48 protein-coding genes and 3 tRNA genes are annotated in these 49,162 nt (G+C 64.8%); 24 read left to right on the top strand and 27 right to left on the bottom strand.

The genetic code is table 11. The annotated features are described in order from the left end of the window. Positions 1-311: 311 nt before the first annotated feature. From AC1D1F_RS21115 to AC1D1F_RS21135, 5 genes are all read right to left on the bottom strand, one after another. A complete protein-coding gene (locus AC1D1F_RS21115) occupies positions 312-2,180 on the bottom strand; it encodes a potassium transporter Kup (RefSeq protein WP_477679161.1) in 1,869 nt (622 codons plus the stop codon). A gap of 299 nt (positions 2,181-2,479) precedes the next feature. Then, the gene (gene gshA / locus AC1D1F_RS21120) at positions 2,480-3,775 is read right to left on the bottom strand and encodes a glutamate--cysteine ligase (protein WP_436155906.1); all 1,296 of its coding nucleotides are present in this window, start codon (positions 3,773-3,775) and stop codon (positions 2,480-2,482) included. Between the two features lie 152 nt (positions 3,776-3,927). Beyond that, entirely contained in the window at positions 3,928-5,250 is a 1,323-nt protein-coding gene (locus AC1D1F_RS21125) for a glutamate-5-semialdehyde dehydrogenase (RefSeq protein ID WP_477676709.1), read from the bottom strand. A 45-nt stretch (positions 5,251-5,295) separates the two neighbouring features. Further along, positions 5,296-6,384, bottom strand: a complete 1,089-nt coding sequence (gene holA / locus AC1D1F_RS21130; RefSeq protein WP_477676710.1) for a DNA polymerase III subunit delta — start codon at positions 6,382-6,384, stop codon at positions 5,296-5,298. Positions 6,385-6,419: 35 nt separating this feature from the next. Next, positions 6,420-6,842 (bottom strand): Lrp/AsnC family transcriptional regulator, encoded by a 423-nt coding sequence (locus AC1D1F_RS21135; RefSeq protein ID WP_436155908.1) that lies wholly within the window; start codon positions 6,840-6,842, stop codon positions 6,420-6,422. A gap of 139 nt (positions 6,843-6,981) precedes the next feature. Here AC1D1F_RS21135 and AC1D1F_RS21140 point away from each other — a divergent pair, with 139 nt between their 5' ends. Together AC1D1F_RS21140 and rocF are read left to right on the top strand one after the other, a co-directional pair. Continuing rightward, on the top strand, positions 6,982-8,070 hold the full coding sequence (locus tag AC1D1F_RS21140; protein ID WP_477676711.1) for an ornithine cyclodeaminase: 1,089 nt from the start codon (positions 6,982-6,984) through the stop codon (positions 8,068-8,070). After that, positions 8,070-8,984 (top strand): arginase, encoded by a 915-nt coding sequence (gene rocF / locus AC1D1F_RS21145; protein WP_477676712.1) that lies wholly within the window; start codon positions 8,070-8,072, stop codon positions 8,982-8,984. The genes AC1D1F_RS21140 and rocF overlap by 1 nt, the downstream gene beginning before the upstream one ends. Before the next feature lie 27 nt (positions 8,985-9,011). Here the strand turns inward: rocF and AC1D1F_RS21150 are convergent, their stop codons facing one another. From AC1D1F_RS21150 to AC1D1F_RS21175, 6 genes are all read right to left on the bottom strand, one after another. Beyond that, entirely contained in the window at positions 9,012-9,518 is a 507-nt protein-coding gene (locus AC1D1F_RS21150) for an LPS-assembly lipoprotein LptE (protein ID WP_477676713.1), read from the bottom strand. Positions 9,519-9,546: 28 nt separating this feature from the next. Beyond that, entirely contained in the window at positions 9,547-12,171 is a 2,625-nt protein-coding gene (leuS, locus tag AC1D1F_RS21155) for a leucine--tRNA ligase (RefSeq protein WP_477700827.1), read from the bottom strand. A 128-nt stretch (positions 12,172-12,299) separates the two neighbouring features. Next, entirely contained in the window at positions 12,300-12,734 is a 435-nt protein-coding gene (locus AC1D1F_RS21160) for an ExbD/TolR family protein (protein WP_477676715.1), read from the bottom strand. A 2-nt stretch (positions 12,735-12,736) separates the two neighbouring features. Then, on the bottom strand, positions 12,737-13,378 hold the full coding sequence (locus tag AC1D1F_RS21165; RefSeq protein ID WP_477676716.1) for a MotA/TolQ/ExbB proton channel family protein: 642 nt from the start codon (positions 13,376-13,378) through the stop codon (positions 12,737-12,739). 39 nt (positions 13,379-13,417) lie between these two features. After that, positions 13,418-14,251: a 4-hydroxy-tetrahydrodipicolinate reductase gene (dapB, locus tag AC1D1F_RS21170; RefSeq protein WP_477697029.1), complete on the bottom strand. Its 834-nt coding sequence runs from the start codon at positions 14,249-14,251 to the stop codon at positions 13,418-13,420. Beyond that, positions 14,248-14,808, bottom strand: a complete 561-nt coding sequence (locus AC1D1F_RS21175; protein WP_477676718.1) for an outer membrane protein assembly factor BamE — start codon at positions 14,806-14,808, stop codon at positions 14,248-14,250. Before AC1D1F_RS21175 ends, dapB begins: the two co-directional genes overlap by 4 nt. A 126-nt stretch (positions 14,809-14,934) precedes the next feature. On the opposite strand from AC1D1F_RS21175, the gene fur reads away from it, so the two are divergent. Continuing rightward, entirely contained in the window at positions 14,935-15,387 is a 453-nt protein-coding gene (gene fur / locus AC1D1F_RS21180) for a ferric iron uptake transcriptional regulator (protein ID WP_477656095.1), read from the top strand. 145 nt (positions 15,388-15,532) lie between these two features. On the opposite strand, the gene hprK is transcribed toward fur, so the two are convergent. The 3 genes from hprK to hpf form a co-directional block, all read right to left on the bottom strand. Then, positions 15,533-16,483 carry an HPr(Ser) kinase/phosphatase gene (gene hprK / locus AC1D1F_RS21185; protein WP_436155918.1) on the bottom strand — a complete coding sequence of 317 codons (951 nt, stop codon included), beginning with the start codon at positions 16,481-16,483 and terminating at the stop codon, positions 15,533-15,535. Between the two features lie 33 nt (positions 16,484-16,516). Then, complete coding sequence (locus AC1D1F_RS21190; RefSeq protein ID WP_477656096.1) at positions 16,517-16,990, bottom strand: PTS sugar transporter subunit IIA; 474 nt, start codon at positions 16,988-16,990, stop codon at positions 16,517-16,519. 183 nt (positions 16,991-17,173) lie between these two features. Then, a complete protein-coding gene (gene hpf, locus AC1D1F_RS21195) occupies positions 17,174-17,503 on the bottom strand; it encodes a ribosome hibernation-promoting factor, HPF/YfiA family (RefSeq protein WP_411879632.1) in 330 nt (109 codons plus the stop codon). 468 nt (positions 17,504-17,971) lie between these two features. Between hpf and AC1D1F_RS21200 the strand changes: the two genes are divergently transcribed. Further along, positions 17,972-19,189 carry a patatin-like phospholipase family protein gene (locus AC1D1F_RS21200; RefSeq protein WP_477677666.1) on the top strand — a complete coding sequence of 406 codons (1,218 nt, stop codon included), beginning with the start codon at positions 17,972-17,974 and terminating at the stop codon, positions 19,187-19,189. Between the two features lie 242 nt (positions 19,190-19,431). Further along, positions 19,432-20,418, top strand: a complete 987-nt coding sequence (gene corA / locus AC1D1F_RS21205; RefSeq protein ID WP_436155921.1) for a magnesium/cobalt transporter CorA — start codon at positions 19,432-19,434, stop codon at positions 20,416-20,418. Positions 20,419-20,433: 15 nt separating this feature from the next. Here corA and AC1D1F_RS21210 read toward each other — a convergent pair whose 3' ends face one another. The 5 genes from AC1D1F_RS21210 to AC1D1F_RS21230 all read right to left on the bottom strand — a co-directional run bounded on the left by AC1D1F_RS21210 (position 20,434) and on the right by AC1D1F_RS21230 (position 23,485). After that, entirely contained in the window at positions 20,434-20,907 is a 474-nt protein-coding gene (locus tag AC1D1F_RS21210) for an OsmC family protein (RefSeq protein WP_477656098.1), read from the bottom strand. Positions 20,908-20,928: 21 nt separating this feature from the next. After that, complete coding sequence (locus AC1D1F_RS21215; protein ID WP_477677667.1) at positions 20,929-21,861, bottom strand: alpha/beta fold hydrolase; 933 nt, start codon at positions 21,859-21,861, stop codon at positions 20,929-20,931. A gap of 18 nt (positions 21,862-21,879) precedes the next feature. After that, on the bottom strand, positions 21,880-22,371 hold the full coding sequence (locus tag AC1D1F_RS21220; protein ID WP_477700828.1) for a nuclear transport factor 2 family protein: 492 nt from the start codon (positions 22,369-22,371) through the stop codon (positions 21,880-21,882). A 92-nt stretch (positions 22,372-22,463) separates the two neighbouring features. Next, a complete protein-coding gene (locus AC1D1F_RS21225; protein WP_477677669.1) occupies positions 22,464-22,970 on the bottom strand; it encodes a CinA family protein in 507 nt (168 codons plus the stop codon). After that, entirely contained in the window at positions 22,967-23,485 is a 519-nt protein-coding gene (locus AC1D1F_RS21230; RefSeq protein ID WP_477677670.1) for a phosphatidylglycerophosphatase A family protein, read from the bottom strand. Before AC1D1F_RS21230 ends, AC1D1F_RS21225 begins: the two co-directional genes overlap by 4 nt. Before the next feature lie 108 nt (positions 23,486-23,593). On the opposite strand from AC1D1F_RS21230, the gene AC1D1F_RS21235 reads away from it, so the two are divergent. Further along, on the top strand, positions 23,594-24,997 hold the full coding sequence (locus tag AC1D1F_RS21235; protein ID WP_477677671.1) for an esterase-like activity of phytase family protein: 1,404 nt from the start codon (positions 23,594-23,596) through the stop codon (positions 24,995-24,997). 9 nt (positions 24,998-25,006) lie between these two features. On the opposite strand, the gene AC1D1F_RS21240 is transcribed toward AC1D1F_RS21235, so the two are convergent. Beyond that, the gene (locus tag AC1D1F_RS21240) at positions 25,007-25,933 is read right to left on the bottom strand and encodes a LysR family transcriptional regulator (RefSeq protein WP_477677672.1); all 927 of its coding nucleotides are present in this window, start codon (positions 25,931-25,933) and stop codon (positions 25,007-25,009) included. A 158-nt stretch (positions 25,934-26,091) separates the two neighbouring features. Here AC1D1F_RS21240 and AC1D1F_RS21245 point away from each other — a divergent pair, with 158 nt between their 5' ends. After that, entirely contained in the window at positions 26,092-26,280 is a 189-nt protein-coding gene (locus AC1D1F_RS21245; RefSeq protein WP_477677673.1) for a hypothetical protein, read from the top strand. Here AC1D1F_RS21245 and thiL read toward each other — a convergent pair. The 5 genes from thiL to apaG all read right to left on the bottom strand — a co-directional run bounded on the left by thiL (position 26,268) and on the right by apaG (position 32,393). Further along, entirely contained in the window at positions 26,268-27,254 is a 987-nt protein-coding gene (thiL, locus tag AC1D1F_RS21250; RefSeq protein ID WP_477677682.1) for a thiamine-phosphate kinase, read from the bottom strand. The two genes, AC1D1F_RS21245 and thiL, sit on opposite strands and share 13 nt — an antisense overlap. A gap of 37 nt (positions 27,255-27,291) precedes the next feature. Then, a complete protein-coding gene (locus tag AC1D1F_RS21255) occupies positions 27,292-28,431 on the bottom strand; it encodes a YbdK family carboxylate-amine ligase (protein ID WP_477683243.1) in 1,140 nt (379 codons plus the stop codon). Next, positions 28,421-29,689, bottom strand: coding sequence for a cation:proton antiporter (locus AC1D1F_RS21260; protein ID WP_477677674.1), 1,269 nt, complete (start codon positions 29,687-29,689; stop codon positions 28,421-28,423). Before AC1D1F_RS21260 ends, AC1D1F_RS21255 begins: the two co-directional genes overlap by 11 nt. Before the next feature lie 310 nt (positions 29,690-29,999). After that, positions 30,000-31,964 carry a site-specific recombinase gene (locus AC1D1F_RS21265; protein WP_477677675.1) on the bottom strand — a complete coding sequence of 655 codons (1,965 nt, stop codon included), beginning with the start codon at positions 31,962-31,964 and terminating at the stop codon, positions 30,000-30,002. A 21-nt stretch (positions 31,965-31,985) separates the two neighbouring features. Continuing rightward, positions 31,986-32,393, bottom strand: a complete 408-nt coding sequence (gene apaG / locus AC1D1F_RS21270) for a Co2+/Mg2+ efflux protein ApaG (protein ID WP_477697184.1) — start codon at positions 32,391-32,393, stop codon at positions 31,986-31,988. Between the two features lie 108 nt (positions 32,394-32,501). On the opposite strand from apaG, the gene rpe reads away from it, so the two are divergent. The 5 genes from rpe to gph all read left to right on the top strand — a co-directional run bounded on the left by rpe (position 32,502) and on the right by gph (position 39,300). Beyond that, the gene (rpe, locus tag AC1D1F_RS21275) at positions 32,502-33,197 is read left to right on the top strand and encodes a ribulose-phosphate 3-epimerase (protein WP_477677676.1); all 696 of its coding nucleotides are present in this window, start codon (positions 32,502-32,504) and stop codon (positions 33,195-33,197) included. An 88-nt stretch (positions 33,198-33,285) separates the two neighbouring features. Next, entirely contained in the window at positions 33,286-35,016 is a 1,731-nt protein-coding gene (locus tag AC1D1F_RS21280) for an adenylate/guanylate cyclase domain-containing protein (protein ID WP_477677677.1), read from the top strand. A 129-nt stretch (positions 35,017-35,145) separates the two neighbouring features. Then, the gene (locus AC1D1F_RS21285; RefSeq protein WP_477677678.1) at positions 35,146-35,898 is read left to right on the top strand and encodes a response regulator; all 753 of its coding nucleotides are present in this window, start codon (positions 35,146-35,148) and stop codon (positions 35,896-35,898) included. A gap of 61 nt (positions 35,899-35,959) precedes the next feature. Further along, a complete protein-coding gene (locus tag AC1D1F_RS21290) occupies positions 35,960-38,482 on the top strand; it encodes a PAS domain S-box protein (RefSeq protein ID WP_477697181.1) in 2,523 nt (840 codons plus the stop codon). Positions 38,483-38,610: 128 nt separating this feature from the next. Further along, the gene (gph, locus tag AC1D1F_RS21295) at positions 38,611-39,300 is read left to right on the top strand and encodes a phosphoglycolate phosphatase (RefSeq protein WP_477677680.1); all 690 of its coding nucleotides are present in this window, start codon (positions 38,611-38,613) and stop codon (positions 39,298-39,300) included. An 80-nt stretch (positions 39,301-39,380) separates the two neighbouring features. On the opposite strand, the gene AC1D1F_RS21300 is transcribed toward gph, so the two are convergent. Beyond that, positions 39,381-39,968, bottom strand: a complete 588-nt coding sequence (locus tag AC1D1F_RS21300) for a chalcone isomerase family protein (protein WP_477700829.1) — start codon at positions 39,966-39,968, stop codon at positions 39,381-39,383. Positions 39,969-40,451: 483 nt separating this feature from the next. On the opposite strand from AC1D1F_RS21300, the gene trpE reads away from it, so the two are divergent. Genes trpE through AC1D1F_RS21340 form a run of 8 tightly spaced genes read left to right on the top strand, consistent with a single transcriptional unit; the run spans position 40,452 to position 47,264 of the window. Next, complete coding sequence (gene trpE, locus AC1D1F_RS21305; protein ID WP_477679043.1) at positions 40,452-41,951, top strand: anthranilate synthase component I; 1,500 nt, start codon at positions 40,452-40,454, stop codon at positions 41,949-41,951. Continuing rightward, on the top strand, positions 41,948-42,268 hold the full coding sequence (locus AC1D1F_RS21310; RefSeq protein WP_477679042.1) for a chorismate mutase: 321 nt from the start codon (positions 41,948-41,950) through the stop codon (positions 42,266-42,268). The genes trpE and AC1D1F_RS21310 overlap by 4 nt, the downstream gene beginning before the upstream one ends. Positions 42,269-42,271: 3 nt before the next feature. Beyond that, complete coding sequence (locus tag AC1D1F_RS21315) at positions 42,272-42,853, top strand: aminodeoxychorismate/anthranilate synthase component II (protein WP_477697295.1); 582 nt, start codon at positions 42,272-42,274, stop codon at positions 42,851-42,853. Beyond that, positions 42,850-43,905: a low-specificity L-threonine aldolase gene (gene ltaE / locus AC1D1F_RS21320; protein WP_477678292.1), complete on the top strand. Its 1,056-nt coding sequence runs from the start codon at positions 42,850-42,852 to the stop codon at positions 43,903-43,905. The genes AC1D1F_RS21315 and ltaE overlap by 4 nt, the downstream gene beginning before the upstream one ends. A 12-nt stretch (positions 43,906-43,917) precedes the next feature. Beyond that, positions 43,918-44,568: a LysE family translocator gene (locus tag AC1D1F_RS21325; protein WP_477678291.1), complete on the top strand. Its 651-nt coding sequence runs from the start codon at positions 43,918-43,920 to the stop codon at positions 44,566-44,568. 48 nt (positions 44,569-44,616) lie between these two features. Next, on the top strand, positions 44,617-45,660 hold the full coding sequence (gene trpD / locus AC1D1F_RS21330) for an anthranilate phosphoribosyltransferase (protein ID WP_477697294.1): 1,044 nt from the start codon (positions 44,617-44,619) through the stop codon (positions 45,658-45,660). 5 nt (positions 45,661-45,665) lie between these two features. Continuing rightward, positions 45,666-46,472, top strand: coding sequence for an indole-3-glycerol phosphate synthase TrpC (gene trpC / locus AC1D1F_RS21335; RefSeq protein WP_477678289.1), 807 nt, complete (start codon positions 45,666-45,668; stop codon positions 46,470-46,472). Positions 46,473-46,496: 24 nt separating this feature from the next. Further along, positions 46,497-47,264: a uracil-DNA glycosylase gene (locus AC1D1F_RS21340; RefSeq protein WP_477678288.1), complete on the top strand. Its 768-nt coding sequence runs from the start codon at positions 46,497-46,499 to the stop codon at positions 47,262-47,264. Here the strand turns inward: AC1D1F_RS21340 and AC1D1F_RS21345 are convergent. Next, positions 47,261-48,364, bottom strand: a complete 1,104-nt coding sequence (locus tag AC1D1F_RS21345) for a patatin-like phospholipase family protein (protein ID WP_477678287.1) — start codon at positions 48,362-48,364, stop codon at positions 47,261-47,263. The genes AC1D1F_RS21340 and AC1D1F_RS21345 overlap by 4 nt on opposite strands. A gap of 130 nt (positions 48,365-48,494) precedes the next feature. Between AC1D1F_RS21345 and AC1D1F_RS21350 the strand changes: the two genes are divergently transcribed. The 4 genes from AC1D1F_RS21350 to AC1D1F_RS21365 all read left to right on the top strand — a co-directional run. After that, a tRNA-Tyr gene (locus AC1D1F_RS21350) sits at positions 48,495-48,580 on the top strand. 101 nt (positions 48,581-48,681) lie between these two features. Then, positions 48,682-48,755 (top strand) — tRNA-Gly (locus AC1D1F_RS21355). Between the two features lie 97 nt (positions 48,756-48,852). After that, positions 48,853-48,927, top strand: a tRNA-Thr gene (locus AC1D1F_RS21360). A 91-nt stretch (positions 48,928-49,018) separates the two neighbouring features. Further along, positions 49,019-49,162: GTP-binding protein (locus AC1D1F_RS21365; RefSeq protein WP_477664961.1), on the top strand; the 144-nt coding region annotated here is incomplete at its 3' end.

Genomic DNA, 49,162 nt, shown 5'->3' on the forward strand with positions numbered 1-49,162 from the left:
GTGGTTTTCAGTATTTGGTATTCCTTCCCCACCCCTTGTGGATGCGCCGAGGAGCGGAGGTTCAGGCGGATCAGGGATCGCGTTGTCTGAGCCGAAGGCGAGTTTAGCGAGACCCCGCCTGAGCCGAGCACCGCAGGTTGCCCGTAGCGCAGCGAAGGGACGCAGCAACCAGGGTCGCCTTTTCTTTTGCTTACTTTTCTTTTGGCGAAGCAAAAGAAAAGTGAGTAGCCGCCGGGCTACCCCCGGCCGGCAGAACTAAGAAGAGAACAACAACAATCGATCAGGCAGAGCCCCACGCAAGAGGCAAAAACTCAAATCTCAATTTTGCTACCCAACTCCACAACAGAGTTATTAGGCAAATTCAAAAAATCCGCAGCTCCACTTGCGTTGTGATGCATCTGCGCAAACAGCTTCTCACGCCAAGGCGCCATGCCGCTGCCGATCGTCGGGATCACCGTGTCGCGCGAAAGGAAGTAGCTGGTGGTCATGGACTCCAGCTCGCAGCCCCGGCCCTTGATCTGCTGCAGGGCCTTGGGCAGGTCCAGGTCGTTCTTGAAACCGTAGTGCACATTGACCTGCCAGCAGTCATGCCCGAGCGCGTGGATCTCCAGGCGCTTGTTCATGCCTATCCAGGGGATCTCGTGGTTGCGCACGGTCACGAACAGGTTCTGCTCGTGCAGCACCTTGTTGTGCTTGAGGTTGTGCAGCAGCGCGTTGGGCACGCTGCCGGGTTCGGCGGTCAGGAACACGGCCGTGCCTTCGACACGGGCCGGCGGGCTGACAAAAACGGCGTCCAGGAAGCTGGGCAGGTCAATCGCGTCGGCGCGCAGCTTTTCGTTGAGCAGGTGGCGGCCTTCCTTCCAGGTGATCATCAGCGTGAAGACCGCGCCGCCGATCACCAGCGGGAACCAGCCGCCGGCGAACAGCTTCATGAGGTTGGAGGCGAAGAAGGCGAAGTCGACGACAAAGAAAACACCGGTGGCCGCGATGCACAGGCTCAGCGGGTACTTCCAGCCGTAACGGATCACGTAGAAGGTCAGGATGGTGGTGATCAGCATGTCGGTGCAGACCGCGATGCCGTAGGCGGCCGCCAGGTTGCTGGACGAGCGGAACATCACCACCGCGAGCACGATGGTGATGAACAGGCCCCAATTGACGAAAGGCATGTAGATCTGGCCGGTGTCGCGCACGCTGGTGTGCTGGATGTTCAGGCGCGGCAAATAGCCCATCTGGATGGCTTGTTTGGTCACGCTGAAGGCGCCGGTGATCAGGGCCTGGGAGGCGATCACCGTGGCCATGGTAGCCAGGCCCACCAGCGGCAGCAATGCCCACTCGGGCGCCATCAGGAAGAAGGGGTTCTTCACGGCGGCGGGGTTGCTGATCAGCAGGGCGCCCTGGCCGAAGTAGTTGAGCACCAGCGAGGGCATGACCACCGAGAACCAGGCCAGGCGTATCGGCTTCTTGCCGAAGTGGCCGAGGTCGGCGTACAGCGCCTCGGCGCCGGTCACGCACAGCACCACGGCCCCCAGGATGATGAAGGTGGTGCCGGGGTTGGCCCACATGAACATCAGTGCGTAATGTGGGCTGAGCGCCACCAGGATATGGGGATTGGTCGCGATCTGGGAAATGCCCAGCAGCGCCAGCACGCCGAACCAGACCAGTGTGATGGGCCCGAAAAATTTGCCAATGCCGGCCGTGCCGTGTTTTTGCACCGCGAAGAGGGCGAACAGGATGATCAGGGTGATCGGAATCACGCCCTGCTTGAAGGCCGGTGAGACGACTTCCAGGCCTTCGACGGCCGACAGCACTGAAATCGCCGGTGTGATGACGCCGTCTCCGTAAAACAGCGAGGTGCCGAAGATGCCGACGATCAGCAAGGTCTTGCGCAGCTGGGGCTTGTCTTTCACCGCGGTGGACGCCAGCGCCAGCATGGCGATCAGGCCGCCTTCGCCGTTGTTGTCGGCACGCAGCACCAGCGCCACGTACTTGATGGAAACGATGACGGTCAGCGTCCAGAAGAAGATGGACAGGATGCCGTAGACGTTGTCGGGGGTGAAGGGGACGTGCCCGGAACCGAAAACTTCCTTGACGGCATACAGGACGCTGGTTCCGATGTCGCCGTAGACGACACCGATGGCGCCCAGGGTGAGCGCCGCGAGGGATGATTTTTTACTGGACACAAAAACTTCCCGTCTTTGCGCCTGGCCCGTTCGAGCGGGTCCAAAGCGGCGGGAATGGTTACCTTTGGGAGTGCTATTTTGCGCCCAGGTGCCGGGCTTGCAAGTGGGCGGACATGCCTAAATCCAACTAAAGCCGATTTTGTTGCACCGCAACAACTTGTAACGGAGTAGCCCGATAGAGGGCCAAAGCCGGCGTGTCGCCTCTTGCCGGTTAATGCTATCTATTTAAGAGTGCGCCATGCCCGGCCTGGCAGGCCAAAACCGGAATAGCCATGAAAAAGCCCCTCGCGGGGGCTTTTTCAGTCGTAAACCTCGGCGTCCGGGTCGGTGGCTTCGAGTTCGTAACTCGCGGCCAGCATGGCCAGGCGCGCGATCACGCCATACATATAGAAGCGGTTGGGGTTGCTGGAGCCGGGCTTTTCGCCGGGCTGCGGCAGGCGGCCGCTGTCGGCGAAGGCCAGCGGCACAAAGCTGGCGCCGGGCGCGTTGAGGTTCTCGTCCACGCCGCGCTCGGCATGCACGCGGTAAAAGCCGCCGACGACGTAGCGGTCCATCATGTAGACCACGGGTTCGGCCACGGCGTCGTTGACGCGCTCGTTGGTCAGCACGCCTTCCTGGATGATCACCTCTGACAGCGCCTGGCCGTCCTTGGTGGTGCTCATCTTGTTCTTGGTCTTGCGGTTCAGCGCTTCCAGGTCCTTCACGTCGCGCACCGTCATGATGCCCATGCCGTAAGTGCCGTTGTCGGCCTTGACGACGACAAAAGGCTTTTCGTTGATGCCGTATTCCTTGTACTTGCGCTTGATCTTGGTCAGCAGCGCGTCGACGTTGGTGGTCAGGCATTCCATGCCGGTGTTCTCGGCGAAGTTGACCTCGCCGCATTGCGCGAACATCGGGTTGATCAGCCAGGGGTCTATGCCCAGCAGCTTGCCGAAGCGCTTGGAAATTTCTTCATAGGCCTTGAAGTGGTGCGACTTGCGGCGCACCGACCAGCCCGCGTGCAGCGGTGGCAACAGGTACTGCTCGTTGATGTCTTCCAGGATGCCGGGGATGCCGGCCGACAGGTCGTTGTTCAGCAGGATGGTGCAGGGGTCGAAATCCTTCAGGCCCAGGCGCCGGTCGGTGCGGATCAGCGGCTCTATCGTGATGGTCTCGCCGGTCGGCAGGTTCAAGGTGGTGGGTTCCTTGATGTCGGCGCTCAGCGAGCCGAAACGCACGTTAAGGCCCGCCTGGTGGAAGATGCGCTTGAGCTGCAGCACGTTGGACAGGTAAAAGCTGTTGCGCGTGTGGTTCTCGGGCACGACCAGCAGGTTGCGCGCTTCGGGGCAGATCTTCTCGATCGCGGCCATGGCGGCCTGCACCGCCAGCGGCAGCATCTCGGGCGTCAGGTTGTTCCAGCCGCCGGGGTAGAGGTTGGTGTCCACCGGGGCCAGCTTGAAGCCCGCGTTGCGGATGTCGACCGAGCTGTAAAACGGCGGCGTGTGCTCCATCCACTCCAGCCGGAACCAGCGCTCGATCGCGGGGGTGGAGTCCAGGACGCGTTGTTCGAGTTCGTTGATGGGGCCGTTCAGGGCGGTGATGAGGTGCGGAACCATTCGGCCACTTTCGATAGGGGAATCTGTTATTTGCTTCGGTTATAGCTGACCGAATTTTAGGGATATTGGGATGGGATACCCGGGTTACAAGGGGTAACGCCAACGCAATCCATCCAAAAATCCGTGGGCCGGGATCGCGGCCCGGCATGCCCTCAGGTGCGCACTTCGCCCTGTCCCAGCACCACATACTTGAGGGAGGTCAGCCCTTCAATGCCGACCGGCCCGCGCGCATGGAACTTGTCGGTGCTGATGCCGATTTCGGCGCCCAGCCCGAACTCGAAGCCATCGGCGAAGCGGGTGCTCGCATTCACCATGACGCTGGCCGAGTCCACCTCGCGCATGAAGCGCTGGGCATGCACATGGTCGCGCGTGAGGATGGCGTCGGTGTGGTGGCTGGAATAATGGTTGATGTGGGCGATGGCTTCATCAATGCCGTCCACCACCTTGATGCTGATGATGGGCGCCAGGTATTCCTCGTACCAGTCCTGCTCGCTGGCGGCCGTGGTGTTGGCGCCTTTGATGCCGGACAGGATGGCCAGCGCCTCCGGGTCGCAGCGCATTTCCACGCCTTTCGCGGCGTAGATCGCGCCGATTTTCGGCAGGAATTGCGCCGCCACGCCGCGCGCCACCAGCAAACCTTCGCTGGCATTGCAGGGGCTGTATTTCTGGGTTTTGGCGTTATCGGCCACGTTCACGGCCATCTCCAGGTCGCAGGGGTCGTCGACGTACACATGACAGTTGCCGTCCAGGTGCTTGATGACCGGCACCTTGGCGTCGCGGCTGATGCGCTCTATCAGGCCCTTGCCGCCGCGCGGGATGATGACGTCCACATATTGCGGCATGGCGATCAGGTGGCCGACGGCCTCGCGGTCGGTGGTGGGCACGAGCAGCACGGCATCGGGCGGCAGGCCGGCGTCGGCCAGGGCCTGCTGCACCAGCGCCGCCAGCGCCTTGTTCGATTCAATCGCTTCCGAGCCGCCGCGCAGTATGCAGGCATTGCCGCTCTTGATGGCCAGCGACGCGGCTTCAATCGTCACGTTGGGCCGGCTTTCGTAAATCATGCCGAAGACGCCGATGGGCACGCGCATCTGGCCCACGCGTATGCCGCTGGGCTGCTCCTTCATGCCGATGATGTCGCCGATCACGTCGGCCATGGCGGCCAGCTGCTCGCAGCCCTGGGCAACGGTGTCGATGATCTTGGGGGTGAGCTTGAGCCGGTCCAGCAGGGGGCCGGCCAGGCCTGCGGTTTGGGCGCGCTCCAGGTCGCGCTGGTTGGCCGTCTCCAGCGCTGCCGTGTTTTTTCGCAGCGCCTTGGCCAGGTTCAGCAAAGCCTTGTTCTTGACGGCCGCCGGCGCGCGCGCCACTTCGGCTGAAGCCGCTTTGGCGCGGGACCCCAGCAGTTCCATCAAGCGCGGGACATCGCCGGCGATATCGCTGGAAGAGGAAAGGGCTTTTTGGAGATCGGGCGCGTTCATCCGGTCCATTTTAGGCCTGCCGGAGCGCGCCCACGGCGCAGGGGGCTATGCCTGCCGGGTGCGTCCCTGCAAGGTGCATTGCTCGCACACCATGCCGGCCAGGCGGTGCAGGGCCTGCCAGCCATCGGCGGGCCAGTCGGGCTGTTTCAGGCCCTTGACGATGCCGTCGACCTTGTGGGCGGCGTGCAGCAGGTTGGCCAGGGTGGTGTCGCCGATCTGCGGCAGCACGCGCTCGAAGAGCTTTTCCTTGATGCCCCAGACGCGGTTTTCGCGCAGCGCCATGGGCATGGGCCGGCCTGCACTGATGGCATCTTTCACGCGCTTCATGCTGCGAATGTCCTCGGCCAGCGCCCAGTGCACCAGCACTTCGGACTCGCCCTCGGACTGCAGGCCGTCCAGCATGCGCGCCACGCGCACCGCCTGGCCGCCCAGCACGGCTTCGGAGAGCTTGAAGACGTCGTAGCGCGCCACGTTGAGCACGGCGTTTTCGACCTGGTCGAAGCTGAGGACGCCGTCGCTGCCACCGGACTGGGCCGGATAGAGCAGGCCCAGCTTCTGGATTTCCTGGTGCGCGGCCAGCAGGTTGCCCTCGACGCGGTCGGCGAAAAACTGCAGCGTGCGCTGACCTTCCTCGCCGGCGGCCACGCGCTGGCCCTGCTGCTGCAGGCGCTGGGCGATCCACTGCGGCAGGTTGCGCCTGTCGATGGGGTCGAACTTGACGGTGACGCCGAAACTTTCGAGCGCGCCGAACCAGGCGCCCTTGGCCGTCATGCTGTCCAGCCGCGGCAGCATGACCAAAGTGAGGGTGGAGTCGTCGCCTTGCGCGCGCTCGGCGATCTGCTGCAGCGCGACCGAGCCGTCCTTGCCGGGCTTGCCGCTGGGGATGCGGATTTCCACAATCTGCTTGTCGGCGAACAGGCTCAGCGAACCGCCGCTGGCCAGCACCTCGCTCCAGTCGAAATGCGCGCCGGCCACGGTGTGCACCGTGCGTTCGGTGTAGCCCTGGGCACGCGCCGAAGCGCGCAGCGCGTCGGCGAACTCCTGCACCAGCAGGGGCTCGTCGCCGTGCAGGGTGTACAGGCTCTTCAAGCCGCGCTTGAGGTGTTCCTGGAGTTGGGCGGGAGCCAGATTCATGGGAGGGAGTTTAGCGGCTGGGCTTGTGCGGGCGTTCAGAGTTTGCTGGTCGACAGCAGCAGGCTGGTTTCAGTGTTGGCGATGCCTTCAAGCAGGCGTATGCGGCTCAGCACGCTGTCAAAGGCTTCGAGGCTGTCGGCCTGCAGCTCGGCCACCATGTCCCAGCGGCCGTTGGTGGTGTGCAGCGCGCTCACGGCCGGGTCGCCGCGCAGGGCCGCCAGCACGGCCGCCGTACGGTTGCCTTCCACCGCCACCGTCATGAAAGCGCGTATGCGGTGGCCCTCGGCCTGGGGCTTGAGGCGCACCGTGTAGCCGGTGATGGTGCCGTCGGCCTCCAGCCGGGCCAGCCGGTTCTGCACCGTACCGCGCGAGACCCGCAGCACCTTGGCCAGCGAGGCGACGGAGGCCCGGGCGTTGTCGCGCAGCAGGGACAGCAGTTGGCGGTCGGTATCGTCCATGTGCGCATTTTATTGGCATAACGTCAATTGAGGCTGTCTATTTGTTCAAACAACGGATAAATCTGATCAACTTACTGACTTTTATTTGGCACAAGCACTGCGGACAATGGAAATCAGTACAAGGACCGGGAGCCCCATCATGGTTGACTACATTGGCATTGAGAGCATCCAGAAAATCGTGCGCCAGCGCGGCGCGGCCGCCTTCATCGAAGGCCTGGCCGGCGAGATCGAACATGACTACCGGCGCTGGAACGATTTCGACAAGTCGGCGCGCCACGCCATCCATTCGCCCGACGGCGTGATCGAGTTGATGCCGACTAGCGATGGCCACCAGTATTCCTTCAAGTACGTCAACGGCCACCCCAAGAACACCGAGCTGGGCCTGCTGACGGTCACGGCCTTCGGCGTGCTGGCCGACGTGGACACCGGCTACCCGCTGCTGTTGTCCGAGCTCACCATCACCACCGCGCTGCGCACCGCCGCCACCTCGGCACTGGCCGCGAAATGGATGGCCAGGCCGGACAGCCGCGTGATGGCCATCATCGGCAACGGCGCGCAAAGCGAATTCCAGGCGATCGCCTTTCACCACATGCTGGGCATACGCGAGATGCGGCTTTTCGACATCGACGCCGCGGCCAGCGACAAACTGGCCCGTAACCTGCATGCGATGGGGCTGAGCGACCTGCGTGTGGTGATTTGCCAATCCGCCGCCGAGGCCGTGCAAGGAGCCGACATCGTGACCACCATCACCGCCGACAAGCGCAACGCCGTCATCCTCACACCGGAGATGATCAAACCCGGCATGCACCTGAACGCCGTGGGCGGCGACTGCCCGGGCAAGACCGAGCTGCACGCCGACATCCTGCTGCGCCCCGACGCGCGTGTGGTGGTCGAGTTCGAGCCGCAGTCGCGCATCGAGGGCGAGATCCAGCAGATGGCGGAGGATTTCAAGGTGGCTGAATTCGCCGACGTGCTCAAGGGCACGGCCGTGGGGCGCGCGTCGCCTCTTGAGGTCACGATTTTCGATTCGGTCGGCTTCGCGCTGGAGGACTATTCGGCCCTGCGCTACCTGCACAAGCTGCAGCTGGCCGACGCCGCGAATCGCCGGCGGATCGACTTGGTGCCGCGCCTGGACAATCCCAAGGACCTGTTCGGCTTGCTGGCGCCGGCCGCAGCCCGTACAGTCAAGGCTACCCGTCTGGACACCACCCCCGAAATGGCCCCTTGATGAGCATCACCGTTGACCTGATAGGCGCGCCCACCGACATAGGCGCGGGCAGCCGCGGCGCCTCCATGGGCCCCGAGGCCCTGCGCGTGGCCGGCATACGCGAAGCGCTGCAGGCGCGCGGCCTGGAGGTCGCCGACACCGGCAACCTGGCCGGCCCGACCAACCCCTGGTTGCCGCCTGCCGACGGCTACCGGCACCTGGATGAAGTGGTTGACTGGAACAAAGCCGTGCATGAAGCCATGTACCAGAGTTTGGCCGCCGGCCGCCTGCCCATCCTGCTGGGCGGCGACCATTGCCTGGGCATAGGTTCCATCAGCGCGGTGGCGCGCCACTGCCGCGCCACCGGCAAGAAACTGCGTGTGCTCTGGCTGGACGCGCATACCGACTTCAACACCAATGCCCTCACGCCCACCGGCAATGTGCACGGCATGCCGGTGGCGGTGCTCTGCGGCCATGGCCCGGCCGAGCTCACAGGCATAGGCGGCGCCACGCCGGCCATGAGCCCCTCGGCTATCCGGCAGATCGGCATCCGCAGTGTGGACGAAGGGGAAAAACGTTTTGTGCGTCAGCAGGGGCTGGAGGTGTTCGACATGCGCTACATCGACGAGATGGGCATGCGCCACACCATGGAAAAAGCGCTGGCCGGCATGGATGCCGGCACCCACCTGCACGTGAGTTTTGACGTGGATTTCCTGGACCCCTCCATCGCGCCGGGCGTGGACACCGCCATCAAGGGCGGGCCGACCTACCGCGAGGCCCAGCTGTGCATGGAGATGATCGCCGACACCGGCCTGCTGGGCTCGCTCGACGTGATGGAGCTCAACCCGGCACTGGACGTGCGCAACGGAACGGCCGAAGTCGCGGTGGACCTGATCGAGAGCCTGTTTGGCAAGAGCACACTGATGCGGGCGTGATGCGGGCGTGAAGCCCGCGGGCCTGTCTTACAGTTCCGTCACGGCCGCCAGGCGGCGCATGATTTGCTGGACCACGTCACCCTGCATGTCGCGGTAAAGCAGGGCCTCTTCGGCTTCCTTGGCCAGCACGGCGGATTCGTTGAAGCTGATGTCGCGCTGCTGCAGGATTTCGGTGTCGGGAATCAGCTCCTTGCCCGCGAGCGTGCGCAGCCTGAAGCGAAAGCGCAGCCGCAGCTGGAACTCGCGCACCTGGCCCGAAGCGTTGGTGCTGAGCACCACTTTTTCGCGCCGGTCGCCCAGCACGTCGAGCACCACCTGCGCTTCGTTGAGGCGGCGAGGGTCGGAGATCACTTCCACCTTGCGGGTGGACTGCAGCGAGCGCCTGAGTTCCACGCCCAGCGGTGAGCCTTCGCCCAGGGAGGAGTACAGCGTGCTGAAGGCGAAATTGGGCGCCTTGCGCAGCGCGAAGCCGCAGCCGCTGAGGCTCAGGGCGGCGGCGGTGGCCGACAGGGAGAGGAATGCGCGACGCTGCATGGCTTGCCTTCTCTTCGTTGAAACAGTCTCAGATGACGATATTGACCAACCGGCCGGGGACCACGATCACCTTTTTGGCGGGCGCGCCCGCGGCCTGTTTGGTGAAAGCTTCCGACGCCAGCGCTGCCGCCTCGATGGCGGCCTTGTCGGCGCCGGCCGGCACCGTGACGGCACCGCGCAGCTTGCCGTTGATCTGCAGCACCAGTTCGATCTCGTCCTGCTGCAGCGCGGCGGCATCCACCTGGGGCCAGGGGGCGTCGAGCAGCTCGCCGTGCTGCGCGGCATAACCGAGCTGCGACCACAGCGCGTGCGCCAGGTGGGGTGTTGCCGGGTACAGGCAGCGCAGCAGGATGCCGAAGCCTTCGCGCAGCGCGGCGTCGGAACCGGCCGATGCCGCGCCCTTGAAGTCTTCCAGTGCGTTGAGCAGCTTCATGTTGCCCGACACCACGGTGTTGTACTGCATGCGCTGGTAGTCGTAGTCGATCTGCTTGAGCACGGCGTGGATTTCCAGGCGCAAGGCCTTGGTGTCCTTGTCGAACGCGGGCGCGCCGCTTTCGGGCTGCTTGCCGGCGCCGAGCTTGACGCCGAAGTTCCAGACGCGGCGCAGGAAGCGGTAAGAGCCCTCGAGCGCGGCATCGTTCCATTCAAGCGTGGTGTCGGGCGGCGCGGTGAACATGGTGTAGAGCCGGGCGGTGTCCGCGCCGTACTTCTCTATCAGGTCCTGCGGATCCACGCCGTTGTTCTTGGACTTGGACATGGTGGTCCAGCCTTCGTAGGGCACCGGCAGGCCGTCGGCCTTGGCGGTGGCGGAGACCACCTTGGCGTGTTCGTCGCGCACGATGTCGAGTTCGTGCGCCCAGAAGTACTGCTTGCCGGTGGTGGTGCGCGAAAAAGCCTCGTTGAGCACCATGCCCTGCGTCAGCAGCTTGGTGAAGGGCTCGTCGACCGTCACCAGGCCCAGGTCGCGCATGACCTTGGTCCAGAAGCGCGCATACAGCAGGTGCAGGATGGCATGCTCGATGCCGCCTATGTACTGGTCCATGGGCATCCAGTAATTGGCGCCTTCGGCCACCATCTTCTCGCCGTTCTTCGGGTCGCAGTAGCGCATGAAGTACCAGGACGAGTCGACAAAAGTGTCCATGGTGTCGGTCTCGCGGCGGCCGGGCTTGCCGCAGACGGGGCAGACCACGCCGGCGTGAAAGCCCGCGTGCTTGTGCAGCGGGTTGCCGGAGCCGTCGGGCACGCAGTCCTGCGGCAGCACCACGGGCAGGTCTTTTTCGGGCACCGGGACCGCGCCATGCTCTTCGCAATGGATGATGGGAATCGGCGTGCCCCAGTAGCGCTGGCGGCTCACACCCCAGTCGCGCAGGCGCCAGGTGGTTTTTTTCTCGCCGAGGCCCTTGGCAGCTAAATCGGCTGCGACAGCGTCGACGGCGGCTTTGAAGCCCAGGCCGTCGTACTTGCCGGAGTTGATGGTCACGCCCTGCTGCTTGTCGCCGTACCAATCGGCCCAGGCGTCGGTGCTATAGGCCTGGCCCTTGACGTCGACCACCTGCTTGATCGGCAGGCCGTATTTTTTGGCGAATTCAAAGTCGCGCTCGTCGTGCGCGGGCACACCCATGACGGCGCCGTCGCCATAGCTCATAAGCACGTAATTGCCGACCCAGACATCGACCTTGCCGCCGGTGAGCGGGTGCGTGACGAACAGGCCGGTGGGCACGCCTTTTTTCTCCTGCGTGGCGAGTTCGGCTTCGGTCGTGCCGCCGGCTTTGCTCTCCTCGACGAAGGCCGCGACCGTGGGGCTGGAGGCGGCGGCGTGCAGGGCCAGCGGGTGCTCGGGCGCCACGGCGCAGAAGGTCACGCCCATGATGGTGTCGGCGCGCGTGGTGAAGACGTACATCTTTCCATCGCCGATCAGCTTGCCGGAGGCGTCCTGGACGTCGTGCGTGAAGGCAAAGCGCACGCCTTCGCTCTTGCCGATCCAGTTCTCCTGCATCAGCTTGACGCGCTCGGGCCAGCCGGGCAACTTGTGGCTGACGCTGTCGAGCAGCTCTTCGGCGTAGGCCGTGATCTTGAGGTAGTAGCCGGGGATCTCGCGCTTTTCCACAACGGCGCCGGTGCGCCAGCCCTTGCCGTCTATGACCTGCTCGTTGGCCAGCACGGTCTGGTCGACCGGGTCCCAGTTCACGACCTGCGTCTTGCGGTAGGCGATGCCTTTTTCCAGCATCTTGAGGAACAGCCACTGGTTCCACTTGTAGTAGCCCGGGTCGCAGGTGGCGACTTCGCGGCTCCAGTCGATGGCCAGCCCCATCGCCTGCATCTGCTTTTTCATGTAGGCGATGTTGTCGTAGGTCCACTGGGCCGGCGGTACCTTGTTTTTCATGGCGGCGTTTTCGGCCGGCAGGCCGAAGGCGTCCCAGCCCATGGGCATCAAGACGTTGTAGCCCTTCATGCGCAGGTGGCGCGTGAGCATGTCGTTGATGGTGTAGTTGCGCACATGGCCCATATGCAGCTTGCCGCTGGGGTAGGGCAGCATGGAGCAGGCGTAGTACTTCTTGCGGCCGGCGTCTTCCGTCACGCGGTAGGCGTCGGCGGCGGTCCAATGGGCTTGAGCGTCGCGCTCAACGTCGAGATGGTTGTATTTGTCTTGCATGGAGAACCGGGAAAGCGGAAAACGGAAAGAAAACGGAACAGGAAACGGGGAGAAAGCCCGGCGGCGCGGGCGCGCGGCCGATTGCCGCGAATCCCCGATTTTAGGGGCAGGGGCAGTATCCGCGCCGCTTAGCGGCTCACCGCCGCGCCGGAAGGGTTGTCGGCCACAAAGCCGATGCGGTTGAGCCCGGCTTTTTGCGCCACGCCCATCACCTGGACCACCTTGCCATAAGGCACACCCTCGTCGGCCCGCAGCTGGACCTCGGTGTCGGGATTCTGGGCGGAGGTTTCGGCCAGCCGGCCGGCCAGCTCATCCATGTTCAGGGGCTTGTCGTTCAGGAAGGCCTGGCCGGCTTTGTCGACCACCAGGGTGACGAATTTCGGGGCGTCGGCCGGTTTGGCGGCGTCGGTCTTGGGCAGGTCCAGCCGTATGCTGCTGGCCAGCAGGGGCGCGGTGATGATGAAGATGACCACCAGCACCAGCATCACGTCCACCAGCGGCGTGACGTTGATGTCGCTCATGGGCTGCGGGCCGGGCGTGCGTTCAAGGCGTCCGAAAGCCATGGTCAAGCCTTGTGCGCCAGGAGCTCGCGCAAATCGCGGGCGAAGCCTTCAAGGTCGGCTTCGATGCGGCCTATGTAGCGGCCGAAGATGTTGTAGGCCAGCACGGCCGGGATGGCCACGGCCAGGCCGGCGGCCGTCATGATAAGGGCTTCGCCGACGGGGCCGGAAACCTTGTCGATGGTGATCTGGCCGGCCGAGGCGATGCCGACCAGCGCGTGGTAAATCCCCCAGACCGTGCCCAGCAGCCCCACAAAAGGCGCGGTGGAGCCGACGGTGGCCAGCAGCACCTGGCCGAACTGCAGCTTGTGCAGCACGGCGTGCAGCGCGTCGCGCAACACACGGGTCAGTTGCTGGGATTTGTCGCCCGCCGTGGCCAGCGTGCCGCCGGCCGGAAGGGCCGTCGCGGCGATCAGCGGCAGCACCAGGGCTTCGCGGTCGAAGGCGGCGACTTTTTCCCGGGCTTGTTCGACCGAGGCCGATTGCCAGAAAGCGGCGGTGCTGCGCGCGACGTCGCCGCCGGCACGGCGAAGCAGCCAGGTTTTCCAGAGGATCACGACCCAGCTCGCCACCGACATGCCTAGCAGCAGGACGGCCACCAGCTGGCTGACGATACCGCCTTGGGTCATGAGGCTGAAGAAGTCCATCCGGTTACACCTTTGAAGCTGCCGCGGCCTGCGCCGCGTTTATTTTTTGAGGCCCAGCACGTCGAACATGTCGAAAAGGCCGGTGGCATGGCCGTCCAGGAAGCGGGCGGCGCGCAGGCTGCCCTGGGCATAGTTGCTGCGGCTGGACGACTTGTGGCTGATCTCTATGCGTTCGCCGGTGCCCAGAAACATCACGGTGTGGTCGCCGACGACGTCGCCGCCGCGCACGGCGGAAAAGCCGATGGACAGGGGATCGCGTTCGCCCGTCACGCCTTCGCGCGCATAGACACCGCAGTCCTTGAGGTCGCGGCCCAGCGCGCCGGCGATTACCTCGCCCATCTTGAGCGCGGTGCCGGAGGGCGCGTCGACCTTGTGGCGGTGGTGCGCCTCGACGATTTCAATGTCGTAGCCGGTGGACAGGGCCTGTGCCGCCATTTCGAGCAGCTTGAGCGTGACGTTGACGCCCACGCTCATGTTGGGCGCCATGACGATGGCGATGTCCTTGGCGGCGGCGGCGATTTCGGCTTTCTGCGCCTCCGAGAAGCCCGTGGTGCCTATGACCAGCTTGACCCCCATTTCGCGGCAGGCCGCCAGGTGGGCCAGCGTGCCTTCGGGGCGGGTGAAGTCGATCAGCACGCGGGAGTCTTTTAAGCCCTGGCGGATGTCGGCGTTGATGAGCACACCGCTGGCGCGGCCCGAGAACGCGGCGGCATCGCTGCCCACGGCCGGGCTGGAGGCCAAGTCAAGCGCGCCGGTCAGCTGGCAGTCGGTGCTGGCGGCGATGGCTTCGACCAGCATCTGGCCCATGCGGCCGCTGGCGCCCGCCACCGCGACCCTGTGTCGGCGGGCCTGGTTGAGGGCCGCCCCGCTCACTGTTTCGGGCTTTCGAGGGGAGGGTAGCTGGCGGCCGGCGTGCCGGCGGGTACGCTGGCAGGGGCCGCGGCGCTGGCTGAGGCGGATTTGGGTTTTTCGGCGGCCTTCAGCTGCGCTTCGGTGGCTTCCAGCACAGGCACGTCGCCCAGCTTGCGCCGGTTGCCCAGCTTGGAGATGAATTCGGTCTCGCTCGGCATGGCGTCGCCTTCAAAGCGCTCGAGCTGGTCGTTCTTGAAGAACACGGTGTACTTGTAGGACTGGGGCTCCACGCCCTGGCGCTTCAGGGTGAAAACGTAATCCCAGCGGTCACCGTGGAACAGGCTGGCCATCAGCGGCGTGCCCATCGTGGCCTTGACCTGGTCGCGCGTCATGCCTGCTTTCAGCTGCTCGACCTGCTCCTTGGAGACAAAGTTGCCCTGGATGACGTCGATCTTGTAGGGGGTCACCCAGTTGACCGGGTTGATGGAACTGCCGCGCATGCCGCCGCAGGACGCCAGCACCGTGCAAGCCAGGAGCAGGAAAGCGGTTCGGGCGCTGTAACGATGATTTGCAGGCATGGCTGACATAGTAAGGGGGTGTAGCGATATGATTGTTCATTGTAGCGGCTGGGGGCTCCCGGCCTGCGCCTGCCCTGAAGGGTCACAACCGCCGCGTCACACCGGTTTCACCCAGAGAGTTTTCCCATGAGCAACATCGACGAACTGAAAAATACCGGCCTCAAGGCAACTTTGCCGCGCCTGAAAATCCTGGAGATTTTTCAGGCGGGAAAACAGCGCCACATGACGGCTGAAGACGTGTTCCGGGTGCTGCTCGAGGAGCGTTCGGACATCGGCCTGGCCACCGTCTACCGGGTGCTGACCCAGTTCGAGCAGGCGGGTTTGCTGAATCGCAGCAATTTCGAGTCCGGCAAGGCGGTCTACGAGATCAACGAAGGCCAGCACCACGACCACCTGGTCTGCCTGGACTGCGGCAAGGTCGAGGAGTTTTACGACGCCGAGATCGAAAAACGCCAGCAGTCGGTCGCCAAGTCCAAGGGCTTTACCATCGCCGACCACTCCCTGTCCATCTACGCCAACTGCACCAAGGACAAATGCCCCAACCGCAACGGCATGCCGGTGAGGCATCACCACGCTTGAGTTGAGCGGGTATGCGGCGCGGCCTAGAAGGTGTGAAGAAACCGTAGCGAGCGCCCCGAGGTCGCGTCGAGGACCGGAGCCGTACACCCGTACGGCGAGGCCGCAGGCGCGAGATCGGGGGGCGCAGTAGGTTTATTCGCGCCTTCTAGTCGTCTTGTTCCATGGCGCGGCGGTGCCGCTCCACGAATTCCTGGTAGGTATTGATGCCGCGCAGCTGCAAAATCGCGTTGCGCACCGCGGCTTCCACCAGCACGGCGATGTTGCGGCCGGCCTCCACCTGGATGATGACCTTGCGCACCGGAATTCCCAGCACGTCCTGCGTCAGCGGCTCATAGGGAATGCGTTCGTAGTCGCGCTCCAGCGTCTCGCGGCGCACCAGGTGCACGATCATCTTCAGGCGCATCTTGCGGCGCACCGCCGTCTCGCCGAAGATCGCCTTGATGTCGAGCAGGCCTATGCCGCGCACTTCGAGCAGGTTCTGCAGCAGCTCTGGGCAGCGCCCTTCGATGGTGGTCTGGTTGATGCGGTACAGATCGACCGCGTCGTCGGCCACCAGGCCGTGGCCGCGCGAGATCAGCTCCAGGCCCAGCTCGCTTTTGCCCAGGCCCGACTCGCCGGTGATCATCACGCCCAGGCCGAGGATGTCCATGAACACGCCGTGCATCGAAGTGCGGTCGGCGAAGTGTTTGGACAGATAGGCCCGCAGCACGTCGATCACGAAGGCGGCCGACTCCGGCGTGGAGAACATCGGCAGCTGCGCGCGCTCGCACATGGACAGCAGCGTGTCGGGCGCCACCTGGCCGTCGGCCACGACCAGCACCGGCGGTTCCAGCGTGATGATGCGGGAGATGCGGCGGGCGCAATCCTCGGGGCTGGCGTTGGTCAGGTAGGCGACCTCGCGCTCGCCCAGGATCTGCACGCGGTAGGGATGGATGTAGTTGAGGTAACCGACCAGGTCGGCGCCGGAACGCGCGGCCCGCACGGCCACTTCGTCGAAGCGCCGCTCGGAGGCGCCCAGGCCGGCGACCCATTCCCATTTCAGGGAAGCGCGGTGGTCCTCAAATAAAACGTCAGCGCTGACGACGGTGGGCTTCATGCCGGCCTGTGATTCGGGAGCGGCCGATAAGGCCTAGGAGCTGACTTCGTGGACGGAATGCCAGGAAGCGATCAGGTGGTGCAGTCCGGCGGCATCGGTGCTGGTCTTGAGCTGTTCGCGCAGGGTGCTGTCGCTGAGCAGCTCGGCGATTTCCGAGAGGATTTCGAGGTGTTTTTGCGTGGCGGCTTCGGGGACCAGCAGGAAAATCAGCAGGCCCACGGCCTGCTCGTCCGGTGCGTCAAAGCCGATCGGCGATTGCAGCAGGAACACCGCCGCCATGGGCGCCTTGAGTCCCTTGATGCGGCCGTGCGGAATCGCCACCCCGTGGCCCAGGCCGGTCGAGCCCAGGCGTTCACGGGCGAACAGGCTGTCGGTGATCAGCGCGCGGTTCAGGCCGTGCTGGTTTTCGAACAGCAGCCCGGCTTCTTCAAAAGCGCGTTTTTTGCTGGTCGCTTCAACGCTGACCAGCACTTGGGAGGGGGGCAATATTTGCGAAAGACGGTTCATAACAATCTTTTAGTCGCCGAATTATGCACTTTGCAGCGGGTTTGCTGGAAAAAGAGGCATAAAAAAGCCGCTTGAGTGCTTCAAGCGGCTTCTTTCAACAACTTGCGCAAGCTCTGTACAGGGCGGCCGGGGCGGAAGATTCCGCCGGACCGCACCGGCTGAGGCAGAAAACGGAAAGGCCCTTCAGGCCTGGCGCTTGGCGGCAATGTGGTGGTGGTCCTGGGTTCTGGTTTTGTAACGTCCGACCTGGCGGTCCAGCTTGTCGGTCAACTCGTCAACGGCGGCGTAAAGATCAGCGTGGGAACTCTCGGCAAACAGGTCGCGGCCCTTGACGTGCACATTGCACTCGGCCCGCTGGCGTCTTTCCTTTTCTTTCATGTTGTCCACTGTCAACAGGACTTTTACGTCCACTACCTGGTCGAAATGCCGGGTAATCCGATCCAGCTTGCTGGTCACGTATCCGCGCAGCGCGGGGGTGACTTCAAGATGGTGACCGCTGATCGTCAAGTTCATAAAGAGACTCCTTTTCCAGGGTTGGAGCTGGGGTTTGAAAACACCACCCGGCCCGTGAGGGAAGGGCGGCAGACGGGGACAACGCTCTTGGATTTACTATGCGCCCGAAGGCCCCCAATTGCAACCGGGCTTGCAATAAATAATGAAACCTTGTGAAAAACCCCTTGACCCTGCATTTCGCAGCCCAGTGCCGCGTCGGCGAGCCATCCGCGCGGGCGCGGCAAGCACTTGATTTCACTGATTTTTTCGCGGTCGGTGCGGCGCGCGAACGGGTGCCGGGCTTGCGGGAAATCCGTGCGGACGGCATCATGCGGACACCATTGACGCGTGTCTATCCGTGCCGGGACAAGCCCCGGGCAAGGACGGAGCGGGCCTGTCCGCGGGCAGCAGGAAAAACCATAACAACCAGCCTCTTCACGACCATGCACCGCCCGTTCCTATCCCATTCGCCGCAGACCCGGCCCGGCCATGTCGCTTGAGACCATTATTTCCTCCGCATTGACCCGGCCTGACGAGGACCGCAACGCCCTGGTGCTGATGGGCGGCGGCGCGCGCACCGCCTACCAGGCGGGGGTTCTGCATGCGCTGTCGACCATGCTGAGCCTGCAGGGCGGCGGGGCCGGCGAACGTTTTCCGTTCAGCATCCTGGTTGGCACGTCGGCCGGCGCGCTCAATGCCGCCTTCCTGGCCAGCCGCGCCGGCGAAGGCCTGCAGGCCTTTTCCCAACTCGCGAGTTTCTGGACCACGCTGCGTTCCTCGCAGGTTTACAAGCTCAAGGTGCCGGCGTGGATACGCTCCAGCCGCATCGCGGCGGCGCTGTTTTTGTCGCAGCAGATGCGGGCGCAGCAGGCCCTGCTGGACAACACGCCGCTGGTGGACACGCTGCACCGCGTGATTTCGCTGGGCCGCATCGAGCAGGCCCTGCAGGACAGGACCTTGCGCGCCGTGGCCGTCACCGCCTCCAGCTACAGCAGCGGCGTGCACTGGACGTTTTGCCAGATGGCGGCGGGCCGCCAGTCCGACCTGTGGAGCCGGCCCGGCCGCCGTGCCGAATTCCAGCCCATCACCATCGAGCACCTGATGGCCTCCAGCGCCATTCCCTTCCTGTTTCCATCCACGCCGCTGTGGGTGGACGGCCACCCCGAATTTTTCGGCGACGGTTCCATGCGCCAGAGCTCTCCGCTCTCGCCCGCGCTGCACCTGGGCGCCGGCAAGGTGCTGGTGATAGGCGTCGGCCAGCCCGAGCGGGCCGGTTTTGTCGGCGGCGGCAACGGCGCCAGCGTCACCGGCCGGCCCACGCTGGGCGCCATCGCCGGCCATGCCATGGCCAGCGTTTTCCAGGACACGCTGCAGGCCGACGTGGAGCAGGCCCAGCGCGTGAGCAAAACCGTGCGCCAGATGCCGCGTGAAATCGCGGCCGTCATGCCCTACCGCCCGGTGGACATTCTCGCGATCGCGCCTTCGCAGTCGCTGGACGCGCTGGCGCAGGCCCATGCGGCCGAGTTGCCCACAGGCACCTACAACGCCCTCGCGGGCCTGGGCGCGCTGGGCGCCAAGGGCAGTCCCGGTGGCGCCGCGCTGGCCAGTTATCTGCTGTTCGAGCCTGGCTTTGTAAAGGCGCTGATGGCGCTGGGTGAGCACGACGCATATGCCCGCAAGGACGAATTGCTGGCCTTTTTTATGTAGCTCTTGCGATGGATAAGCCGGGCTTGAAATGCCATAATCGCCGCTGTTCAATTACGGAGAAATCCTTGGAAAGCAGCCCTAGTCGCTAGCTTTCAACACCGCAGACTGACGCTGGCTTGCAAAAGCTCACGTTCAAAGGGGGTTGAAAGCGATGCACCATCCCACCGCCCCTTTACCCCGCTTTCGCGCAAGGCCCCGAGCGCATGCCTTGCGCGGGCCCTTGAACCGATAGGCAGTCAGCCATGCTCAATATTTTCACGCTCGCCAACGGCCGGCTTTTCCAGGAAGAAATCGAATCCCTGGAAGAACTCTCCAAGTTCCAGCCGATCTGGGTGGACCTGGAGTCCCCCACCCTCGAAGAAAAACGCTGGATCAAGCAGTACTACGGCCTGTCCATTCCCGAAGACGCGATGGACGAGGACATTGAGGAGTCCGCGCGTTTTTACGAGGAAGACAACGGCGAGCTGCACATACGCTCCGACTTCCTGATCGCCGACGACGCCGAGCCGCGCACCGTTCGCGTGGCCTTCATCCTGAACCTCGTCAACGACGACCTCAAGAGCAAGGGCGTGCTGTTTTCCATCCACGACGAGGACGTGCCGGTGTTCCGATTGCTGCGCATGCGCGCGCGCCGCGCGCCCGGTCTGATCGAGGATGCCAAGGAAGTGCTGCTCAAGCTGTTCGACGCCGACGCCGAATATTCGGCCGACACGCTCGAGGGCATTTACGTCGAGCTCGAAAAAGTCAGCGCCCAGGTGCTGTCGGGCGACGTGACCGACGCGCTGGCCGGTGAGGTGCTGGGCGCCATCGCCCGCCACGAGGACTTGAACGGCCGCATACGCCGCAACATGATGGACACGCGCCGCGCCGTCAGTTTCATGATGCGCAGCAAGATGCTCAACGCCGAGCAGTTCGAGGAAGCGCGGCAGATCCTGCGCGACATCGATTCGCTGGACTCGCACACCGCCTTCCTGTTCGACAAGATCAACTTCCTGATGGACGCCACGGTCGGTTTCATCAACATCAACCAGAACAAGATCATCAAGATCTTCTCGGTGGCCAGCGTTGCGCTGTTGCCGCCCACGCTGATCGCCAGCGTCTACGGCATGAACTTCAAGCTCATGCCCGAGCTCGACTGGTCGCTGGGCTATCCCTACGCCATCCTGCTGATGGTGGCGAGCGCCGTGGTGCCCATGTGGTACTTCAGGAAGCGCGGCTGGCTGAAGTAGGGGCGGCGCTTCCGCTCAGGCGCCTGCGTATACCGGCTCGCAGCGCACCTCGGTCTTCACCGAGTTGGCGATGAAGCAGGCCTCGTGCGCGTCATGGTGCAGCTTGTCCAGTTCCTCGCGGCTGGGCTGGCGCTCACCGGAGAACGTCACCTCGGGGTGCAGGGTCACGATGGTCATGGCGACCTTGCCTTCGGCGTTCTTTTCCATCACGCCGGTCGCCGCATCGAAGTAGCGGTCCACGCGGAACTTGCGCTTGACGGCCATGGTCAGGAACCACAGCATGTGGCAGCTCGACAGCGAAGACACAAACGCTTCTTCCGGGTCCAGCGCCGACGCGTCGGACATGGGCAGCGGCACGACGGACGGCGAGGACGAACCCGGCACCTCCAGCCCGCCGTCAAAGCGCAGCAGGTGGCGGCGGCTGTAGCGGTTGTCCAGGAAGTCGGCGTCCTTGCGTTCCCACAAGGTTTCTGCGGCGTAGTGCGACATGGTCTGAAAGTCCGGAGTGAATCAGTTGAAGAAATCCTGCAGCGCCCGGGCCGTCGCCTCGGGCTGCTCTTCGGGAATGAAATGGCCGGCCGGCATACCCTGGCCGGTGACTTCGCCGCTGCACTGGGCCTGCCACAGCGCCAGCGGGTCGAACATGCGGTGCACCACGCCGCGCTCGCCCCAGAGCACCAGCAGATCGCAGGCCAGCTTCAGGCCGTGCGCGCGCCCGTCGCGGTCGTGCTCCAGGTCTATGCCGGCGCTGGCGCGGTAGTCCTCGCAAGCGGCGTGCAGCGCCTCGGCGTTGCAAAAGCTGCGCTCGTATTCAGCCAGCGCCCGAGGCTCGATGTAGTTCATGCCCGCGCTGCCCCAGCCGCCCAGCTTGGCGTGCAAATAGGCTTTGGCGGTTTCGGGGTGGTTGGCACCCATCATGATCTCCGGCAACGGCGCCGGCTGCAGCATGTGGAACCAGTGGTAGTAGGCGCGGGCAAAGGCCATGTAGGGCTCGGTCATGCTGCGGCCCTCATACATGTCCAGCGTGGGCGCGATGTCGATGACGCACAGCTTGAGCACGCGCGCGGCGTGGTCCAGCGCCAGCCGGTGTGCCACACGCCCGCCGCGGTCGTGGCCGCACAGGAAAAAACGGTTGACGCCCAGCGCGTCCATCACGCCTGTCATGTCGTGCGCCATGTTGCGCTTGCTGTAGTTGCTGTGGTCGGGCAGGCCCGCTGTCTTGGAGGAGTCGCCGTAACCGCGCAGGTCGGGCATGACCAGGAAATAGTCGCCGGCCAGGCGCTGGGCCACGCGGTGCCACATGACGTGCGATTGCGGAAATCCGTGCAACAGCAGCAGTGCTGGTCGCAGCGGCTCGCCCAGCGTGGTTTTAGAGACCCGCGCATTGATGGAGGCGCCGTTGACCTCAAAACTGCGCGATTCAAAACCGTCAAACCAGGTCATGGGCAACTCCCGTCGGGGTTAAGTCTTGCGTTGGGACAGGTATTTTTGCAGATTTGCCGCCGCCCCTGCCCGCACCTTCGCGCGCAGAAAGGGCGTCCAGCCCAGCAGCAGGCCGGGCGCGCCCAGCGCCKGGCGCGACCAGGCCCAGAAATCAAAGTGGTCGCGGTGGCGGCTGATGAGCCCCTGTTCATTGAATTCGAACTCGCCGTCGATCACGTTGTGCACCATGCGCCCGGTGGTGCTGAAACGGTAGTCGGCCTCCCAGTGCGACTTGCCGCTGCGCGCATCGGCTTCAATGCCGCTCCAGCTGAGTTTCCAGACGTCGGTGCCCTTGGCCTTGGTCACGTCGCAGAGCATGTGCCACATGCCGGTGACCTCTTTGTGGCCGCGCAGCGAAAAGGCCTCGTCGTCGAACTGCGCGTCGGGCGCATAGCAGGCGGCCATGGCATCGGAGTCGAGGCGGGCGAAGGACGCGTAGAAGTGTTCGAGGGTGATCTGGTTGGGGTGCATGCTGTCTCCTGGTCGGGATTGTCGGGATCTCGGGTGATGGACGGGTCCGCGAACTCTATAGCGCCCGGTGCCGTGCAGGCGTCGCTCACGCGTCAGCCGGCTTCTCCCGGTTTGCCCGGTTCTTCCAGCAGCTCCAGCAGCCGCTGCATCGCATGCCGCACCGTGGCGCTACGCACCGCGGCCCGGTCGCCGTCAAAACGCCGGACTTCCGACACCAGCCGCCCCGGCAGCGCAAAGGCAAACCATACCGTACCCACGGGCTTGGCCGCGCTACCGCCCGTCGGGCCGGCTACGCCCGTGACGGCCACGGCCACCTGGGCGCGTGAACGCTCCAGCGCGCCGGAGGCCATGGCGCGCGCCACTTCCTCGCTGACCGCGCCGCGCCTGGCGATCAGCGGGGCCGGGACGCCCAGCAGTTCCGTTTTTGCCTCGTTGGAATAAGTGACGAAGCCGCGCTCAAACCAGCTGCTGGAGCCGGCCAGGTCGGTGCAGGCGGCGGAGATCATGCCGCCGGTACAGCTTTCGGCGGTGGCCAGCATCCGCCCCTGGGCCTGCAGCAGGGCGGCGAGTTGTCCGGCCAGTTCGGGTACGCCGTTCACCAGAACCTCCAGAGGGCGATCACCAGCAGCGCGCAAAAGGCCGCCACAAAATCGTCAAACAGGATGCCGAAACCGCCGCGCCAGTTAAAGCCCTTGAAGGCCTGGTCGGCCCAGGCCACGGGACCGGGTTTCACGGCGTCAAAAAAGCGGAACAGCACAAACGCGGCCAGCTGCGACCAGAAGTCGGCGGGCATCACCAGCCACAGCACCAGCCAGAAGGCCACCACCTCGTCCCAGACGATGCTGCCCGGGTCCAGGACGTTCATGGCCTTTGCCGCCACGGTGCAGGCCCACCATCCCACCAGGGTGGAGGCGGCGATCAGCCAGCCCATTTCGGCCGGCGTGAGCCACTGCTGCAGCACCAGGAAGGCCAGCCAGGCCCACAGCGTGCCGGCCGTGCCGGGCGCGACCGGGCTCAGGCCGGCGCCAAAGCCCAGGGCGATGAAGTGCGCGGGATGCGCCAGCAGAAATTTCGCGGTGGGCCGGAAGGCGGGCGGCGGCGTGGTGTCGGTCATGGTGGGGGTTGCCGGGCGGCGATGCCCGGGGTTGTGGCTGATTTTGTCACAGCGGTTTCACACGCTGCCTGCACAGTCCAGCGATTCACCAGCAAGAGGGATTTCGGGATGAGCAAACACAAGCAGGTTTTGAGCAAGATGAACGCATTGACCCTGGCCGCCGCCTGCGCGCTGTGCCTGGCGGCCGGCGGCGGCCGCGCGCAAACCGCACCGGCGGTGGAGGCCACGCTGGCCGGCCATGCGGCCCTGGCTGCCGACGCCTCGGTGGCTGCGCCGCGCGATGCCGGCGCCTTTTTCGCCACGACGGGAAAATTCGCCAATGCCAGGCGCCAGCGCAATGAGCAGCTCGGCAGCGAAAGCACCAACACCTTTGTCGGCGACCCCAAATATCCGCGCGCTTCCGGCGGCACGCTGCCGATGAAGGGCCAGTCGGTCCAGGGTTTTTCGGGCATTGTGTCGCTGGGCAAGGGCGAGTTCCTGGCGCTGACCGACAACGGCTTCGGCAATAAGATCAATTCGCAGGATGCGCTGCTGATGGTGCACCGGCTGTCGGTCGACTGGAGCAAGGGCCAGGTTCTGCGCCGAGGCACGACCTTTCTGAGCGACCCGGACAAGCGCGTGCCCTTTCATATCCAGAACGAAAACACCGCGCGCCGTTATCTCACCGGCATCGACTTCGACCCCGAATCCCTGCAGGTGGTGGGCAATGAATGGTGGATAGGCGAGGAGTTCGGCCCGTATGTGCTGCGCACCGACTTCCAGGGACGGGTTCTGGGCGTGATCGAGACGGTCATCAGCGGCAAGCTGCACGCCTCGCCAGACCACTATATGCAGGGGCGGCTGCCGAATCTCCCCGGCGAGGCCTTGTTCGAGGTGCGGCGCTCCAACGGCTTTGAGTCCATGGCCAAATCGCCCGACGGCAGCAAGCTCTATCCGATGTTCGAGGGCCCGTTGTTCGACGCTGCCGCCAAGAGCGTCGAAAAAGCCGGCGACAAAACCTATGTGCGCATCAACGAGCTGGATGTCGCCACGCGGAGCTACACCGGCAAGCAGTGGAAATACCTGCTCGAAGAAGTGGGCAATGTGGCCGCCGACTTTCAGTTGCTGGACGCCACCACAGGCCTGGTGATCGAGCGCGACGACAACACGGAAGGCATCGCGCCGGAATGCCCCAATGAAGCGCGCACCGATTGCTTCACGCGGCCCGCGCGTTTCAAGCGTGTCTACAAGATTGACCTGGCCGCCGCCGATGCGGACGGCTTTGTGCGCAAGGTCGCCTACGTCGACCTGACCCGCATCGCCAACCCGAAGCGCCTGGCCAAACTGGGGCCCAACGAAGCGGTCTTTGCATTGCCGCACCTGGGCCCTGAAGGGCTTGCGGTGGTCGATGCCACACACATCGTGCTGGTGAATGACAACAACTTTCCGTATTCATCCGGCCGCGAGATCGGCAAGCCCGATGCGAATGAGCTGACCCTGCTGGATATTCGCGCGCTGATCGAGGCCAGATAAGCGCATCGGTCAACCGGCGGGCGGGCCGCTCACCAGGTCTCTTTCGCGGCTGAACCACTCGGCCCAATAGTCGATGCAGGCGCGGATTTTCGGTAACCGGTGGCGCCCGCCCAGCGTCACGGCATGGATGGGCACGGGCTGCTCGTCGACAAAGCCCGGCAGCACCGGCACCAGCAGGCCGCGCCGCACCAGCGGCTCGGCCGCCAGCATGGCAAAGCGCGCAATGCCCAGGCCCTGCAGGGCCAGCTGGCTGGTCGTGCCGGTGGAGTCGGCGCGCCAGCAGCCGTCTGCCGTGATCACCACGGGCTGGCCGTCGATGATGAAGGGCCAGCGGTTGAGTGAGGTCGCGGCGCTATTGCTGATCAGGCGGTGCCGTCCCAGGTCGTCGGGGTGCTCCGGCGTACCGTGGGCCTCCAGGTAAGCAGGTGTGGCGTACAGCCGCCGACCATGCGTGCCTATCTGGCGCATCACCGAGGTTTCGTTGGCATGCATGCCGCTGCGGATCGCGATGTCGACACCGTCGCGCACCATGTCCACCAGGCGGTCGTCCACTTTCAGTTCCACGCGAACATGCGGATGGCGCTGGTGAAGTCCTTCGAGGCTGGGCACCAGCAGGTATTCGGCCATGACAGTGCTGGCCGCCACCCGCACCCAGCCGCTGGCCTCGCCGCTCTGGCTGGCGAACTCGCCTTCGAGGTCGTCCAGCGTCTGTGTCATGCGCCGGCAATAGCCGAGGAAGGTTTCGCCCTCGGGCGTCAGGGTCAGCGCGTGCGTGCTGCGCTGCACCAGCCGAGCATTGCAGGTTTTCTCGATGCGGGCGATGGCGCGCGACACCTGGCTGACAGGCACATCCCGCGCACGGGCCACGGCCGAGAAGCTGCCCAGCTCGGCCACGCGCGTGAACAAGTGCATGTCGTCAAAGTTCAGGTTCCGCATGTCGGCCATATTACCCAGGGCCGGGGTTTTCTGTTTTGCGTCTGGTGCAAGACGGATTTGCGGCGCGGGTGGTTTTCGCCGGTGGCTGTTTTGCGCACAGTAGCCCTGTAGCCCCAGTAGAGAAAAAAGGGGCCACACCTCCCCGAAAGGATACGCTAATGAACTTGCTCTATACCCCCACCGAAGAAAACCGCCTGACCGCTGCCGCCATGGCCGAAGCCCGGCATTTGCGCGCACTGGCGCCGGCTGCATTCTGGTCGGCGGCGAGGCGCTGGGTCGGCCGCCTTGCGCACGGCTTGGCGCGTCGCGGGCACGTAGACGCCGCAGTGCGCCTTCAGGCAAAGTGATCGAAGGAGGCGTAGCGCCGCTCCAGCGGCGCGCCGGCCGCGTCAAGCAGCCGCAGGCCGGGATCCGCGTCGATCCGGCCGATCCGGCTGACGGGTGTTTGAGCCTGGCGGGCCGCGGCCTGCACGGCCTCACGTGCCGAGGCCGGGGCGGTGAAGGCGAGCTCGTAGTCGTCGCCGCCCGCCAGCGCGAACGCCATCTGTTTTTCAGCATCAATTCCGGCCGTGGCCCAATCGGAACGTGAAGAAGCAGCGACCAGATTGATCACGAGCGCTGTTTCAAGCGTGGCGCCTGTTTTTGATGCACGCAGGATGTGGCGAAGGTCGCCGAGCAAACCGTCGCTCACGTCGATGGCCGCCGAGGCAATACCGCGCAGCGCCTGGCCCAATGCAAGGCGCGGTGTGGGCTGCTCCAGTCGTTGCCTGGCCTGGGCCAGCATGCCGGACGGCAAGGTCACGGCGCCGCGCAACGCCTCCAGCGCCAGCCGGGCATCGCCCAGCGTACCGCTGACATAAACGTCGTCACCGGGTTTGGCGCCCGAACGCAGCAGCGCCTGGCTCTTTCCGTTCAGCACGGGCACTTCGCCGAACACGGTGATGCAGATATTGAGCGGCCCTTGTGTGGTGTCGCCGCCCACCAGTTCACAGCCGTGCGCGTCGGCCAGCGTCAGCAGGCCTTGCGAAAACGCGGCCAGCCAGGCTTCGTCGACCCGCGGCAGGGCGAGGGCCAGCGTGAAGGCCAGGGGTTTGGCGCCGCAGGCGGCCAGGTCGCTCAGGTTGACGGCCAACGCCTTGTGGCCCAGCGTGAAAGGATCCACGTCCGCGAAGAAGTGGCGGCCCTCGACCAGCATGTCGCTGGAGATGGCCATTTGCGTGCCGGGCGCCGGCTGCAGCAGCGCGCAGTCGTCGCCCACGCCCAGCGAGGCGCGCGCGGCGGGGCGCGTGAAATAGCGTGCGATCAGGTCAAATTCACCCATGGCGCAGAGCATACAGGCTGCGCCCGGGATGCCGCGGTCAAGGGTACTGCTGGTGCGTGACGCCGCCGCGGAAGCGGTCGGCCGCCTGGCGTATGACTTCGGCCAGCAGGTGCTCCTCGCCCTGTTTTTCGCGCAGCCAGCGGGCGTCGTTGTCGCCGCGCTCCACGCTGTTGCGCAGCAGGTGCAGCGAAGCGCCCGCGCCCATACCGGTGGCATGGCGCTCGATTTGCCCCATGGTCTGCAGGATGTGCTCGCGCAGCGGCATGTGGCCGCCGGTGGCTGGGTCCACATAGACCGCGTCCAGGCCGAAGCGGCAGGCCTGGAAACGGTTGTAGGTGTAGACCAGGTAGTCGTCCTCGGTGGGCATGAAGGGCTGTTCGTGCATGAACCAGGAAGCCAGCGACTGCACGAAGCCGGCCAGCGCGGTGGCGCGCTCCACCGTGAGCGGTGTGTCGAACACCCGGATTTCGATGGTGCCGAATTCCGGCTTGGGCCGAATGTCCCAGTAGAAATCCTTCATGCTCTTGACCACGCCGGTGCGCGTCATCTTGTCGAAATAGACGGTGAAATCGTCCCAGGTCAGCGCAAAGGGCGCACGGCCCGACAGCGGAAAGGCGAACACCGAGTTGAGCCGGGCCGAATCGAAGGCCGTGTCCTGGCCCTGCACATAGGGCGAGGAGGCGGACAGCGCGATGAAGTGCGGAATGTAGCGCGACATGCGGTGCAGCGTCAGCAGCGCGCTGTCGGCGTCGGGGCAGCCCACGTGCACGTGCTGGCCGAAAATCGTGAACTGCTTGGAAAGATAGCCGTAGAGTTCGGACAACTCGCGAAAGCGCGGCTTGTCGTAAATGCGGCGCTCATGCCACTGCTGGAAGGGATGGGTGCCGCCGCCGACCACGGCAATGTTGAGCTTGTCGGCGCTCTTGACCAGCGCGTCACGGATCTGCGAGAGCTGGCCCAGCACCTCCGACGCGTTGCGGCACACGCCGGTCGAGATCTCGATCATGCTGGAGGTCATCTCGGGCACCACGGCGCCTGGCAGCGGGATTTTGGACATCAGGCGCAGCATGTCCTCGGCGTAGGGCGCCAGGTCGTAGTCGTGTGTGTTCACCAGCTGCAGCTCAAGCTCCACGCCCAGCGACAGTGCGGCCGATTTGTGAAAAGGTTCAAGGCTCATGGACGGGTCCGGATGCGGGGCCGCGCGTGAGCGGCGCCCAGGGTTTGGAACTTTCGCCGGCGCGGTAAATGGCCAAGGTGGCCAGCACCGCGCCCAGCACCTCCATCAGCAGGATGGCGGGCAGGGCAACACTGGCGATCTGGCGGCCCAAAGCGCCCGAGGCCGTGGCGAACTGCGACACCAGCAGCAGCGCGACCGAGGACATCGGCGACATCGCGCAGCCCACCCACAGGGCCTGCTTCCAGCTGGCGCCGCTGCCGACGTTGCCGAGAGCGACACCAGCGATCTTGGCCACCATGCGCGCGACGACCATGGCAATGACCAGGCCGGCCACCGGACCGCTCCAGTCGGCCTGCGCCGCCACCACCGAGACCAGCACGAACATCAGCATGGTCAGCATGGACGAGGCCGTTCCCATTTGCCGCGGCCACGACCAGGGGCGCGGATTGAGTTGCTTGAGCAGCATGCCGCCCAGCAACGCCGCCAGCGGCGCCGAGCCGCCGAAGTGGGCGGCCAGCGCGGCGCCCGCGGCGATCAGGGCCAGCAGCAGGATGGCGGTGTTCTCGCTGGTGGGGCTCATCACGCGCAGCGCGGTGCGCAGCATCAGGGCCAACGCCGCGCCCACCACCACGGAAAGGCCCAGTACCACCAGCACCGGGTACAGCGTGCTGAGCACGCCGGCTACGCCAGAGTCGGGCCGGTGCATCATGCCGGCGCGTGCGCTGCACAGCGTCAGCGCATACAGCGTGCCCAGCGTGGACAGCACCAGCGCGCGCTCGGTGACGGGGCCGGCGGCGCGAGTGTCTATGGCCACGCGCGACAGCACGGCGGGCGAGGCGGCCATGGCCAGCAGGGCCAGCGGTTCTGCCACGGCCTCGCGCACGCTCATCGCGTGCAGGGCCCAGTACACCAGGATGAAGGTCAAGGACGCTTCGGCCAGGCTTTGCACCAGCACCATGGGGTTGTGGCGAAACCAGCGCAGCGGAATGCGCCCGCCGGCTTCGAACAGCACCACGGCAACGCCCAGTTCCAACAGGAAGAGCCCGGTGCCCTGGAGCGGCCAGGCCGCGCCGCTGAAACCGGCCAGGCCGGCAAAGCCGCCAACCAGCGAATAGCCGACCACCTTTGGTAGTCCGGTATAGCGGTTCAGGAGATGGCCCGTGGCGGCAGCCAGCGCGAGCAGCACGGACCACTGCACGGTCGGCAAGCCCGCCGAAGGCTTGATCCATTCAGCCCAGATGGCCAGGATTTCGTTCATGAGGAAGGGGTCTCCACTCTGATGGGAACTTTTGCAGACAGGCCCTTGAGGGCGGCATGTTGCACGTTGGTCGGCCAGCCTGGTGGCGTGAGGCCCGGTGGGTTTGCGCGAGGAAAACTTGTTGCATTAATTTACAGGCGTGCTGTTGCCAGGCATGTAGGACAACATCGGAAATGGCGCCCCCTGCTTCAGTCACCGCGCCCAGTTCCACGCCAGTGGGGGCCGCGGGTCCGGCTTTGCCGGCCCTAGGCGCCGTCCCCTCGAGGGGAGAACAGGCTACACGCAGTGAGCCTGGACAGGGGGGAGCCAGTTACTCAGGCATGAAGAAGCTGCGGGGGTGGCTGCGCCATCGCGCCCAGATGGCGGCGCGGATACGCGCACGGTCGACGTTGCTCACGTTGTGCGCCTGCAGGGCCAGGCGGAACGCGAGGTAAAAACTCACGCCGAGGTTCAGCGCGCCTATCAGCGGAATGGCCGCGATGCACCACCAGATGGTCAGGTGCTTGAACGCTTCCAGGCCCAGCGAGGCGCCGGCCGCGGCCAGCTGGCCGGTCGACAGCGTGACGTGGCGCGCTTCAAGCTCCACGCCGAAGAAGCCGGTGAAGGCCGGGATCAGCCCCAGCATGAAGCCCAGCGCGATGTTGGAGGCGAAGCCGGAGATGTGGTCGCGCATAAAGGCGGACCAGCGCGCCGCGCGCTCGCTACCGAGGAACGCGGTGATGCGCGGGTTGTGGCGCATGGCGGAGTCCAGGCGATGCAGCACAAACCAGTTTTCGGTCCAGCCCGCGATCATGCTGGCCGCGAACAAGATGCCGCCGGTAAAACCCGCCCACATCAACGTGGGGCCCAGCAGCGTCAGCGTGCCCAGCACATGCTCGGCCTCGGTGTGGCTGATCATGGGCCGGCCCAGCAGCAGCATGACCAGCGTGTTGACCAGCAGCACAGCCGGCACCACCATGAAGACGTTGCCGAAGACCGCGGCCACCTGCGAACGCACCAGGTGCGTGACTTCGTCGACAAAGGCCGCGATGGTGCTGCTCGCATCGGCCGCGCCGAGGTCCTTGAGCTTGGCCGCCATGGCCGGCGCCGTCATGGCCGGCTGTTTGGTGGCCAGCGTGAAATGCAGCAGCTGGATCAGGATGAAGCTGGCGGAATACATGATGGCGGACCAGAAGCCGCTCCAGAAGGCCGAAAGGCCCACCGCCACGATCATGAACTTGAGCAGCGTGGTAAAGGCCGTGATGGCGCCACCGCCCATGGCCTTGCCCAGCATTTCGCGGTATTCGCCGCGCGTGCGGGTGATGTAGGTTTCGCCGGTTTCCGCGCTGCGCTCGGCCACCTTGGCCGACAGCAGCGTGGAGTTGGCGCTGATCAGCGCGCTGATGCTTTTGCCCTCTTGCGCGGTGATGACCCGGCGCCCCAGCAGCTTGACGGCCGCCATGGCGGGCTTGGGCGAGACCAGGCTGTCCAGCAGTTCGCGCACGCGCAGCATGCGCTCGCGCAGCTGGCGCAGCCGAAACACCATGCCGACCGAGATGCCGTTGTCCTCCAGGTGCGTGTAGATGCTGTTGACGGCCTGTCGGCAGGCGTCCAGCCTTTCGCGGTATTGCGCGATCGCGGCCTGCAGCTGCGCCTCGTCGCGTTCGGGCTTGAAGAAGGCGTTGCGCAACCCGTCGATGTCGGCCGGCAGCGCATGGAAGGCGCGCGCGTGCGGCGTGGCGCGGTTCATGCGCAGGCGCAGCTCGGGCGCGAAGCCCGTGGCGCGTATCTGCGCCGTGCAATAGGTCAGCGCGTCCATCAGGCTGTAGTGCCAATGCAGCGTGTCCATGTCGGGGCTGGCCGATAGCATCAGGGCCAGCCGGGCGACCTGCGGCTCTTCGAGCGCGCCCATCCATTGCGCGTCGAAGCGCGTGGGCGCCACCAGGGGAAACAGCTCGGAGGCGTCGACGGTTTCTGGCGTGCCGGGCAGCAGTTTGCGGCGCATGCGCTCGGCCAGTTCGCTGACAAAAGCCGTGCGCGGCGCGAAGCCGAAATCGGCCAGCAAGGTGGTGATGTCGACCGTCTGGATCAGCGTCTGCCACCAGGCCCGCATGCGGGCCTGGATCTCGGGCTGCCGCTCGACGGCATCCATGAGGGCCTGGACCCGCGCGACTGCGGCGGCCACGGAGGTTTCGTCGCCGCGTATCCATTCGAAGAGCTTGATCAGCCAGACATGGCGCTGGGCCAGTCCGGCGTCCGGATCCAGCGCCTTGAGCAGGGAGACCAGGTCTTTCATCGGGCAGTCAGGGCCGTGGACTCAATGCAGGACACGGCCGGGCGGGGCGCCGCCGTTGCCGTTGCCGCTGTGCGCCTCCAGCACGAACATGGGAATCGGCGCCTCGAAACGCTCGCCGTCTTCGGCCACGCAAAAATAGCTGCCGTGCATGGTGCCGCTGGATGTGCGCAGGCGCGACCCGCTGGTGTACTGGAAGGATTCGCCGGGCTTGAGCAGCGGCTGGTGGCCGACCACGCCCAGGCCCTTGACCTCTTCGTTGTGGCCGTTGGCATCGCTGATGACCCAGTGGCGCGAGATCAGCTGGGCCGTGACCTCGCCGGTGTTGGTGACCGTGACGGTATAGGAAAAACCGTAGACGTGGTCTTCCGGCGCCGACTGTTCGGGCAGGTACTGGGGCACGGCTTCGCAGGAAAATTGGTATTTGGGCATGGCTGTATTGATGACCATGTTAACCGCCTGCCGCGGCTGTTGGCCGGGCGAAACAGCCTGCGCCGTCGAGGCCCGGCGCGGGCCGCGGCTTGCTGCGACAATCCTGACATGCCTAAAAACCAGCCGCCCACCTACCGCATCGCCCCCTCCATCCTGTCCGCCGATTTCGCCCGACTGGGCGACGAGATCAAGGCCGTCATCGCCGGCGGCGCCGACTGGATCCACTTCGACGTGATGGACAACCACTATGTGCCCAACCTGACGTTCGGGCCCATGATCTGCCAGGCGCTCAAGCCGCACGCCAAAAAAGCCGACGGCACGCCGGTGCCGGTGGACGTGCACCTGATGGTGCAGCCCGTCGACGCGCTGGCCGCGGCCTTTGCCGACGCGGGCGCCGACCTGGTCAGTTTCCACCCGGAAGCCTCCGGCCATGTGCACCGCAGCGTGCAGGCCATCAAGTCCAAGGGCTGCAAGGCCGGGCTGGTGTTCAACCCGGCCACGCCGCTGGACGTGCTGGACTGGGTGATCGAGGACATCGACCTGATTCTCATCATGAGCGTCAACCCCGGCTTCGGCGGGCAAAGCTTCATCGACTCCGCGCTGCGCAAGATCGAGCAGGCGCGCAAGCGCATCGATGCCTCGGGCAAGGACATCCGCCTCGAAGTCGACGGCGGCATCAAGACCGACAACATCGCGCGCGTGGCCGCCGCGGGCGCCGACACCTTTGTGGCCGGCAGCGCCATCTTCGGAAAACCCGATTACAAGGCGGTGATTGACGCCATGCGGGCGGAACTGGTGAAATAGGCCGGCGCGCGCCGATGCGGACCCGCGCGCGCCAACCCCGGTAACCGGCCGGGCCGGATGCCGGCCTCGCCACCCATGGAGGAGCCGCATGACTGAAGCCGTAAGCGAGCAAGCCGGGCGGGGCCCCGCGCGCCGCTCCCGCATCCTGGTGGTGGACGACACGGCGGACGTCCGGTTTTTCCTCGTGGCCCTGTTGCGGGACGGTTATGAGGTGGAGGCCTGCGAGTCGGGTGAAGAGGGCCTGCAGGTGGCGCTGTCCGACAGGCGCCCCGAAATCATCCTGCTGGACGTGATGATGCCCGGCATGGACGGTTACGAGGTCATGCGGCGGCTGGCGCGCGATCCGCGCACGGCCGACATTCCCGTCATCTTTCTCACGGCGCTCAGCAGCGTGGAGGAAGAGCAGTTCGGGCTGGACCTGGGCGCCACCGACTACATCACCAAACCCATCAGTCCGCCCGTGCTGCTGGCGCGCGTGAGGTTGCACCTGGAGCGCAGCGCCAATGCCAAGCGCCTGAAGACCCTGTCCGAGCAGCTGTCGCGCTACCTCGCGCCGCAGGTCTACCAGTCGCTGTTTGACGGCTCCCGCCAGGCCGAGATCCAGACCCAACGCAAGCGGCTGACGGTGTTTTTTTCGGACATCAAGAACTTCACGGCGTCCACGGCGCAGTGGCAGCCCGAAGAAGTTACCTTTTTGCTCAATAGTTACTTTGAGGAAATGTCCCAGATCGCCGCCGAATACGGCGCAACCCTGGACAAGTTCATCGGCGACGCCATCGTCATTTTCTTCGGCGACCCCCACACCCTGGGCCCGCGCCAGGACGCGGTGCAGTGCGTCAGGATGGCCGTCGCCATGCAGCAACGCATGGTCGAGTTGCAGCGGCGCTGGAAGGCCATGGGCATTCCCAAGGCCTTCGAGATACGCATAGGCATCAACTCCGGATTCTGCGACGTCGGCAACTTCGGCAGCAACCTGCGCATGGACTACACCATCATCGGCCGTGAAGTAAACCTGGCCGCCAGGCTGGAGCAGGCCGCGGAGCCCGGCGGCATCCTGATTTCGAGGGATACCCACGACCTGGTGCAGGACGAGATCGAGGTCGAGGCGCGCGAGCCGGTCATCGCCAAGGGATTTTCCGAACCGATCACGGTCTATGCGGTCCGCAAAACCCCGGCGGCCGCGCCAGCAGGGGTCGGGGTGATCCAATGCGACCGGCCCGGCCTGCGCCTGGAACTGGATCCGGGACGCCTCACGCCCGCACAGCGCGCGGACGCCGCCGCTGAGCTGCGCAGGGCGCTGGGCAGCCTGGAGGCGCTTGCGGAGGCTGGGAACAGCGAGGCCGGGAAGGGCGCCGCCGCGCCGGCTCCGGTGGCCGAAGCTGGCACACCGGCGGCCCGCCTTGCCGCCGTGCAGGCGGCGGATGCGGCAGGTTCCGCCGAGGAGGCGCTGCCCGACAGCATTGCCGGGCTCGACGTGCCCCTGGGGCTGAGCCGGGCGATGAACATGAAAGGGTTTTACATCTCCATGCTGCGCCGCTTCGTGGACGGCCGCGCGGACACGCCGGCACGCATCCGGGAGGCGCTGGCGGCAGACGACCTGAAGGCGGCGGAGTTGCTCAGCCATTCCTTGCGCGGTGTTTCGGCGCAGATTGGCGCCACGCAATTGCCGCTGGATGCCGGCGCGCTGGAGCAGGCGCTTCATGACAAGGGGCCGCGCGCCGGCATTGACGACCTGCTGCTGCGCATGGAGGCCTCGCTGGGGGAATTGATGGCGGCGCTGCGGTCCGCCTTGCCGCCGCCGCCCGCGGAATCACCGTGAATGCCGGGGCCGGCCCAGTTGGTGTATCTTCTTCCTGAGGGCGTGCGCCATCCAAGCGGGCCCCGGACCTTAGAATCAGGCAGCGCCTCGGCGCATGTCATGCCCCTTACCACAGAGAGGAGCTACACAGTGCAATACAACGATATTTACGCCGTCACGCCCAAAGGCCAGCAGGAATTGCGCAGCGCCGCCACCACGATTTCTCCCTCGGAGCTGGAACTGCTGGTGCGCCTCGACGGCATCCTGTCGATGGCCCAGATCCGCCAGAGCGTGGGCGAGCCCATCGGCGCGACGCTCGACAACACCGTGAAGCTGCTGTTAGCCAAGGGGCTCGTGACCCAGGTCGAGCCGGACCCGTTCGCCGCCTCTTTGCAGTTCCAGTTGAGCCCCACGGCGCTGACCGAGGCCGGCGCCGAGGCCGATTTCTGCGCGGCCACGCTGAAAAAATCCAATTACTACGTCCGCATCGCCCGCAAGCGCGAGCAACCGCGCCAACGCGCGCCCGGCGAACGCCTGTCGGCCATCGTCGTGGACGACGATGAGCACCTGGCCAAGTTTCTGAGCCACTACCTGACCTTCGAGGGTTTCGACATACGGGTGGCGGGCTCCCGCGCCGAAGTGGTGGCCGAGTTCCGCAAGCCGCCGATCCCGGACCTGGTGCTGCTGGACGTGATGCTGCCCGATGCCGACGGGTTTGACATCCTGCTGCGCATCCGTTCGCACCCGCAGCTCAAGGACATCCCGGTGATCATGCTCACGGCGAAGGCGACCCGCGAGGCGGTGCTCAAGGGCCTGGCCAGCGGCGCGGACGGCTACATCACCAAGCCCGTGGAGACCGAATCGCTGATCCAGGCGGTCCGCACCGTGCTGGGCTCGCAGTAGCGCACAGGCATGGCGAGATGAGCCGCTTTTCTGGCAAACCAGGCCTGCCGGCTCAAGCGCCATGAAGTCGCCTTTTCGCGCGACCATCAATGTCGCCCTGTTCACCGGGATGATCCTGATCATCCTGAGCATCGCGGCTTCCTACTTCACCATCAATTCGCTGATCAGCGGCACGCAAAGCGAAACCGAGGCGCGTGAAACCGTGCTGCTTCTGGAGCAGGTCGTCGCGGAGTTCAAGGCCGCGGAGTCCTCGCAGCGGCGCTACCTGCTGACCAGCACCGCGGCGGACCTTGCCGCATATCAACAGGCCCGGGCGCTGAGCCAGCAGGCGCAGCAACGCGTGCATGCGGCCGCCGGCACCAGCCAGGACTGGCGCGCGCTGGAGGACGCCATGACGCGCCGCTTCGCGCTGATGGAGCAGGCCATCGCCGTCCGGCAGACAACCGGACTGGAAGCGGCTGCCGCCATCGTCGGCGGCGAGCCCAACCGCCGGCTTTATGACGAGATCGAAACGCTGGTGACGCGTATCAAGACGGCCGAAACCCAAGCCCTGGAGCGTTCGAAAGAGGAAACGCGGCAAAGCGCCCAGACCGTCAAGCAACTGATCCTGCTGGGCGGGCTGTTGTGCCTGAGCGTGTTCGGCTGGGCCATCCAGATGATTGTCCGCTCGCAGGAAAAGCGCCGCCGTGTCGAGGCCAGGCTTTCCGACAGCGAGGCCATGAGCCGGGCCGTGACTGAAAGCATGGCCGAAGGCTTGGTGACCGCCACCCAGGAAGGCGTCATCGTCAACGCCAACAGCGCCGCCCGCCACCTCTTCGGCTACCGGCTCGACGACCTGGTGGGCCGGGAGGTGACCATGCTGCTGCCCACGCGCTACCGCATGGGTTTCCAGGCCTTCTTCGCCAGCCTGACAAGCCGCCAGCGCGGCTTTCGCGAATGGGACGTCAAGGTTCTGGGCCTGCGCCACGACGGCACCGAGTTCCCGGTGAACGCATCGTTCGGCGACGTCAACGTGGGCGGCCGCCGGCTGTTCACGGCCATCATTCACGACATCACCGAAAGCAACCGCATCAGCGACGCCCTGCGCGACAGCGAAGCCCAGCTGCGCGAGCTGACCGACGCCGTGCCGGCCCTGATCGCCTATGTCGACAGGGAGGAGCGCTTTCAGTTCCACAACCGGGCCTATGAAGAGGCCTTCGGCCTCGGGCGCGAGCAGATACAGAATCGGACCCTGCTGGAAGTCCTGGGGCCGCAGTTGTATGACCAGGTCAAGGGCCAAGTCGAGGAGGCGCTGGCCGGTTATTCGGTGCGCTACGAATTTGAGCTGGCGCCCCTCGGCGGCGAACGGCGCGAATACGTCATGAGTTATTTTCCGCGCTACGGCGAGGGAGACGAGCAGGGCACGGTCATCGGCTTCTCCTCGTTGGGCAACGACGTCACCGAACTCAAACGCATAGACCGCATGAAGAGCGAGTTCGTCTCCACCGTCAGCCATGAACTGCGCACGCCGTTGACCTCCATACGCGGTTCGCTGGGCCTTGTCTGGGGCGGCGTGACGGGCGAGCTGCCGGCGCAGGCCAAAAACCTGGTGGGCATCGCCCAGAGCAACTGCGAGCGCCTGATCCGGCTCATCAACGACATTCTCGACAGCGAAAAAATCGAGTCCGGCAAGATGAGCTTTGAGTTGCGGCCGATGGAACTGGAACCCCTGCTGGAGCAGGCCCTTGCCGCCAATGAAGGTTTCGCGGAGCAGCACGGCGTGAAGCTGGTGATGGGCCGGATGGAAGCGCCCGTTCAGGTCTGCGTCGACAGCGATCGCCTGATCCAGGTGGTGACCAACCTGCTGTCCAATGCCATCAAGTTTTCAATGCCTGGCAGCGCCGTGCAGGTGGCGATGCGCACGGATGCGGGACGCGCCCGGGTGGAAATCATCGACAACGGCCCCGGTATTCCGGATGAATTCCGCCAGCGCATCTTCCAGAAATTTTCCCAGGCCGACTCTTCCGACACGCGGAAAAAAGGCGGCACCGGCCTGGGCCTGAGCATTTCCAAAGCCATCATTGAGCGCATGGACGGCACCATAGGCTTCACCACGGAAAGCCAGGTGGGCACCACATTCTTTTTCGAGCTGCCGGTGTGGCGGGAAGCGCCGCCGGTCACGGCGCCCATGGGGCTCGACGGCGTGATGCGCCCGCGCGTGCTGGTGTACGAAGACGACCCCGACGTGGCCAAGCTCATCGGCATGATGCTGGACAAGGGCGGCTACGACGCAGACATGGCGCACACCCCCGAACAGGCGCGCGACTACCTCAAGATGGAATCGTACGCGGCGATGACGGTGGACGTCAGGCTTCCCTACGAGAACGGGTTCTCACTGATACGTGAGCTGCGGGCGAACAAGCGCACGGCGCGCCTGCCCGTGCTGGTACTGTCGGTCACCGCCGCGGAGGCGCGCCAGCATGCCGGCAGCCAGGCGCTGGGCATCTCGGGCTGGCTGGAAAAGCCCCTCGATGAGCAACGCCTGCTCGACAGCCTGGACCGCGCGATAGAAGCCAGGCGCCGCGCCAGGCAGAGCGCCTCTTGAGAGCCGCTCAAAAACCCTCCTGGCGTTGTTGCGCCGCCTTGCCGTACTGGTGTACTGTCTGCGGCGACGCGCCTGACCAGGACCGCTTCGCTGGGTTTTATGAGCGACTCCAGGGTTAGGCCATTTGCATGAATCCTGTTCTGATTCGTACCCATTTTGATGCCGCCATGGTGGATCTCGATGGCACGCTGGTGGACACGCTGGGAGACTTCGTGGCTGCCGTGAACGCCATGCTGGCCGACCTGCATCGGCCGGGCCGGGCGCACCACCAACTTGATGCGGCGACCGTGGAGCGCATGGTGGGAAAAGGCTCTGAAAACCTCGTCAGGGCGGTGCTGGCGCATGCCGCGGCGGACTTGCCGGCACGCTACGCCGAAGCTTTTTCCAGCTACCAACGGCACTACGCGGCCATCAATGGATTGCACTCAACGGTGTATGCGGGTGGGCTGGAAGGGCTGCGCACCTTGCAGCAAGCCGGGCTCAAGCTGGCCTGCCTGACGAACAAACCGTTCGCCATGGCGCGCCAGTTGCTCAGGCTCAAAGGCCTGGACGGTTTTTTCAGCGAGGTGTTTGGCGGCGACTCGTTTGAGCGCAAGAAACCCGATCCCTTGCCCTTGCTCAAGACCTGCGAGGCGCTGGGCAGCGCGCCCGCGCGCACGCTGATGATCGGCGACTCCAGCAATGACGCGCGGGCCGCGCGGGCGGCCGGTTGCCCGGTGCTGCTGGTGACCTATGGCTACAACCATGGCGAGCCGGTGCGTGAGGTGGACGCCGACGGCTTCCTTGACTCGCTGGCCGGGCTGCGTTTTCAGAAATGACGCGGTAAAAACGGCAACGGGGCTTGCGCCCCGTTGATCGTGCTGAAAGCCGCGGTCCCGCTTAGACCGTGAACAGCTCCCTAGTTCGTCTTGCCCAGCATCGCATCCTTGAGTTTCCAGTCGGCGGGCTGCGGGCCCAGCCAGATACGCACCAGGGCATTGAAAAATTCGACTTCCTTGAAAGGCTCGCCTTGCGGTTTGCCTTTGACCGAGATGACGGTGCCGGTTCCGGGAATCCAGTCGATGGTGAAACCCTCGCCGGCCACCAGCTTCTTCTGGTCGGCAAAGAGCTGGCCCATCTTGATGAGTCCGGGGATGAGCTTGGACATTTCCGCCTTGGGTGCGTTTTCAGTGAAGGCCGTGGTGAAGCTTTTGCCCAGTTCATTGGAGTCGATATCGCGCAGCAAGGTGATGCTGATGCGCTTGGGGCCGGCCATGGTGTAGACCTCTTCGGGGGTAGCGGCCTTTTTGGGCAGGTACATGGCGGCCACATAGACCTTGAACACCGCCTTGTAGCGAATGCCGGCCCCATTGAGCTGCAGTTTGGTGCCGTGAACCTCAATCGGGTCGTCGAGCTTGACGCCCGACACCTCCATCGGTGCTGCAAGCGCGCCGAATGAGAGCATCAAGCCGGCCAGGCCCGCAAGGCATCGCGTTGTCAAAGTCATGGGTTGTCTCCAAAGAATGGTTGGAATAGAACGAGCGTTCGTTTTTTATCTTCTCATTTTCGAGTTCAGGGGCCGCCCCTCGCAAGAGGGTTTGCGAGATAAGCATTAGTACTAGGGGCCTGTCCACCAACTCCTGCCAGGCCCGGTTCGGCTTTTTTTGATGCCCGGCGAGGTTTGGCCGGCTCCGGTCTTTGCTACACTTTGGCCTACATGTTCATTCATCGCATCATTCAAACAGGTTGTGGCGACCGGGGAGCCTGGCCCTGGCGTACCTGTCATTTCCCGCTCGCCTGAGGCGCATGCGGGCCGGCACGCTGACAGCGCTGCCCCGGCCCGTGCACTTGCCGCAGGTTCTGCGACACCCCCTTTCTTTGTTGATGCCCTCCGCAGCCCGCGGGAGCATCCCGGCCCCGGTCTTCGGGGCGTGTTGAATGACAGGCGGCAGCGCTTTTATGCGCCTTGCCTCCCTGAAAAGGATTGACCGTGATCACTGAACTCGAATTCAAAAGCCTGGCCGGCCAGGGCTACAACCGTATTCCACTGATGGCGGAAGCGTTTGCCGACCTTGAAACGCCTCTATCCCTGTACCTCAAGCTCGCGCACTCCAAGGACGGCGGCAAATTCAGCTTCCTGCTGGAGTCCGTCGTCGGCGGGGAACGCTTCGGCCGCTACAGCTTCATCGGCCTGCCGGCGCGTACGCTGGTGCGCGCCTCGGGCTTTGGCGCCGACCGGGTCACCGAGGTCGTGACGGACGGCCGTGTCGTGGAGACCTCGGCGGCCAACCCGCTGGACTTCATCGCCGACTACCAGAAGCGTTTCAAGGTCGCGCTGCGGCCCGGCCTGCCGCGGTTTTGCGGCGGCCTGGCCGGCTATTTCGGTTATGACGCAGTGCGTCACATCGAGAAAAAACTCGAAGCCAGCTGCCCGCCCGACACCCTGGGCTGTCCCGATATCCTGCTGCTGCAGTGCGAAGAGCTGGCGGTGATCGACAACCTCTCGGGCAAGCTCTACCTGATCGTCTATGCCGACCCGGCCCAGCCCGAGGCCTATGCCAACGCCAAGAAGCGTTTGCGTGAACTCAGGGAAAAGCTCAAGTATTCGGTCAGCGCCCCGGTGGTCAAGCCTTCGCAGGGCTACCCGGCCGAACGCGACTTCGCCAAGGCCGACTACATCGCCGCCGTGGAAAAGGCCAAGCGCCTGATCGAAGCCGGCGACTTCATGCAGGTGCAGGTCGGCCAGCGCATCAAGAAGCGCTACACCGAGTCGCCGCTGAGCCTGTACCGCGCGCTGCGTTCACTCAATCCCTCGCCTTATATGTATTACTACCACTTCGGCGACTTCCATGTAGTGGGGGCTTCGCCCGAAATCCTGGTGCGGCAGGAGCAAGTCACCGAGGGCCAAAAAATTACCATTCGCCCATTGGCCGGCACCCGGCCCCGCGCCTCTTCGCCGGAGGCCGACAAGGCCGTCGAGCACGAGCTGGTCAACGACCCAAAGGAGCGCGCCGAGCACGTCATGCTGATAGACCTCGCGCGAAACGACATAGGCCGCATCGCCAAGACCGGCACGGTGAAGGTCACCGAGGCGTTCGCGGTCGAGCGCTACAGCCACGTGATGCACATCGTGAGCAACGTCGAAGGCGTGCTGCTGGACGGCATGACCAGCATGGACGTACTCAAGGCCACCTTCCCGGCCGGCACGCTGACCGGCGCGCCCAAGGTCCACGCCATGGAAATCATCGACCAGCTCGAGCCCACCAAGCGCGGTCTCTATGGCGGCGCTTGCGGCTACCTCAGCTATGCCGGCGACATGGACGTGGCGATCGCCATACGCACCGGCATCATCAAAGACCAGACGCTTTATGTGCAGGCGGCGGCCGGCGTGGTGGCCGATTCGGTGCCCGAGCTCGAATGGAAGGAAACCGAGGCCAAGGCGCGCGCGTTGCTGCGAGCCTCGGAACTTGTCGAGGAGGGGCTGGAATGAGCACGGCCAACCGTCCACCCATTGAGCCCTGCCGCAGCATGGCCGACGTGCGCCGCAACATTGATACGCTTGACGACCGCATCGTGGCACTGGTCGCCGAGCGCAGCGCTTATGTCGCGCAAGCGGCGCGCATCAAACAAAGCGCCAGCGACATCGTCGACCAGGCGCGTATCGAATTCATCGTAGACCGCGTACGCGCCCAGGCCCGCGCGGCCGGCGCCCCCGAGGCCATTCTGGAAGCGGCCTACCGCGCCATGATTGCCGCATCCATTGACTTTGAGCGCGGCGAGTTCCAACGCCTGCGCCAGGAGGCCTGAACCATGAAGCGCAACAAGCTCTTGATGATCGACAACTACGACAGCTTCACCTACAACATCGTCCAGTACTTCGGTGAACTGGGCGCCGAGGTCGAAGTGTTCCGCAACGACGAAATCAGCGTGGCCGACATCGCCGCACGCGCGCCCGACCTGCTGGTGGTCTCGCCCGGGCCCTGCTCGCCGGCCGAGGCTGGCATCTCGGTCGCGGCGATCCAGCATTTCGCCGGCAAGCTGCCCATCCTGGGCGTCTGCCTGGGCCACCAGGCGATAGGCGCGGCCTTCGGCGGCAACATCATCCGCGCCCAGCAGCTCATGCACGGCAAGACCAGCGTGATCACCACCACCCGGCAGGGTGTGTTCGCCGACCTGCCCGAACAGTTCGTCGTCAACCGCTACCACTCGCTGGCGATCGAAAAATCCTCCTGCCCGAAGGCCCTGGCCGTCACGGCCTGGACGGACGACGGTGAGATCATGGGCGTGCGCCATAAGGAGTTACCCATCCAGGGCGTGCAGTTCCACCCCGAATCGATACTCACCGAGCACGGCCACGCCATGCTGAAAAACTTCCTGGAGCAGACCGTATGAGCCAAGCTTCCGTGGACCTGCGCAGCGACACCGTGACCCGGCCGACGGCCGCGATGCGCGAAGCCATGCTGGCCGCGCCGCTGGGCGACGACGTGTTCGGCGACGACCCTGCCGTCAACGCGCTGCAGGAAAAAATCGCCGGCCTGCTGGGCTTCGAGGCCGCGCTCTTTGTGCCCACCGGCACGCAGAGCAACCTTTGCGGAATCCTCTCCCATTGCCAGCGCGGCGACGAGTACATCGTCGGCCAGATGGCGCATTGTTATCGCTGGGAAGGCGGCGGCGCGGCGGTGTTCGGCAGCGTGCAGCCGCAGCCGCTGAACCACCACACCGACGGCACCCTGGCCCTGTCCGAGATCGAGGCGGCCATCAAGCCCGATGACGCGCATTTCGCGCGCACCCGGCTGCTGGCACTGGAAAACACCTTGGGCGGCAAGCTGCTGCCGTTTGACTATGTTCAGCAGGCCACCGCGCTCGCGAAAAAACATGGCCTGGCTCGCCACCTGGACGGCGCAAGGCTGTTCAACGCCGCCGTCGCGCAGGCCGCGCAAACGGGCAGCAACCCGCTGGCTGAGGCGCGCCGCATTGCGGGCTGTTTTGACAGCGTCTCCGTCTGTTTCAGCAAAGGGCTGGGCGCGCCCGTCGGCTCGGCGCTGTGCGGTTCGCGTGAGTTCATCGCGCGCGCGCACCGTATCCGCAAGATGGCGGGCGGCGGCATGCGCCAAGCCGGCGTGCTGGCGGCCGCGGCATCGCATGCGCTGGATCACCACGTCGGGCGCTTGGCCCAGGACCACGCACTGGCCAAACACCTGGCTGACGGGCTGGCCGGCATCGAGGGCTTGCAGGTCGAGCCGCCGCACACCAACATCGTGTTTGTCGACCTGACGGGCGCGGCGCGCGAGCAATCGGCGGCCCTGCTCAAGCACCTGGGCAGCCAGGGCATACAGGCCACGGGCTTGTACCGCCTGCGTTTTGTGACGCATCTCGATGTGGACGCCGCCGGCGTGGACCGCGCCGTGGCCGCCATCCGGCAGTTCTTCCATCTCAAGGCCTGAAAGGACAAAGCCATGCCCGACTTCCAGCACCTGTTGCTCTTCATCGCGGCCGGCTGGCTGCTCAACCTGACGCCGGGCCCCGACGTGCTGTACATCGTGACCAATTCGCTGCGCTCGGGTGCGCGCGCCGGCATCGTGGCAGGCCTGGGCATCACGGCTGGCTGTTTTGTCCACATCTTCGCGGCGGCCATAGGCGTCGGCGCGTTGCTGGCCACTTCGGCTCTTGCCTTTACCGTGCTCAAGTGGATAGGCGCGGCCTACCTGCTGTGGATAGGCGCGAAGATCCTGTTGTCCAAAGCGCCGCAGGCCACCACCGATCTCGTCGCGGCGGCAGCGGCCCAGCCGGAGCGGCGCCTGAAAGCGGTCTTTATGGGGGGCTTCTGGACCAATGTCCTGAATCCCAAGGTTGCGATATTTTTCCTGGCCTTTGTGCCGCAGTTCATCGCGCCCGGCGCCGACAACAAGGCCCTGGCTTTTGTGCTGCTGGGCATGCTGTTCAACCTGAACGCCATCCCGGTGAATTCGGGCTGGGCCCTGGCGGCCGCCTGGATGGCCAAGCGCGATGCCGTGCAGCGCGGCATGCATTGGCTGGACCGTGCGGCCGGTGTCATGTTCATCGCGTTTGGCCTGAAGCTCGCCTTTACCGATAATCCGGCGAACTGAGCCATCCCGTCCAGCACCCATAAAGCAACACAGCAAACGAGACACGCCATGCCCCATACCCACAAGATCACCCCGCAGGAGGCGCTTCAGCGCACCATAGAGCATCGCGAAATCTTCCACGACGAGATGCTGCACATCATGCGCCTGATCATGAGTGGCGAAATGTCGCCCGTGATGATGGCCGCGCTGATCACCGGCCTGCGCGTCAAGAAAGAGACCATCGGCGAGATCACCGCCGCCGCGCAGGTGATGCGCGAGTTTTCCACCAAGGTTCATGTGGCCGACAAGACGCACCTGGTCGACATCGTCGGCACCGGCGGCGACGGCTCGCACACCTTCAACATCTCCACCTGTTCGATGTTTGTGGCAGCTGCGGCGGGCGCCAAGGTCAGCAAGCACGGCGGGCGCAGCGTGAGCAGCAAGTCCGGCAGCGCCGACGTGATCGAGTCCCTGGGCATCCACATCGGCCTCTCCCCCGAAGCCATTGCAAAGTGCATAGAGCAAGTCGGTGTGGGCTTCATGTTCGCGCCCAACCACCACCCGGCCATGAAAAACGTCGCGCCCATCCGCAAGGAACTCGGCGTGCGCACCATCTTCAACATCCTGGGACCGCTGACCAACCCGGCCGGTGCACCCAACATCCTGATGGGCGTGTTCCATTCCGACCTGGTGGGCATCCAGGTCCGTGCGCTGCAGCGCCTGGGCGCCGAGCATGCGATGGTGGTCTACGGCAAGGACGGCATGGACGAAGTCAGCCTGGGCGCGGCCACCGTGGTCGGCGAACTCAAAAACGGTGAAATCACCGAGTACGAAATTCACCCCGAAGACTTCGACATGCCCATGGCCAGCAACCGCGCGCTGCGCGTGGAGACACCCGAGCAGTCCAAGGCCATGCTGCTGGGCGTGCTGGACAACCAGCCCGGCGCGGCACGCGACATCGTGATCCTCAATGCCGGCGCGGCGCTGTATGCCGCCAATGTGGCCGAGTCGATGAAGGCCGGCATCGTGCTGGCCCGCGAGGCGCTGGCGTCGGGCGCGGCCAAGGCCCGCCTGCAGCAACTGATTTCCACCACCCAACAACTGGCAGCCTGAACACCATGTCCGATATCCTCGACAAAATCATCGCCGTCAAGCGCCAGGAAATCGCCGAAGCGATTCGCAAGAAACCGCTGGCGGTGATGCGTGAAGACGCCGAGTCGCGTGTGCTGACACGCGACTTCGTGGGCGCGCTGCGCGCCAAGATCGCGGCGGGCCAGCCCGCGGTGATCGCCGAAGTCAAAAAGGCCAGCCCGTCCAAGGGCGTGCTGCGCGCCGACTTTATCCCGGCCGACATCGCGCAAAGTTATGCCGAGGGCGACGGTACGCTCAGCGCGGCCTGCCTCTCGGTGCTGACGGACAAGCAGTTCTTTCAGGGCAGCATCGACTACCTCAAGCAGGCCCGGGCTTCATGCGACTTGCCGGTGCTGCGCAAGGATTTCATGGTCGACCCCTACCAGGTGTATGAGGCGCGTGTCATGGGTGCCGACTGCATCCTGCTGATCGCGGCCTGCCTGGACGACGCGCAGATGAAGTCGCTCGAGGCGCTGGCCATGTCGCTGGACATGGCGGTGCTGGTCGAAGTGCACGACAAGGCTGAGCTGGAGCGCGCGCTCAAGCTCAGGACGCCGCTGATCGGCATCAACAACCGCAACCTGAAGACCTTCGAGGTCTCGCTGGACACCACGCTCGGCATGCTGGGCCAGGTACCGGCGGACCGACTGCTCATCACTGAATCGGGCATCGCCACGCCGGCCGAGGTGAAGCGCCTGCGCGCTGCCGGCGTGAATGCCTTCCTGGTCGGCGAGGCCTTTATGCGGGCCGAAGAACCGGGGCTGGCCCTGGCCCAGCTGTTCGCAGGCAACTAAGTCAAAGAGGAAGAGGCGGCGGCCATGAACTCTCCGGACCAGCTGAAGAGCGCGAACCCTGCGGACTGGCCTGTGGCGCAGGGCTGGCGACCCACCACCGAGGCTTTTTTCGCCGGTCCTACCGGCCGCAGGCTGCTGGATTTTCTCCAGGGCCGGCTTGCCGAAGGCGCGACGATTTTTCCGCCCCTGCCGCTGCGCGCGCTGGAACTGACGCCGCCCGAAGAGGTGCGCGTCGTGATCCTGGGCCAGGACCCGTACCACGGCCGGGGCCAGGCTGAAGGACTGGCCTTCTCCGTGGCTTCCGGCGTGGCCTTGCCGCCCTCGCTGCGCAACATCTTCAAGGAGCTGCAGCGCGACCTCGGCACGCCGCCGCCGGCCTTTCCGGTGCCCGGCGGAAGCCTGGTGAAGTGGGCCACGCACGGCGTGCTGTTGCTCAACACATGTCTTACGGTGGAAGAAGCGCAGCCCGCCAGCCACGCCGGCAAAGGCTGGGAAGTGCTGACTGATACCTTGATCCGCCAGGTGTCCGACGGCGACCATCCGGTGGTCTTCATGCTGTGGGGCGCCCATGCCCAAAGCAAGCGGGCCTTGATCGATGTGAAGCGCCACAAGGTGCTGGTGGCCAACCATCCCTCGCCGCTGTCGGCCCTGCGGCCGCCGGTGCCTTTTATTGGATGCGGCCATTTTTCGCAGGCGCGGGAGTGGCGCGACATGCACCCGAAAAGCCAGCCGGCGCAGCAAAGTCCGGGTGGCGGACAAGCGCCAATAAAAAGCGCCGAGCAGCCCGGCTAGAACTCCTGGGGGAGGCTCCCGACGTAGTCGCGCCGGATATTGACCGTGCTCTGGTGGCCCAGGGCCTCAAAATGGCGGCGCAGCCAGCGTTTGGCCGCGCCGTGGCCCATGTCAAACAGCTTTTCAATCATGGCGCCGTCGGCCGACATCTTGCTCGACGAGGGCAGGTCTTCCAGGGCCTCGCCACCGTCGATGCGGTGCAGCAGCAGGCTTTTGTACTTCACGCCCTCCTGCAGGCGCCCGTCTGCCAGCAGTCGGTTGATGAAGTCGATGGTGCGCATCTGCGACAGCAGGCTGGCGTTAAAGGTCAACTCGTTCACCCGGTCCATGATGTCGTGCGGCGTGTGGGGAACCTCGGGCCGCCGCAGGGGGTTGATCTGCACCACGATGATGTCGCGGCTGCTGCATTCGCTGATCAGGGGCAGCAGGGACGGATTGCTGGAAAATCCCCCGTCCCAGTAGGACTGGCCGTCGATTTCCACCGCCTGGAACAGCGTGGGCAGGCAGGTGGAGGCCATCACGGCCTGCAAAGTCAGGCGTTTGCCCGAAAAAATTTCCGCCCGGCCCGTGGTCACATGGGTCGCGGATACAAAGGCCTTGGGCACATCCAGGCCGGCGATGGCGTGAAAGTCGATTTCCGCCTGCAGCAGCTTGCGCAGGGGATTGATGTCCAGCGGATTGGACTGGTAAGGCGAGAGCCACTGGCTCATTGCGCTATTGAAGAAGTTAGTGCCCACTTTATCGGAGGACCAGCCGCCCAGCAGCATCTTGCTGATGCCCTCGGCCATGGAGCCCAGGCTGCCCATGGCGGCCACGCCTTGCCAGATCCGGGCCAGCGATGCGCGGGCCGCCTCCCGGGGATTCGGCGTTCCGCTGTCCTTGTGGGTGGCCACAGCAAATCCATGGGCCAGTGCCACGGCATTGACCGCGCCCGCGCTGGCGCCGCTGATGCCGTCGAACTGGATGCGTTCATCCTGCAACAGGGCGTCCAGGACTCCCCAGGTGAAGGCGCCGTGGGAGCCGCCGCCCTGCAAGGCCAGGTTGACCCGGCGCTGGGAGGACGGTTCTGGCGGTGAGGGGGGGAGAAGTGAGGCGCTCATGGCGCTAGTTTGACAGGCGCAAAGTCCCGCCGGCCCCGGAAGCGGCCCGGCCGGCATTTTTTAATGTTTTTGCGAGGCCCCGGCATTTCGCCCGACATAAAACCGTGGCATAATCCGAGGTTCGCTTGAAGGATGGGTGCCCGAGTGGCTAAAGGGGGCAGACTGTAAATCTGTTGGCTAACGCCTACGCTGGTTCGAATCCAGCCTCATCCACCAGATTTTGTTTGATTTTTGGCAAGCGGTCAGTGCAAGGCGGTCGCGTAAAGCGGGTTTTGGGCTGTGAGTGGTTTGAAGTGAGTTGAATTTGGCAGAGCTGCGCGGGAGTAGTTCAATGGTAGAACCCTAGCCTTCCAAGCTAATGACGCGGGTTCGATTCCCGTCTCCCGCTCCACGAGGCTCCGGTTTCGGGGTGTTTGCGGGCTCTGCTGGTTGATCTTGTGCCGGACTGCAGTGGGTATTGAAGTCTTTTGACTTTTTGAAGAATTTAGGCCCTTTTGGCTCAGTGGTAGAGCACTCCCTTGGTAAGGGAGAGGTCGCGGGTCCGATTCCCGCAAAGGGCACCATATTTAGAGCCGGCGCAGCGCGCAAAGCGTTGCGGCCGGCGGTAGTGATTCACTGGTTTTGTAACTCTTTATAAATTTCTGGAGTTGAAAAATGGCAAAAGGCAAATTTGAGCGGACCAAGCCGCACGTCAACGTAGGCACGATTGGCCACGTGGACCATGGCAAGACGACGCTGACGGCGGCGATCACGACCGTTCTGGCGTCCAAGTTCGGCGGCGAAGCCAAGGGCTATGAC

It is taken from the genome of Polaromonas sp. P1_H6 (assembly GCF_056405195.1).

Coding starts and splice junctions, on each gene's coding strand:
- gshA (WP_436155906.1), bottom strand. CDS start 3,775: ATGGTTCCGCACCTCATCACCGCCCTGAACGGCCCCATCAACGAACTC.
- AC1D1F_RS21125 (WP_477676709.1), bottom strand. CDS start 5,250: ATGAACGCGCCCGATCTCCAAAAAGCCCTTTCCTCTTCCAGCGATATC.
- holA (WP_477676710.1), bottom strand. CDS start 6,384: ATGAATCTGGCTCCCGCCCAACTCCAGGAACACCTCAAGCGCGGCTTG.
- AC1D1F_RS21135 (WP_436155908.1), bottom strand. CDS start 6,842: ATGGACGATACCGACCGCCAACTGCTGTCCCTGCTGCGCGACAACGCC.
- AC1D1F_RS21140 (WP_477676711.1), top strand. CDS start 6,982: ATGGTTGACTACATTGGCATTGAGAGCATCCAGAAAATCGTGCGCCAG.
- rocF (WP_477676712.1), top strand. CDS start 8,070: ATGAGCATCACCGTTGACCTGATAGGCGCGCCCACCGACATAGGCGCG.
- AC1D1F_RS21150 (WP_477676713.1), bottom strand. CDS start 9,518: ATGCAGCGTCGCGCATTCCTCTCCCTGTCGGCCACCGCCGCCGCCCTG.
- leuS (WP_477700827.1), bottom strand. CDS start 12,171: ATGCAAGACAAATACAACCATCTCGACGTTGAGCGCGACGCTCAAGCC.
- AC1D1F_RS21160 (WP_477676715.1), bottom strand. CDS start 12,734: ATGGCTTTCGGACGCCTTGAACGCACGCCCGGCCCGCAGCCCATGAGC.
- AC1D1F_RS21165 (WP_477676716.1), bottom strand. CDS start 13,378: ATGGACTTCTTCAGCCTCATGACCCAAGGCGGTATCGTCAGCCAGCTG.
- AC1D1F_RS21175 (WP_477676718.1), bottom strand. CDS start 14,808: ATGCCTGCAAATCATCGTTACAGCGCCCGAACCGCTTTCCTGCTCCTG.
- fur (WP_477656095.1), top strand. CDS start 14,935: ATGAGCAACATCGACGAACTGAAAAATACCGGCCTCAAGGCAACTTTG.
- hprK (WP_436155918.1), bottom strand. CDS start 16,483: ATGAAGCCCACCGTCGTCAGCGCTGACGTTTTATTTGAGGACCACCGC.
- AC1D1F_RS21190 (WP_477656096.1), bottom strand. CDS start 16,990: ATGAACCGTCTTTCGCAAATATTGCCCCCCTCCCAAGTGCTGGTCAGC.
- hpf (WP_411879632.1), bottom strand. CDS start 17,503: ATGAACTTGACGATCAGCGGTCACCATCTTGAAGTCACCCCCGCGCTG.
- AC1D1F_RS21200 (WP_477677666.1), top strand. CDS start 17,972: ATGTCGCTTGAGACCATTATTTCCTCCGCATTGACCCGGCCTGACGAG.
- corA (WP_436155921.1), top strand. CDS start 19,432: ATGCTCAATATTTTCACGCTCGCCAACGGCCGGCTTTTCCAGGAAGAA.
- AC1D1F_RS21210 (WP_477656098.1), bottom strand. CDS start 20,907: ATGTCGCACTACGCCGCAGAAACCTTGTGGGAACGCAAGGACGCCGAC.
- AC1D1F_RS21215 (WP_477677667.1), bottom strand. CDS start 21,861: ATGACCTGGTTTGACGGTTTTGAATCGCGCAGTTTTGAGGTCAACGGC.
- AC1D1F_RS21230 (WP_477677670.1), bottom strand. CDS start 23,485: ATGACCGACACCACGCCGCCGCCCGCCTTCCGGCCCACCGCGAAATTT.
- AC1D1F_RS21235 (WP_477677671.1), top strand. CDS start 23,594: ATGAGCAAACACAAGCAGGTTTTGAGCAAGATGAACGCATTGACCCTG.
- AC1D1F_RS21240 (WP_477677672.1), bottom strand. CDS start 25,933: ATGCGGAACCTGAACTTTGACGACATGCACTTGTTCACGCGCGTGGCC.
- AC1D1F_RS21245 (WP_477677673.1), top strand. CDS start 26,092: ATGAACTTGCTCTATACCCCCACCGAAGAAAACCGCCTGACCGCTGCC.
- thiL (WP_477677682.1), bottom strand. CDS start 27,254: ATGGGTGAATTTGACCTGATCGCACGCTATTTCACGCGCCCCGCCGCG.
- AC1D1F_RS21255 (WP_477683243.1), bottom strand. CDS start 28,431: ATGAGCCTTGAACCTTTTCACAAATCGGCCGCACTGTCGCTGGGCGTG.
- AC1D1F_RS21260 (WP_477677674.1), bottom strand. CDS start 29,689: ATGAACGAAATCCTGGCCATCTGGGCTGAATGGATCAAGCCTTCGGCG.
- AC1D1F_RS21265 (WP_477677675.1), bottom strand. CDS start 31,964: ATGAAAGACCTGGTCTCCCTGCTCAAGGCGCTGGATCCGGACGCCGGA.
- apaG (WP_477697184.1), bottom strand. CDS start 32,393: ATGCCCAAATACCAATTTTCCTGCGAAGCCGTGCCCCAGTACCTGCCC.
- rpe (WP_477677676.1), top strand. CDS start 32,502: ATGCCTAAAAACCAGCCGCCCACCTACCGCATCGCCCCCTCCATCCTG.
- AC1D1F_RS21280 (WP_477677677.1), top strand. CDS start 33,286: ATGACTGAAGCCGTAAGCGAGCAAGCCGGGCGGGGCCCCGCGCGCCGC.
- AC1D1F_RS21290 (WP_477697181.1), top strand. CDS start 35,960: ATGAAGTCGCCTTTTCGCGCGACCATCAATGTCGCCCTGTTCACCGGG.
- gph (WP_477677680.1), top strand. CDS start 38,611: ATGAATCCTGTTCTGATTCGTACCCATTTTGATGCCGCCATGGTGGAT.
- AC1D1F_RS21300 (WP_477700829.1), bottom strand. CDS start 39,968: ATGACTTTGACAACGCGATGCCTTGCGGGCCTGGCCGGCTTGATGCTC.
- AC1D1F_RS21310 (WP_477679042.1), top strand. CDS start 41,948: ATGAGCACGGCCAACCGTCCACCCATTGAGCCCTGCCGCAGCATGGCC.
- AC1D1F_RS21315 (WP_477697295.1), top strand. CDS start 42,272: ATGAAGCGCAACAAGCTCTTGATGATCGACAACTACGACAGCTTCACC.
- ltaE (WP_477678292.1), top strand. CDS start 42,850: ATGAGCCAAGCTTCCGTGGACCTGCGCAGCGACACCGTGACCCGGCCG.
- AC1D1F_RS21325 (WP_477678291.1), top strand. CDS start 43,918: ATGCCCGACTTCCAGCACCTGTTGCTCTTCATCGCGGCCGGCTGGCTG.
- trpD (WP_477697294.1), top strand. CDS start 44,617: ATGCCCCATACCCACAAGATCACCCCGCAGGAGGCGCTTCAGCGCACC.
- trpC (WP_477678289.1), top strand. CDS start 45,666: ATGTCCGATATCCTCGACAAAATCATCGCCGTCAAGCGCCAGGAAATC.
- AC1D1F_RS21340 (WP_477678288.1), top strand. CDS start 46,497: ATGAACTCTCCGGACCAGCTGAAGAGCGCGAACCCTGCGGACTGGCCT.
- AC1D1F_RS21345 (WP_477678287.1), bottom strand. CDS start 48,364: ATGAGCGCCTCACTTCTCCCCCCCTCACCGCCAGAACCGTCCTCCCAG.